General features: G+C 41.1%; 59 protein-coding genes, 2 pseudogenes and 1 riboswitch (2 of these 62 only partly in view). Of the genes and pseudogenes, 7 read left to right on the top strand and 54 right to left on the bottom strand.

All coding sequences use genetic code 11. From position 1 onward, the window contains the following. On the bottom strand, nucleotides 1–585 hold the 5' portion of the coding sequence (locus tag WKT08_RS02870; RefSeq protein ID WP_049472080.1) for a hypothetical protein. Its footprint begins 180 nt before the window's first position; only the first 585 of its 765 coding nucleotides appear in the window; it begins with the start codon at nucleotides 583–585; its stop codon lies beyond the left edge, outside the window. Between the two features lie 736 nt (nucleotides 586–1,321). After that, a complete protein-coding gene (locus WKT08_RS02875; protein WP_340279868.1) occupies nucleotides 1,322–1,804 on the bottom strand; it encodes a hypothetical protein in 483 nt (160 codons plus the stop codon). A 222-nt stretch (nucleotides 1,805–2,026) separates the two neighbouring features. Here WKT08_RS02875 and WKT08_RS02880 point away from each other — a divergent pair, with 222 nt between their 5' ends. Continuing rightward, nucleotides 2,027–2,872 carry a peptidylprolyl isomerase gene (locus tag WKT08_RS02880; RefSeq protein ID WP_340279870.1) on the top strand — a complete coding sequence of 282 codons (846 nt, stop codon included), beginning with the start codon at nucleotides 2,027–2,029 and terminating at the stop codon, nucleotides 2,870–2,872. 312 nt (nucleotides 2,873–3,184) lie between these two features. Here the strand turns inward: WKT08_RS02880 and WKT08_RS02885 are convergent, their stop codons facing one another. From WKT08_RS02885 to tmk, 8 genes are all read right to left on the bottom strand, one after another. Next, the gene (locus WKT08_RS02885; RefSeq protein ID WP_049488524.1) at nucleotides 3,185–4,726 is read right to left on the bottom strand and encodes an ABC-F family ATP-binding cassette domain-containing protein; all 1,542 of its coding nucleotides are present in this window, start codon (nucleotides 4,724–4,726) and stop codon (nucleotides 3,185–3,187) included. An 84-nt stretch (nucleotides 4,727–4,810) separates the two neighbouring features. After that, nucleotides 4,811–5,164 (bottom strand): arsenate reductase family protein, encoded by a 354-nt coding sequence (locus tag WKT08_RS02890; protein WP_003013024.1) that lies wholly within the window; start codon nucleotides 5,162–5,164, stop codon nucleotides 4,811–4,813. 5 nt (nucleotides 5,165–5,169) lie between these two features. Further along, nucleotides 5,170–5,661 (bottom strand): methylated-DNA--[protein]-cysteine S-methyltransferase, encoded by a 492-nt coding sequence (locus WKT08_RS02895; RefSeq protein ID WP_340279874.1) that lies wholly within the window; start codon nucleotides 5,659–5,661, stop codon nucleotides 5,170–5,172. Further along, a complete protein-coding gene (locus tag WKT08_RS02900; protein WP_223345223.1) occupies nucleotides 5,645–6,226 on the bottom strand; it encodes a GNAT family N-acetyltransferase in 582 nt (193 codons plus the stop codon). The genes WKT08_RS02895 and WKT08_RS02900 overlap by 17 nt, the downstream gene beginning before the upstream one ends. A gap of 17 nt (nucleotides 6,227–6,243) precedes the next feature. Continuing rightward, the gene (gene rsmI / locus WKT08_RS02905) at nucleotides 6,244–7,101 is read right to left on the bottom strand and encodes a 16S rRNA (cytidine(1402)-2'-O)-methyltransferase (RefSeq protein ID WP_340279878.1); all 858 of its coding nucleotides are present in this window, start codon (nucleotides 7,099–7,101) and stop codon (nucleotides 6,244–6,246) included. Nucleotides 7,102–7,103: 2 nt separating this feature from the next. Next, nucleotides 7,104–7,424 carry a DNA replication initiation control protein YabA gene (gene yabA, locus WKT08_RS02910; RefSeq protein WP_014713697.1) on the bottom strand — a complete coding sequence of 107 codons (321 nt, stop codon included), beginning with the start codon at nucleotides 7,422–7,424 and terminating at the stop codon, nucleotides 7,104–7,106. Nucleotides 7,425–7,433: 9 nt separating this feature from the next. Further along, the gene (locus WKT08_RS02915) at nucleotides 7,434–8,327 is read right to left on the bottom strand and encodes a DNA polymerase III subunit delta' (RefSeq protein WP_340279880.1); all 894 of its coding nucleotides are present in this window, start codon (nucleotides 8,325–8,327) and stop codon (nucleotides 7,434–7,436) included. After that, nucleotides 8,324–8,962 carry a dTMP kinase gene (gene tmk, locus WKT08_RS02920; protein ID WP_340279882.1) on the bottom strand — a complete coding sequence of 213 codons (639 nt, stop codon included), beginning with the start codon at nucleotides 8,960–8,962 and terminating at the stop codon, nucleotides 8,324–8,326. Before tmk ends, WKT08_RS02915 begins: the two co-directional genes overlap by 4 nt. A 149-nt stretch (nucleotides 8,963–9,111) precedes the next feature. Between tmk and WKT08_RS02925 the strand changes: the two genes are divergently transcribed. Then, nucleotides 9,112–9,999, top strand: a complete 888-nt coding sequence (locus WKT08_RS02925) for a YitT family protein (protein ID WP_340279884.1) — start codon at nucleotides 9,112–9,114, stop codon at nucleotides 9,997–9,999. A 394-nt stretch (nucleotides 10,000–10,393) separates the two neighbouring features. On the opposite strand, the gene WKT08_RS02930 is transcribed toward WKT08_RS02925, so the two are convergent. The 13 genes from WKT08_RS02930 to WKT08_RS02990 all read right to left on the bottom strand — a co-directional run bounded on the left by WKT08_RS02930 (nucleotide 10,394) and on the right by WKT08_RS02990 (nucleotide 25,235). Next, complete coding sequence (locus tag WKT08_RS02930) at nucleotides 10,394–11,050, bottom strand: CBS domain-containing protein (protein ID WP_049506476.1); 657 nt, start codon at nucleotides 11,048–11,050, stop codon at nucleotides 10,394–10,396. Nucleotides 11,051–11,224: 174 nt separating this feature from the next. Further along, nucleotides 11,225–11,935: an ABC transporter ATP-binding protein gene (locus WKT08_RS02935; RefSeq protein ID WP_003005434.1), complete on the bottom strand. Its 711-nt coding sequence runs from the start codon at nucleotides 11,933–11,935 to the stop codon at nucleotides 11,225–11,227. Continuing rightward, complete coding sequence (locus WKT08_RS02940) at nucleotides 11,935–12,699, bottom strand: ABC transporter ATP-binding protein (protein WP_003005595.1); 765 nt, start codon at nucleotides 12,697–12,699, stop codon at nucleotides 11,935–11,937. Before WKT08_RS02940 ends, WKT08_RS02935 begins: the two co-directional genes overlap by 1 nt. Then, nucleotides 12,699–13,646, bottom strand: a complete 948-nt coding sequence (locus WKT08_RS02945) for a branched-chain amino acid ABC transporter permease (protein ID WP_003008278.1) — start codon at nucleotides 13,644–13,646, stop codon at nucleotides 12,699–12,701. The genes WKT08_RS02940 and WKT08_RS02945 overlap by 1 nt, the downstream gene beginning before the upstream one ends. A 3-nt stretch (nucleotides 13,647–13,649) precedes the next feature. Next, nucleotides 13,650–14,519, bottom strand: a complete 870-nt coding sequence (locus WKT08_RS02950; protein WP_021153669.1) for a branched-chain amino acid ABC transporter permease — start codon at nucleotides 14,517–14,519, stop codon at nucleotides 13,650–13,652. Between the two features lie 81 nt (nucleotides 14,520–14,600). Beyond that, nucleotides 14,601–15,758, bottom strand: coding sequence for an ABC transporter substrate-binding protein (locus WKT08_RS02955; protein ID WP_003008282.1), 1,158 nt, complete (start codon nucleotides 15,756–15,758; stop codon nucleotides 14,601–14,603). Nucleotides 15,759–15,866: 108 nt separating this feature from the next. Then, nucleotides 15,867–16,145 (bottom strand): DUF2129 domain-containing protein, encoded by a 279-nt coding sequence (locus WKT08_RS02960; protein ID WP_003013098.1) that lies wholly within the window; start codon nucleotides 16,143–16,145, stop codon nucleotides 15,867–15,869. 278 nt (nucleotides 16,146–16,423) lie between these two features. Next, nucleotides 16,424–17,014, bottom strand: a complete 591-nt coding sequence (locus tag WKT08_RS02965) for an ATP-dependent Clp protease proteolytic subunit (protein ID WP_003008286.1) — start codon at nucleotides 17,012–17,014, stop codon at nucleotides 16,424–16,426. A 128-nt stretch (nucleotides 17,015–17,142) separates the two neighbouring features. Further along, a complete protein-coding gene (gene upp / locus WKT08_RS02970) occupies nucleotides 17,143–17,772 on the bottom strand; it encodes a uracil phosphoribosyltransferase (protein WP_003005574.1) in 630 nt (209 codons plus the stop codon). Between the two features lie 219 nt (nucleotides 17,773–17,991). Beyond that, nucleotides 17,992–20,652 (bottom strand): magnesium-translocating P-type ATPase, encoded by a 2,661-nt coding sequence (gene mgtA / locus WKT08_RS02975; RefSeq protein ID WP_340279896.1) that lies wholly within the window; start codon nucleotides 20,650–20,652, stop codon nucleotides 17,992–17,994. Between the two features lie 207 nt (nucleotides 20,653–20,859). After that, nucleotides 20,860–21,017, bottom strand: a riboswitch (M-box (ykoK) riboswitch). Nucleotides 21,018–21,052: 35 nt separating this feature from the next. Further along, entirely contained in the window at nucleotides 21,053–22,216 is a 1,164-nt protein-coding gene (locus WKT08_RS02980) for a MalY/PatB family protein (protein ID WP_340279898.1), read from the bottom strand. A gap of 1 nt (nucleotide 22,217) precedes the next feature. Continuing rightward, on the bottom strand, nucleotides 22,218–23,315 hold the full coding sequence (locus WKT08_RS02985) for a cystathionine gamma-synthase (protein WP_340279900.1): 1,098 nt from the start codon (nucleotides 23,313–23,315) through the stop codon (nucleotides 22,218–22,220). A gap of 291 nt (nucleotides 23,316–23,606) precedes the next feature. Further along, on the bottom strand, nucleotides 23,607–25,235 hold the full coding sequence (locus tag WKT08_RS02990) for a putative polysaccharide biosynthesis protein (RefSeq protein WP_201089548.1): 1,629 nt from the start codon (nucleotides 25,233–25,235) through the stop codon (nucleotides 23,607–23,609). An 87-nt stretch (nucleotides 25,236–25,322) separates the two neighbouring features. On the opposite strand from WKT08_RS02990, the gene WKT08_RS02995 reads away from it, so the two are divergent. Further along, complete coding sequence (locus WKT08_RS02995) at nucleotides 25,323–26,768, top strand: UDP-N-acetylmuramoyl-L-alanyl-D-glutamate--L-lysine ligase (protein WP_070662490.1); 1,446 nt, start codon at nucleotides 25,323–25,325, stop codon at nucleotides 26,766–26,768. Nucleotides 26,769–26,806: 38 nt separating this feature from the next. Here the strand turns inward: WKT08_RS02995 and WKT08_RS03000 are convergent, their stop codons facing one another. From WKT08_RS03000 to WKT08_RS03025, 6 genes and pseudogenes are all read right to left on the bottom strand, one after another. Further along, nucleotides 26,807–27,457, bottom strand: a complete 651-nt coding sequence (locus WKT08_RS03000) for a DUF1803 domain-containing protein (RefSeq protein WP_340279904.1) — start codon at nucleotides 27,455–27,457, stop codon at nucleotides 26,807–26,809. Continuing rightward, nucleotides 27,441–27,953, bottom strand: a complete 513-nt coding sequence (locus tag WKT08_RS03005) for a YiiX/YebB-like N1pC/P60 family cysteine hydrolase (protein WP_340279906.1) — start codon at nucleotides 27,951–27,953, stop codon at nucleotides 27,441–27,443. Before WKT08_RS03005 ends, WKT08_RS03000 begins: the two co-directional genes overlap by 17 nt. A gap of 63 nt (nucleotides 27,954–28,016) precedes the next feature. Beyond that, nucleotides 28,017–28,952, bottom strand: coding sequence for a manganese-dependent inorganic pyrophosphatase (locus WKT08_RS03010; protein ID WP_003005572.1), 936 nt, complete (start codon nucleotides 28,950–28,952; stop codon nucleotides 28,017–28,019). A gap of 124 nt (nucleotides 28,953–29,076) precedes the next feature. Continuing rightward, on the bottom strand, nucleotides 29,077–29,871 hold the full coding sequence (pflA, locus tag WKT08_RS03015) for a pyruvate formate-lyase-activating protein (RefSeq protein WP_003005017.1): 795 nt from the start codon (nucleotides 29,869–29,871) through the stop codon (nucleotides 29,077–29,079). A gap of 214 nt (nucleotides 29,872–30,085) precedes the next feature. Beyond that, nucleotides 30,086–32,398, bottom strand: coding sequence for an endonuclease/exonuclease/phosphatase family protein (locus tag WKT08_RS03020; RefSeq protein ID WP_201089540.1), 2,313 nt, complete (start codon nucleotides 32,396–32,398; stop codon nucleotides 30,086–30,088). A gap of 129 nt (nucleotides 32,399–32,527) precedes the next feature. Next, a pseudogene (locus WKT08_RS03025) lies at nucleotides 32,528–33,718 on the bottom strand (alpha-amylase family glycosyl hydrolase); the annotation flags it as partial. Between WKT08_RS03025 and WKT08_RS03030 the strand changes: the two are divergent. Further along, nucleotides 33,714–33,944: pseudogene (locus WKT08_RS03030) on the top strand (UTRA domain-containing protein); the annotation flags it as partial. The pseudogenes WKT08_RS03025 and WKT08_RS03030 overlap by 5 nt on opposite strands. A 183-nt stretch (nucleotides 33,945–34,127) precedes the next feature. On the opposite strand, the gene WKT08_RS03035 reads toward WKT08_RS03030, so the two are convergent. The 20 genes from WKT08_RS03035 to WKT08_RS03130 form a co-directional block, all read right to left on the bottom strand. Further along, nucleotides 34,128–34,931, bottom strand: coding sequence for an ABC transporter ATP-binding protein (locus WKT08_RS03035; protein WP_340279912.1), 804 nt, complete (start codon nucleotides 34,929–34,931; stop codon nucleotides 34,128–34,130). 9 nt (nucleotides 34,932–34,940) lie between these two features. Continuing rightward, nucleotides 34,941–35,834 carry an ABC transporter permease gene (locus tag WKT08_RS03040; RefSeq protein WP_155126668.1) on the bottom strand — a complete coding sequence of 298 codons (894 nt, stop codon included), beginning with the start codon at nucleotides 35,832–35,834 and terminating at the stop codon, nucleotides 34,941–34,943. Nucleotides 35,835–35,844: 10 nt separating this feature from the next. Continuing rightward, complete coding sequence (locus tag WKT08_RS03045; RefSeq protein WP_340279916.1) at nucleotides 35,845–36,822, bottom strand: ABC transporter substrate-binding protein; 978 nt, start codon at nucleotides 36,820–36,822, stop codon at nucleotides 35,845–35,847. Nucleotides 36,823–37,230: 408 nt separating this feature from the next. Beyond that, nucleotides 37,231–38,580 carry a hemolysin family protein gene (locus WKT08_RS03050; protein WP_340279919.1) on the bottom strand — a complete coding sequence of 450 codons (1,350 nt, stop codon included), beginning with the start codon at nucleotides 38,578–38,580 and terminating at the stop codon, nucleotides 37,231–37,233. Nucleotides 38,581–39,109: 529 nt separating this feature from the next. After that, nucleotides 39,110–40,591, bottom strand: coding sequence for a M protein trans-acting positive regulator PRD domain-containing protein (locus WKT08_RS03055; protein WP_049471761.1), 1,482 nt, complete (start codon nucleotides 40,589–40,591; stop codon nucleotides 39,110–39,112). 135 nt (nucleotides 40,592–40,726) lie between these two features. After that, nucleotides 40,727–41,854, bottom strand: coding sequence for an AI-2E family transporter (locus tag WKT08_RS03060; RefSeq protein ID WP_003008322.1), 1,128 nt, complete (start codon nucleotides 41,852–41,854; stop codon nucleotides 40,727–40,729). Between the two features lie 237 nt (nucleotides 41,855–42,091). Beyond that, nucleotides 42,092–42,268: a hypothetical protein gene (locus WKT08_RS03065; RefSeq protein ID WP_340279924.1), complete on the bottom strand. Its 177-nt coding sequence runs from the start codon at nucleotides 42,266–42,268 to the stop codon at nucleotides 42,092–42,094. Continuing rightward, the gene (locus tag WKT08_RS03070) at nucleotides 42,268–43,461 is read right to left on the bottom strand and encodes a hypothetical protein (RefSeq protein WP_340279926.1); all 1,194 of its coding nucleotides are present in this window, start codon (nucleotides 43,459–43,461) and stop codon (nucleotides 42,268–42,270) included. Before WKT08_RS03070 ends, WKT08_RS03065 begins: the two co-directional genes overlap by 1 nt. 378 nt (nucleotides 43,462–43,839) lie before the next feature. Then, nucleotides 43,840–44,193: a hypothetical protein gene (locus WKT08_RS03075; RefSeq protein ID WP_340279928.1), complete on the bottom strand. Its 354-nt coding sequence runs from the start codon at nucleotides 44,191–44,193 to the stop codon at nucleotides 43,840–43,842. A gap of 37 nt (nucleotides 44,194–44,230) precedes the next feature. Beyond that, complete coding sequence (locus WKT08_RS03080) at nucleotides 44,231–44,623, bottom strand: hypothetical protein (RefSeq protein WP_340279930.1); 393 nt, start codon at nucleotides 44,621–44,623, stop codon at nucleotides 44,231–44,233. A gap of 2 nt (nucleotides 44,624–44,625) precedes the next feature. Further along, nucleotides 44,626–45,006 carry a replication protein gene (locus WKT08_RS03085; RefSeq protein ID WP_340279932.1) on the bottom strand — a complete coding sequence of 127 codons (381 nt, stop codon included), beginning with the start codon at nucleotides 45,004–45,006 and terminating at the stop codon, nucleotides 44,626–44,628. A gap of 46 nt (nucleotides 45,007–45,052) precedes the next feature. Beyond that, nucleotides 45,053–45,661, bottom strand: coding sequence for a hypothetical protein (locus tag WKT08_RS03090; protein ID WP_340279934.1), 609 nt, complete (start codon nucleotides 45,659–45,661; stop codon nucleotides 45,053–45,055). A 103-nt stretch (nucleotides 45,662–45,764) separates the two neighbouring features. Then, a complete protein-coding gene (locus WKT08_RS03095) occupies nucleotides 45,765–45,926 on the bottom strand; it encodes a hypothetical protein (RefSeq protein WP_340279936.1) in 162 nt (53 codons plus the stop codon). 354 nt (nucleotides 45,927–46,280) lie between these two features. Beyond that, entirely contained in the window at nucleotides 46,281–47,744 is a 1,464-nt protein-coding gene (locus WKT08_RS03100; RefSeq protein WP_340279938.1) for a VapE domain-containing protein, read from the bottom strand. After that, a complete protein-coding gene (locus WKT08_RS03105; protein ID WP_340279940.1) occupies nucleotides 47,741–48,253 on the bottom strand; it encodes a hypothetical protein in 513 nt (170 codons plus the stop codon). Before WKT08_RS03105 ends, WKT08_RS03100 begins: the two co-directional genes overlap by 4 nt. Beyond that, nucleotides 48,250–48,522 carry a hypothetical protein gene (locus WKT08_RS03110; RefSeq protein ID WP_003013252.1) on the bottom strand — a complete coding sequence of 91 codons (273 nt, stop codon included), beginning with the start codon at nucleotides 48,520–48,522 and terminating at the stop codon, nucleotides 48,250–48,252. Before WKT08_RS03110 ends, WKT08_RS03105 begins: the two co-directional genes overlap by 4 nt. A gap of 112 nt (nucleotides 48,523–48,634) precedes the next feature. Continuing rightward, on the bottom strand, nucleotides 48,635–48,907 hold the full coding sequence (locus WKT08_RS03115; protein ID WP_340279944.1) for a hypothetical protein: 273 nt from the start codon (nucleotides 48,905–48,907) through the stop codon (nucleotides 48,635–48,637). Next, on the bottom strand, nucleotides 48,907–49,077 hold the full coding sequence (locus WKT08_RS03120) for a hypothetical protein (RefSeq protein WP_155172359.1): 171 nt from the start codon (nucleotides 49,075–49,077) through the stop codon (nucleotides 48,907–48,909). Before WKT08_RS03120 ends, WKT08_RS03115 begins: the two co-directional genes overlap by 1 nt. Nucleotides 49,078–49,088: 11 nt before the next feature. Beyond that, complete coding sequence (locus WKT08_RS03125) at nucleotides 49,089–49,370, bottom strand: hypothetical protein (protein ID WP_340279946.1); 282 nt, start codon at nucleotides 49,368–49,370, stop codon at nucleotides 49,089–49,091. 175 nt (nucleotides 49,371–49,545) lie between these two features. After that, nucleotides 49,546–49,746 (bottom strand): helix-turn-helix transcriptional regulator, encoded by a 201-nt coding sequence (locus tag WKT08_RS03130; protein WP_340279948.1) that lies wholly within the window; start codon nucleotides 49,744–49,746, stop codon nucleotides 49,546–49,548. Nucleotides 49,747–49,940: 194 nt separating this feature from the next. Here WKT08_RS03130 and WKT08_RS03135 point away from each other — a divergent pair, with 194 nt between their 5' ends. From WKT08_RS03135 to WKT08_RS03145, 3 genes are all read left to right on the top strand, one after another. Next, nucleotides 49,941–50,447, top strand: a complete 507-nt coding sequence (locus WKT08_RS03135; protein ID WP_340279950.1) for a helix-turn-helix domain-containing protein — start codon at nucleotides 49,941–49,943, stop codon at nucleotides 50,445–50,447. A 90-nt stretch (nucleotides 50,448–50,537) separates the two neighbouring features. After that, on the top strand, nucleotides 50,538–51,704 hold the full coding sequence (locus tag WKT08_RS03140; RefSeq protein WP_340279952.1) for a tyrosine-type recombinase/integrase: 1,167 nt from the start codon (nucleotides 50,538–50,540) through the stop codon (nucleotides 51,702–51,704). Nucleotides 51,705–51,849: 145 nt separating this feature from the next. Beyond that, nucleotides 51,850–52,641, top strand: a complete 792-nt coding sequence (locus tag WKT08_RS03145) for an ABC transporter ATP-binding protein (protein ID WP_340279954.1) — start codon at nucleotides 51,850–51,852, stop codon at nucleotides 52,639–52,641. 211 nt (nucleotides 52,642–52,852) lie between these two features. On the opposite strand, the gene WKT08_RS03150 is transcribed toward WKT08_RS03145, so the two are convergent. The 5 genes in view from WKT08_RS03150 to WKT08_RS03170 are tightly spaced (at most 57 nt apart) and all read right to left on the bottom strand, a layout consistent with a single transcriptional unit that may run on beyond the window. Then, nucleotides 52,853–54,907, bottom strand: coding sequence for a cation:proton antiporter (locus WKT08_RS03150; RefSeq protein ID WP_340279956.1), 2,055 nt, complete (start codon nucleotides 54,905–54,907; stop codon nucleotides 52,853–52,855). A gap of 12 nt (nucleotides 54,908–54,919) precedes the next feature. Next, nucleotides 54,920–55,174 carry a hypothetical protein gene (locus WKT08_RS03155; protein WP_023918874.1) on the bottom strand — a complete coding sequence of 85 codons (255 nt, stop codon included), beginning with the start codon at nucleotides 55,172–55,174 and terminating at the stop codon, nucleotides 54,920–54,922. Beyond that, nucleotides 55,167–55,724 (bottom strand): tRNA (mnm(5)s(2)U34)-methyltransferase, encoded by a 558-nt coding sequence (locus WKT08_RS03160; RefSeq protein ID WP_125826897.1) that lies wholly within the window; start codon nucleotides 55,722–55,724, stop codon nucleotides 55,167–55,169. Before WKT08_RS03160 ends, WKT08_RS03155 begins: the two co-directional genes overlap by 8 nt. After that, entirely contained in the window at nucleotides 55,708–56,667 is a 960-nt protein-coding gene (locus WKT08_RS03165; protein ID WP_195623401.1) for a TIGR01212 family radical SAM protein, read from the bottom strand. The genes WKT08_RS03160 and WKT08_RS03165 overlap by 17 nt, the downstream gene beginning before the upstream one ends. A 57-nt stretch (nucleotides 56,668–56,724) precedes the next feature. Next, on the bottom strand, nucleotides 56,725–57,122 hold the 3' portion of the coding sequence (locus WKT08_RS03170) for a phosphatase PAP2 family protein (protein ID WP_201089534.1). The gene runs 253 nt beyond the window's last position; only the last 398 of its 651 coding nucleotides appear in the window; its start codon lies beyond the right edge, outside the window; the stop codon is at nucleotides 56,725–56,727.

A 57,122-nucleotide genomic window follows, 5' to 3' on the forward strand; every position in this document is an offset into this window, starting at 1 on the left:
TAAATCTTCGAAATAGTCATTACTTTGGTGCGCAATGGTTAAATCATAAAGGGCAAGACAGACCTTTCTTGTTTTCTCAGCCAGTGTCGGGTCTGTGATAGTCAATTCATTAAACTGAGCCTCTAGCTCTTCTCTAGTCAAATCAGGATTTGTCAGCACGATCGAACGAATAAGATAACTCTCAAAAAAGTTCTTATATTTCTGCGGACAATCCTTCTGACTGAGTGCTTCCCTAGCTTCCTTTATGACAATATCAAAATCTCCCATCATAAAAGAATAGGCGACCGATGTTAGCTTAATATCTATCTGTGAAATAGCTTTTTTCACATTCTTGTTCAACTGAAGGTATTGCTGCCAAAAAGCTAAATCTAAGTCTACATGGAGCAAGGTGTTGCACTTGTTGGTGTAGCTTTTCTTGAGCAATTGGATGAATAAAATCAAGCATGCAATAACCAATAAAACGCCAGCAGTCTGAAGAAGAGTATCCCTGACCACTAATCCAATGCAAAAGATCAGAAGCATTGCTAACAAGCCTGCAGATCTAATATAGAGTCTATAGTTTTTGCGTAGAGTTTTATAATCCAATTTGTAGCCTCCTATTCATGATACGGTTTTTGAGAGAATTCGTTCATTTTCAAACAAATTAACATACCTCCCATCATACCGAATTTTCCATCTATACGCAAATTCCTTCTTAATTAGTGATTTAGTCAAAAAAGAAGTCACCCTTTGAGGATGACGAATGCTAAAGAATTAAGGAAACTATTTCTTTTCCAAAATTTTTAAATAGCGTGTTTTCTTGAATTGGCCAGATAATGTTAATACAACAAAGAGATACCACATCAAAAAACTTATAAACAATAACAGAAAGCTTCCGAAGGTAAGATATAAGATGGATAATCCTAAGGTGATGAGTCCAAAAACAAGAATTAGCAAATAGGTTTTCATTCCATTTGACTTCTGTACTTGAAAATAATGCTCAGGCATTTCGTAAGGAATGACATTCACTGTATACTTCTGCCTTCTGTGTTTCAATTGCCATATTGCGATGACAAGCATCAATCCAAACGATAGCACTAGTGGAATGAGTCCATGAAAGGATACTCGATCCGTTAACAGATAAATGCCATAAAAAAGGACACCACTCGGGGTAAAGATAATGGGAAATGGAACACTTTTTCCGACATATAGTTTATTTTCTTTAGGATGATAAAATACTGTTTTTTTGAGATTCCCTTGATCTGCTCCGAATTCGACCAAATCGCGTAAAGGGAATTGTTGTCGATCCTTCGATCGCTAACACAATCTGTTCAAAATCCACTTACGTAGTTTCCTGCTCAAGAGCTTTATTTGCTTCTACCTGAGCTTGAAGATGCTCTTGATAATACTTCAGTAATTCCTTATTTTTTCGTTTGGTGCCGAGGAATTTAAGTGTAACTGAACGATCAGAAGTCCCGTGCCCTATGACGTTTCCTTCCACATAAATTGGATAATTGGTGATCCCTCGAGACGTATTCTTTTCTCCCAAACGGACCACAATGGTGAATGGGTCTAGGCGATAGCGCTTGAAATTGCGATCGACCACTATTTCTGAGTTCCTAATCTCTATTCTTCCCATCGATGAAAAAGCAATCCAGCCAACTGTCACTAGAAGAAAACAAGCAGCCAATAAGGCTGTTAGGTTTTCAAAAAAATCATCTTCAATCAGTAATTGGATGATCGCGATGAGCATCGACACTACTAAAAAGATCAAAAAATACAGTGAACTTCTCGAGTAAATATAAAATTTACGTAGTTGTTTCATTTATGACATTCTTCCTCTTTAAAAAATCTATTTCACAACTCTAAAATCACTTTCCATCATACCGAATTATCTATCTATATGCAAACTCCTTCTTAATTAGTGATTTATCAAATGTTATCAATCTTGAAACAACCTCAGAAAATAGAGAATCCCGTCTAAATTTGAAAGTATCGCAAAATTAAGGTACAATAGAGAAAGACAACTATGTTGGAAAGGAAGAATATGAAAAAATTAATCGCACTACTATTATTTTCCGGCTTGGCTTTGACAGCTTGTTCGTCCAATAAGACTGACGCTAACTCTTCAAGTTCAAGCAAAGAAAAGACAGAGCAGACAGCAACTTCTAGCTCTAGTGAAAAAGATCAAAAGAAAATTGAAGAAGAACAAAAGAAATTAGAACAACTGCGCAAAGATTTTAACGATGCCATGACCAATGAAAATGCTGTCTTCCCACAGCTCTCAAATGAAGTGGCTGAAGACGAAGCAGAGGTTAAAATCACGACAACTGAAGGCGACATCACTGTGAAGCTCTTCCCTAAATATGCCCCACTTGCAGTTGAAAACTTCTTGACCCACGCAAAAGAAGGCTACTACAATGGCTTACTTTTCCACCGTGTCATTAACAACTTTATGATCCAAACTGGGGATCCTAAGGGAGATGGTACTGGTGGCGAATCCATCTGGAAGGGCAAAGACAAATCCAAAGATTCAGGTACTGGTTTTGAGAATGAGTATTCTCCATACCTTTACAACCTTCGTGGAGCCCTTGCCATGGCCAATTCTGGTCCAAATACCAATGGTAGTCAATTCTATATTAACCAAAATAAGGAAGAGATTTCTAGCAAGCTCCCAACTGACCGCTTCCCAGCTAAGATCATCGACGCTTATAAAAATGGTGGAAATCCAACCCTCGATGGTGGTAACTACACTGTCTTTGGCCAAGTGATCGATGGCATGGATGTGGTCGATAAAATCGCCTCTGCTGAAACTGATGATAAGGACAAACCAAAAACAGATATCAAGATTGAAAAAATTGAAATCTTAAAAGACTATGATTTCAAGAAATAATGAAAAGAGAACCAAACGGTTCTCTTTTTCTATCAAATGTAAATTTTTCTTAGAAACTTTCCTTAGGTGAGTACGGACGTCAGCGAACTTCTGCGAAGTTCCATGACTAATTATTGAGCCTAAGGTCTCAATAATTCCGTGTGCCTGAAACAAATCTGTTTCAGGCACTTTTCTCACTGCGGAATGTTTCGGTCATTACTTGACTAAATTTAAAAATAGAATCATTTAGATTTTTTGAATTACTTGTGCCGCCTTATGTAAACAACAAAATTTCTTCATTCTAAAAAGCGAGACAAGTTTCTCTTTTTGTCTTTAAGTCAATTCATTAAAGTCCCAGATTTGGTCCATCCAGCCTTCATAGAAGTCTGGCTCGTGGCAAACCATGAGAATCGATCCCTTGTATTCTTTCAGAGCCCGTTTCAATTCATCTTTGGCATCCACATCCAAGTGGTTGGTCGGCTCGTCTAGTACCAAGACATTGTTTTCACGATTCATCAAGAGACAGAAGCGTACCTTGGCTTGCTCCCCACCGGATAACACCTGAATTTGGCTCTCGATATGCTTGGTGGTCAAGCCACAGCGGGCAAGAGCTGCACGGACTTCTGCTTGGTTGAGAGCCGGAAAGGCATTCCAAACTGCTTCAAGCGGTGTCTGGCGATTGCCACCTTCGACCTCTTGCTCGAAGTAACCAAGCTCTAGGTAATCTCCCCGCTCGACTTCTCCAGCGATTGGTGGGATGATTCCTAACAAGCTCTTCAAGAGAGTGGTTTTTCCGATCCCGTTGGCCCCGATGATGGCCACCTTTTGATTGCGTTCAAAGGTTAGGTTCAAAGGCTTGGTTAAAGGACGGTCATAGCCAATCTGAAGATCTTTGGCTTGGAAGATAAAGCGTCCAGGAGTCCGGGCGTTTTTAAATTCAAAGGAGGGTTTTGGTTTCTCGCTTTGCAACTCAATGAGTTCCATTTTGTCCAGCTTCTTCTGACGAGACATGGCCATATTCCGTGTAGCCACACGCGCCTTATTGCGGGCTACGAAATCCTTCAAATCAGCAATCTCTTTTTGCTGGCGCTCATAAGCCGCTTCCAATTGCGATTTCTTCATTTCATAGACTTCAAGGAATTGGTAGTAGTCTCCTGAATAGCGGGTTAACTGCTGATTTTCCACATGGTAGACGATATTGATCACATCATTCAAGAAAGGAATGTCGTGGGAAATGAGGACAAAGGCATTTTCATAATTCTGCAAATAGCGTTTGAGCCAATCGATGTGCTCTGCATCCAAGTAGTTGGTCGGCTCGTCCAAGAGAAGGATATCTGGTTTTTCAAGGAGCAATTTAGCCAAAAGGACCTTGGTCCGCTGCCCACCTGACAAGGAGGTCACATCCGTGTCCATGCCAAAGTCCATAACCCCAAGAGCACGCGCCACTTCATCGATCTTGGCATCCAAGGTATAAAAATCACGACTTTCTAGACGCTCTTGGAGTTCTCCTACTTCTTCCATCAGAGCATCGACATCGGCTCCCTCTTCCGCCATGGCCATATAGAGGTCATTGATGCGAGCTTCAGCTGTGAACAACTCATCAAAAGCGGTCCGTAAAACATCGCGAACTGTTTGTCCTTCTTCTAAGACCGAATGCTGATCCAGGTAACCTGCCGTCACATACTTAGACCACTCCACCTTGCCTTCGTCAGGTTGCATCTTACCAGTCACGATGCTCATGAAGGTCGATTTTCCCTCACCATTGGCCCCGACAAGACCAATATGCTCTCCCTTTAGCAAACGGAAAGACACATCCTCAAAAATCGCACGATCCCCAAAGCCGTGACTCAAATTTTTCACTTCTAAAATACTCATGCTTGACTCTCTTTCATTGATTTCACTCGTATGATTATATCATCTTCACTGCAAAATGAAAAGGGAGTCCAACTCCCTTTTCTTTTACAAACCTAAGTCTGCGTATGGTTTTCGGTAGCCCACTTGAACAACTTTTCCATCTTTGACAAGGAGAGGTCGCTTGATCAGCATACCGTCTGAAGCAAGGAGATCCGCCGCTTCTTTCACTGTCAGTTGATCCACCTTATCTTTCAAACCGAGTTCTCGGTATTTCATCCCGCTAGTATTGAAGAAAGACTTGATCGGTAGGCCAGAAGCTGCCATCCAGTCTTGCAATTCTTGGCTAGTTGGTGTTTCTGTGACGATGTTTTGGCTTTGAAACTCACATTGGAGACCGTCCAATTCTGATTTAGCCTTTCGACAAGTCGAACATTTTGGGTATTCAATAAAGGTATACATCGCTTTTATTTCTCCTTCCAGGTAATTCCTTCGTGTTGTAAGAGCCAGCGTTTGCGATCGAGTCCAGACGCATAGCCCGTCAGTTGTCCATCTTTTCCCATCACACGGTGACAAGGGACTAAGATCGTCAAGGGATTGCGTCCGACAGCCTGTCCTACGGCTTGGGCTGAACCACAAGAAAGATCCTGGGCAAGCTGGCCATAGGTCTTGGTCTCACCATATGGGATCTCTCGCAATAACCGCCACACCCGCTCTTGAAAGGCTGTCCCTTGCGGTGCTAATGGAAAGCTGATAGCGATTGGATCCCCAGCAAAATAGTGGTCCAACCACTCCTTCACCTTCTCATGGTAGGGATGGACCTGTTCCAGCGCCCCATAGGGATCAGGCGCCTCCTCTTTCGGATCATAAAAATCAAGCTCAACAAGGCCTTCTTCACTGACAACGATCGAAAGAAGCCCCATAGGGCTTTCATAAAATTGTTTAAGATAGAGAGTCATTGTAGGCTGCTTCCGCTCTTTGGTCCCAGCGGTCCTCTTCTGAGACCACTTGGAATAGACTAGTTTCTGCTTTTCGTTTGATCTTTTGATAAGCCAGGCGGACGCCATCAATAGGGACCTTCCCACAATAATGGTAGCCCAATTTTTCAAGCAAATGTTGCATGACCAGATTATCCGGGTGCGTATCGCAACGGAAATCAGGCCCTTTTTCTCCTTCAATTAAACCTTGAAGGAAGGTCTGAGCCACCCCTTTGCCAGCAGCTTCTTTAGCTACAGCGACACGATGAAAGGTAACATACATATAGTTGTCATGCTCCCACTTGCCATCGTAAATCTCATTATAGGCCGCTTCATTTCCCTTGTGGACGGCAGCATATGCGACGATTTCCTGATCTTCAACGGCTACATAACCACGACTTTCTAGAATATCCTCAAAAATGATCTCTTCATCTGGATAACCATCCTGCCACTGATCGACCTGTCTTTGAGCCAGACTTTCCTTAGCATCTTGGATGATTTCCATAATTCGCTGGATCTCATTTGGATAAGCCATTCTAATTTCCATCCTGCTTCCAACCTTTCCTACTCTTGATGGTAACGAGCATAAAGCTCACTCTTTTGCAGGCCGTATTGTTTAGCGACCTGTTTGATTGCTTGATTTTTCTTCATGCCCTCTTGGACCAAGGTATCGATCTCTTGGATCAAGTCAACCTCTTCTAGGTCTAACTCTTCTTCTTTGGCTCCTTCTACGATCAAGAGGCACTCCCCTTTGAGGGGATTTTCTTCAAGAAATGCGACTAACTCTGAAATGCTGCCGCGAGTATATTCTTCGTAGATCTTGGTCAATTCACGAACCAAGACAACCGGACGATCCCCATAGACAGCCAACATATTCTCTAAGGTCGCTTTCACCCGATGGGGCGACTCATAAAAGATCTGTGTCTCCGGATAAGCCACTTTTTCTTGGAAAAAGGCCTTTTGTTGCCCCTCTTTGCGAGGCAGAAATCCGTAAAAAACATGAGGTTGAGGTGCTAGGCCACTGGCAATCAAGCCAGTAATACCTGCACTTGGACCAGGAACAGCTACGACAGGAATCTCGCGTTCAATCGCTGCCTTGACCAAATCATGACCAGGGTCAGAGATACTAGGGAGTCCTGCATCTGAGACCTGCGCCAAATCTTTTCCAGATTCTAAATGGGCGATCAGATCTGGAATTTTCTCCTGGGCATTATGTTCATGAAAGCTAGTCTGGGGAGTCCTAATCTCAAAATGCTTGAGCAAGAGACCTGTATTTCTGGTATCCTCAGCTGCGATCAAGTCCACATCCTTTAAGGTCTGGACCATGCGGTAACTCATATCTTCACGATTGCCGATCGGTGTTGGGACTAGGTAAAGGACCCCTGTTTTCTTTTCCCCTTTAAAACTTCGTTGGATCTGCATGCTTACTCCCTAAATAACAACTCGTCACAAAACATACACTCTTCATCGTTCTCACGGCGTTGACCGTAGGAATAGGTGCAAATATGAAAGCCGTCGTTGTAAATCCGTTGCAAATTTTCACGGCCATGGTGTTGTGACTTTGCGGATGCGGTCTTCTCAACTTCCCCCAAACGCTCTCTCAATTTATCATTTTCTAAGCGAAGAGCTGTATTTTCTTCGATGACTTGTTTCAAATTTTTCTTGATGGCTTCGACTTCAGCCAAGGTGACCAACAAATTCTGAGAAAAGCCGTCTAAAGCATCAAATAATTCTTTTTTGTTCATTCTGACTCCTTAACTTTCTAAGCTCAAAACCATATATTCTAGAGCATTTTGAAAAGAAACATTGGCCTTCCACATGGTGCGAGCAAGACTCAATTTTTCCAGCAGCTTCTGGGATCTACTCAAGCGCAACTGCTCTTCTAAAGCCAACTCCATCAAACGAAAAGCCTGGCTTTGTTTTTCCTTATCATCTGCTAAGCTCACCAATCGGGTCACTTCCAAATAGGCGCTATTCAAATTGGAGTGACAACGTTCGATGAACTGATTACAAACTTTCGCCAACTCAAAAAAAGTAGCATTCTTTTTTTGCTGCTCTGCCTCTTCGAGACTAAAACTAAAACGAGCTACTAAATTCGCCTGTGATTTGATCAAACCTTCTTTTTCTAGCAATTCAGTTAGGTAGGCTTGCTTTTTGGGAAAATGGACCTGCTGGGCCCTACTCTTGATGGTCGGTAAAATCAAGTTTTCATCGGATGTCAACAAGAAGAGATAGATCTCACTCTGGGGCTCTTCCATAACCTTTAAGAGAGAATTCGCTGCATTTGTGTGCATCTTGTCCGCATCTTGGACGATAAAGACCTGCCGACTTCCTTCAAATCCGGATTGAGAAAAGTCTTGAACGAGCGAGCGAATACGATCGGTCTTTATGATCTGGTTGACTGGACGCACGATCTTCACATCTGAGAATTCTTCTTCAGCAATCAAGCGACAGGACCTGCATTTGCCACAAGGCCAGACTCCCTGCAAATCTTCGCAAAACTGACTTTGAGCTAGCAAGAGGGCCATCTCAAAACTGGCAAAAGAACCTGTAAAGAGATAAGCATGACTGAGCTGTTTGTGTTCTAGGATCTGGGTGAAGCGCTCCACCAATTCTGGCTGGAGCTGTTGGATCTCTTCTAGATTCATTTCAATGTCCCCAAGCGATTTTCTAAAACAGTCAAGACATCCGTAAAGACTGCTTCAAAAGATTGACTGGCATCGATTTTCACGATGCGCTCTGGTTCCTTTTCATACAAGGCCAAATAACCTTGTCTGACTTTTTGGTGAAGCTCCAATCCTTCCATATCCAAACGATTGACTTCCCGCTCTTGGTTTTTCGCAATTCGTGCGAGCCCTTCTTCGACATCCAGATCAAAGTAAAGGGTGAGGTCTGGCTTAAGACCATCTGTCGCGAATTGATTGAGCCACTCGATGTCTTCCACACTCAGACCGCGACCATACCCTTGATAAGCCACCGAGCTGTCAATAAAGCGGTCCATCAAGACAACCCTTCCAGCGGCAAGGGCTGGCAAGACACGTTCCACCAAATGCTGCCGGCGACTAGCAATATAGAGCAACAACTCGGTCTTGGCATCCATACTAGTATGGTCTGGATCCAAAATGACTTGGCGGATCTTTTCGGCAATGTCGACACCACCTGGTTCACGGGTTGTAATAAAAGGAATTCCTTTTTCTTCAAGTAGAGGCAAAATGGCTTCTAGGACCGATGATTTTCCCGCTCCTTCTGGACCTTCAAATGAAATTAATGTACCGTTTACCATAGTATCCTCTTTCTGTTTTTCTTCTTTTTATTTTACCAAAAATAAGGGTAAAAATCTTGTATTTTAGGAGAGAAAATTTTTCAAAGTCATTTTCATTTTTTCACTTTTTTGTTACAATGTTCTTATAAAGTTTTAGGAGACAACCTATCATGTTTAAATTTAAAGATATTCTGGCTATCATCTTGGGGGCCGGCATTTTTTCGTTTGGGATCTATTTTTTGGTCATTCCCTTTCACTTCTATGAAGGAGGAGCAACAGGGATTACCTTGATCACCTATTACCTCTTAAAAGTCCCCGTATCCCTGATGAACTTGCTGATCAATATCCCTCTCTTCATTCTAGCTTGGAAACTGCTGGGCAAGAAATCTCTTTATCTGAGCTTACTGGGGACTTTCTCGGTTTCAGCATGGATGGCAATTTTTGAAGCCATGCCCCTCAGCCACCACTACCATCACTTTATCTTTACAGCCTTTAAAGGAGATATTCTGCTTGCCTGTATCGCTTCAGGGGTTGTGCTTGGTTTGGGGCTAGGGATCATCTTCAATGCTGGAGGAACCACTGGAGGAACAGATATCCTCGCTCGCATCTTTAACAAATACACTTCCCTCAGTATGGGAAAACTCATGTTGATTGTAGATGCCATTGTTCTGATAACTGTTGTCGTTGTCTTCCAAGATGTCCGTACCGCTATGTACACCCTCTTCTTTATCCTGATTGACACCCTTGTGATCGACTTGATTGGAGAAGGTGGTTTTGCTGGAAAAGGCTTCCTTATCGTTACATCCAAACCAGAAGAAATTGCCAAAAAGGTATCTGATGATCTGGGTCGCGGGATTACCTTTATCCGCGGGATGGGCTATTACAGCCGTAAGGACCTGGATATCGTCTACTGTGTCGTTTCACGGAATGAGATGAAACAAATGAAAGACATCATCAATCAGATCGATCCATTCGCCTTTATCACCATTTCAGAAGCCCATGAAATTCTCGGCGAAGGCTTTACTTTAGATAAAGAAAAACAACCCATTAACCGTTAATAGAAAAAATAAGGCTAGATTCTCATCTAGCTTTGTTTTTCTATTTACGATTTTCCTTAGGTGAGTACGGACGTCAGGTGAAATTATCCAGTGGATGATTTCAGCAATCCAGGAAGTTCCATGACTAAATCAAGATACAATCCGCGGCCCGTATTCAATTAGTTTTGAGCCCCTTCGCTTTTTAATTTCTAAGCTCAGGCTAAAACAGTTCCCCAAACTGTTTTACTCTCAAAAATTCCGAGAGCATGAAACAAGTATGTTTCATGCTCTTTTCTCACGGCGGAAAATCTTAGAATACACGTCATAATTAATAAAATCTTAATTATTTTTACAGAATTTATTAAGTTACTTTATACAAAAATCAGACTGGATTGTCATCCAGCCTGATTTTTTATTAAATAGCTTTTGCGGTTGTTCGAGTGATTTCATCGACTTTCAAACCGTTGGCTTCAAATTTACTACGGATCCCTTCTAGATCTGTCACCCCATCAATTTGAACTTCGATAACCACACGATCGTCTTTTGTTGGGATATTGACTGTATTGGCGATGTTATACCCTTCTTCTACAATCAAGTGAATGATTTGTTCGAGAACGCCAACCTTATCTTCTGTCACAAAGCGAACACGAACTCCTTCTTCTCCATAACCGGATACTTCAAGGAAGGCACGGAAAATATCACGGTCTGTGATGACACCAGATACTTGATCATTGTCCACGACTGGAAGGATTCCCACCTTGTTCTTATACATGAGGTAGGTCGCATCTTCTAAGCTCGCAAATTTAGAGACGGTAATGACATTGCGAAGCATGACATCTTTGACCTTGGTCTTGTTCAACAGATAGTTCATCTCGAAAATAGACAAGCTTGTTGCTTTAGATGGACTTGCTTCTGCAATCGTACCTTCTGTCACCAAACCAACCAATTTATCGTTTTCAATGACTGGCAAACGGTGCAAACCTTGTTCGCGCATCAAATCTGCCGCGTGGGCAATTGTAGTATCTGGACTAATGTAAACCACTTTACGTGTCATAAAATCTTTAACAGCCATAACAAGTTCTCCTATGCTTTTATTAGTTTTATTATACTTGATTTTAAGAATGATTTCAAACGCTTTCAGCAGTTTTCTCTTGTTTTCAAAATTTAGAAAAATCAAACAAGAGGGATGAAAAAAGAAAGGTCTTCAGGACCTTTCTTTTTAATATTCTAGTGAACTTTAGAAATCTTATCCACCAAGGTAGGCCTTGCGGACTTCTTCTGAGGCTAAGAGTTCTTTTCCTGTTCCGGTAAGAACGACTTTCCCTGTTTCCAAAACATAACCGCGGTCTGCGATGGCAAGAGCCTTGTTGGCATTTTGCTCGATCAAGAGAACAGTTGTCCCTTGTTTTTGGATATCTTGGATGATATCAAAGATTTCTTGGATAAAGATTGGGGCCAATCCCATAGAAGGTTCATCCAAAAGCAAGAGTTTTGGCGTTGACATAAGTGCACGACCCATTGCAAGCATTTGTTGTTCCCCACCAGATAGAGTTGCTGCATCTTGGTTCTTCCGTTCTTCCAAACGTGGGAAACGGGAGAAGACTTTCTTCAAGTTAGCTTGATTTTCTTCTCGATCTTTCTTCAAGAAAGCTCCCATCTCCAAGTTTTCCATAACAGTTAAGCCTGGAAAGACGTGGCGGCCTTCTGGAACTTGAGAGAGTCCTGCTGCTACAATCTTTTGAGCCGGAACCTTTTGAATCTCCTGACCTAAAAACTCGATTTTCCCAGCACTTGGACGCACCAAACCTGAAATCGTACGAAGAATAGATGTTTTCCCAGCACCGTTAGCACCGATAAGAGAAACAACTTCCCCTTCATTCACCTCGAAACTGACATCACGGACAGCCTGGATCATGCCATAGTGTACAGAAAGATTTTCAACTTTTAACATAGACATTAGGCTTCACCTCCTAGATATGCTTCGATTACGCGTTTGTTGGTCTTGATTTCATCTGGCGTACCATGGGCAATCAAGCGACCATATTCCAATACATAAATCCGTTCTGTTACTTCCATAACCAAGCTCATATCGTGCTCGATCAGCATGATCGTAATATTAAATTCTTTTTGAATGCGACGGATCAATTGGGTCAATTCTGCTGTTTCTTGAGGGTTCATCCCTGCAGCAGGTTCATCCAAGAAGAGGATTTTTGGCTCTGTAGCAAGGGCACGAACGATCTCCAAGTGACGTTGTTGTCCGTAAGCTAAGTTTTTGGCCAAGGTATCTGCTTCTTTTTCCAAACCAAAAATCGCTAACAATTCAAGGGCTTTCGCTTTCAAAGCTTCTTCATTCTTGTAATAGCTTGGCAAGCGGAAAAGACTCGCAAAGACATGTGGTTTGTGGTGATTGGCAAAGGCAATCAAGACATTGTCCAAAACGCTTAAATCTTTAAAGAGACGAATATTTTGGAAAGTCCGTCCCAGACCACCTGCAGCGATTTTATATGGTGCTTTACCATTTAGCAACTGACCATCTAAGGTAATGGTCCCTTCACTTGGTTCATATACCCCTGTTAGGAGGTTGAAGAGGGTTGTTTTACCGGCACCGTTGGGTCCGATCAATCCAACCAATTCCCCTTCATTGAGTTCCATGGTCACATCCCCAACGGCTGTCAAACCACCAAAGTTTTTTGTTAAATTTTTTACTTCAAGAAGTGCCATTAGTTAGCCTCCTTTTTTGAAAGTAGTTTTTTCAAGCTGAATTCCCATGTTCCAAGAAGACCACCTGGACGGAAGATCATTACGAGAATCAAAGCCAATGAGTAAATGATCATACGTACACTTGAGAAGTCTTGAAGCACCATGTTCAAGATCCCCAAGACGATGGCTGCCACAACTGTTCCGGACATTGATCCCAAACCACCAAACACGACAATGATCAAGACATTAATGGTATTGGTGAAAGAGTAATCTTTAGGAACAACAGAGCCGATAAAGCCGGCTTGGAGAGATCCAGCAATCGCCGCTGTGATCGCACCAAATACAAAGGCGATGACTTTGACTTTGGTCGTATTGATCCCAACAGATTCTGCTGCGATTTCATCTTCACGAACAGAAAGGGTAGAGCGTCCAATTGGACTACGTAAGAAGTTAATCGTAAAGATCGTTGTAATGACAACAAAGAGGTAAACCAATTGCCAAGTTGTAAAGGCTGGCAAACCAAGGATCCCAGCAGCACCATTGGTGAGGGTACCCCCATTGACGATCAAGATCCGGATGATTTCAGAAACCCCAAGTGTCGCAATCGCGAGGTAGTCCCCTTTCAAACGAAGGGTTGGAACCCCAACGATCAAGGCAACGACACCAGCAATCAAAGCACCTAAAACCATCGCGCCAAAGAAAGCCCCATAGGTTGGTGATTTGGAACCGAGAATGGCTGCAGAATAGGCACCAATCGCCATAAATCCGGCATGCCCGAGTGAGAATTGACCTGAGAAACCAACAATGAGGTTCAAGCCAACTGCAAGGATAATATTAATTCCAATTTGTTCTAAAATTTGGATATAGAAGAGGTTGAGCACACCCGCTGCAACCAAGACTTGGATCAAGGCAAAACCTGCGACCAAAAGACCAAGCCAGACTAAATTCACTTTTAAATTTTGTTTCATGGCTTACACCTTCTCTTTCACATTTTTACCGAGGATACCTGCTGGACGGATGAGCAAGATCACAATCAAGATGGCATACACAATGGCATCACGGAAGTCTGAAAGACCGATCGCTGTAGCGAAGGTTTCCAACAAACCAATAACAAATCCACCTAGGGCAGCACCTGGAATGATTCCGATTCCTCCAAGAACGGCTGCGACAAAGGCTTTGATCCCTGGTGTCATCCCCATCAAAGGCTCGATCGAGTTGTAATACAAACCAATCAAGACACCACCAGCACCTGCCAAGGCTGATCCCAAAGCAAAGGTAAAGCTGATCGTACGGTTTACGTTAATCCCCATCAATTGAGCGGCATCACTATCCACAGATACAGCCCGCATGGCTTTCCCCATCTTTGTTTTTTGAATAATAAATTGAAGAGCGACCATCAAGAAAACAGACACTCCCAAGATCATCAACTGAATATTGGAGATTGAAATAGGACCGAAGTTGTAACGAACCGTTTTAATCACTTGCGGGAAGGAACGGGTGTTGGCACCGACGAAGAAGACCATCCCATATTCGAGCAAGAAGGAAACCCCGATGGCTGTGATCAAGGCTGCAATCCGAGTCGAATGACGAAGCGGACGATAAGCCAGGTATTCAATTACAACCCCTAAAATAGCTGTCCCAACCATGGCTAGGAGCAAGGCGACAAAGAAGTTCACTTTCCATGAGTTCAATAAGAAATATCCCATAAAGGCACCTACCATGTAGATATCCCCATGGGCAAAGTTGATCAATTTGATAATTCCATACACCATGGTATAACCAAGGGCCAAGAGTGCATAGACACTTCCCAAGATTAGACCGTTCACTAATTGCTGGAGCATTTGAACCATCCTTTCTAACAATAAAGAGCGAGGCCAGGAATTTTCATTCTCCCAGCCTCTTGTACAAACAACAAATGATAATTATGGTTTAACAGACTCAACAGATTTGACTTTACCATCTTTCAAGCCAATCATAAGAGCTGATTTAACCGGGTTGTGGTTCTTGTCAATTGACATTGTACCAGTCACACCTTCCAAGTCTTTCAACTTCGCAAGGTTATCTTTCAATTCGACAGAGTTCTTAGCACCTTTAGATGCTTCGGCAACCATGTAAACTGAATCATAAGCCAAAGCTGCGAACATTGAAGGTTCTTCATTGTATTTCGCTTTGTATGCTTCTACGAATTTCTTGGCTTTATCAGTCATTTCACCTTCAGTAGAGAATCCAGCTACGTAGTAGATGTCTGTAGCTGCAGCAGGTGTTGCTTGTTCAACGAATTTAGCATCGCTAAATCCATCCCCACCAATGATTGGTTGTTTGATTCCCATACCACGCGCTTGGTTTACGATCTTACCAGTTTCTGTGTAGTAACCTGGAAGAACAATCGCATCGAAGTCTTTATCTTTGATTTTTGTAAGGGCAGCTTGGAAGTCTGTATCCTTAGATTGGAAGGTTTCTGTTGCTACGATTTCACCTTTGTAAGATTTCTTGAAGGCTTCAGCAATCCCTTTAGCATAGTCAGATGAGTTATCGTAGTAAAGAACGACTTTCTTCGCTTTCAAGTTATCCGTTGTGTATTTAGCAATGATTTGTCCTTGGAAGCTATCGATGAAGGTAGCACGGAAGAGGTAATCTTGACCTTTTGTCAAATCATCTTGAGTTGCAGATGGTGTAACCAATGGAACACCTGCTTTACCAGCATTGGCAACCGCTGCTGCAGTAGCACCTGAAGTTGCAGGTCCTACAAGAGCGTTCACTTTTGATTGAGTGACAAGGTTTGTAGTGACTGTAGCTGCTTCAGCTGTTTCAGATTTGTTATCTTTATCTGTGACAACAATCTTCTTACCGTCAGCTCCACCCTTAGCGTTGATTTCATCAACGGCCAATTGAGCACCTTTTTGTTCAGCGCTACCGTAGGCTGCTACTTCACCAGTTTTTTCAAAGTTAAAACCGACTTTTAATTCTTTGCCGATTTCGTTACCAGTTGTGTTTGAACCTGAAGTAGAAACTTCACCACAAGCAGCAAGAAGAGCGACACTTGCAATGGTTAAAAATGAAAGAGCAAATTTTTTCTTCATTTGTAATGATCTCCTTAAATGAATCTTAAATTAAATACATTAAGAATATACCGAATTATCTGACAATTGTCAATAAAAAAAACGCAATCCATCAAATGATTGCGTTTTCTAACCTTCTGTGACCACAGATGGGGTCTCCAATCGTTGTAAACTTCCTACAAAATCTGTATCTAAATCTTTGAGATGGCAAGGCAAGACCTTTTTGACATAACGTTCTTTCTTTAAGTCTTCCATGACTTGATCAGCCTTGTCACTGTCCACATACAATTGGACATAACGACATTTCTTAGAATGGTACAAGACATCTCCGACTGATTGTAATTTTTTCCCATCTCGATTGTAATACAATTTTACAATCAAGCCTGTTCTTTCTTGTTTTTCAAACATGGTCAATCCCTTTCTCGTTCTGTTACTAGTATATCAAATTTCAAGAAAAAGAACTACTCTTTTATGAGAGCAAAAAAAGAGAGTGGGACAGAAATCGGTAATTCGTTAGAATTCGATTTCGTCGTCCCACCTCCGCACAGTTGAGTATGGCTGTAAAAGCTGATGAAATCAACGTAGTAGAGCCCACTCAACCACTGCGTTTTGCTCGACAATCCAAAAATAATTGAGAGGCTAGGACTTTTGTCCCAGCCTCTTGACGGACCTTCCCATAGGATGGTTTAGTCCAATTTATTATTGGCCATGATTTCATCAATAAAGCCATATTCAAGTGTTTCTTGCGCGCTCATCCAATTGTCACGTTCCGCATCAGCATGCACTTTTTCAATGGATTGACCTGAATTTTCCGCAAGGATTTTTTCCAAGTTGTTCCGTGTTTTGAGCAAGTGTTCTGCTGCGATCGCCATATCGGTTTGTTGGGTACCACCACCAGTACCACCCATTGGTTGGTGAATCATGTACTCGGCGTTTGGCAACATGAAGCGTTTGCCCTTCGCGCCGCTTGAAGCGATAATTGTTCCCATAGAAGCTGCCATCCCCATGACAATGGTTTGGACATCTGACTTGATAAAGTTCATGGTATCTACAATGGCTAGACCTGCCGAGACAGAGCCACCTGGTGTATTGATATACATATAGATATCTTTTGTATTATCTTGGGCATCCAAGAAGAGCAATTGAGCGATAATGGAGTTAGCCATTTGGTCCTCAACTGGTCCTGTTACCATGATAATTCGATCTTTCAACAGACGGGAATAAATATCGTAAGAACGTTCTCCACGACTGGTTTGTTCAATAACTACTGGAATCATCTATTCTTCTCCTTTAGTATCCATTCATTCTCACAATTCGTGAGGTTCAAAGTATATGTGCTATTATAAACCAATGGTCAAAAAAGGTCAAATCTTAAGCACCTTTCGGACGAATCATGAATGGTTTCTTATTTGGTACCGAATAAACGGTCACCTGCATCTCCAAGACCAGGAACAATGTAGCCATGTTCATTCAAATGATCATCGAGGGCTGCTGTAAAGATATCAACATCTGGGTGAGCTTCTTGAAGAGCTTTCACCCCTTCTGGCGCTGATACTAGGCAGACAAATTTGATATGGCTAGCGCCACGTTTTTTCAAGGAATCAATCGCTAGAATAGCGGATCCACCCGTAGCAAGCATCGGGTCTACTACAAAGATACGACGTTGATCAATATCTTCTGGCAATTTCACCAAGTATTCAACTGGTTTCAAGGTTTCTTCATCACGGTACATCCCGATATGGCCAACCTTAGCAGCTGGTACCAAACTCAAGAGACCATCGACCATCCCAATCCCTGCACGAAGAATTGGGACAATAGCCAATTTCTTCCCTGCGATTTGCTTTTGAACGGTTTTAGTAATAGGAGTTTCAATTTCAACATCTTCAAGAGGCAATTCACGCAACACTTCGTAGCCCATCAACATAGCAATTTCATCTACCAATTCACGAAAGGCCTTCGTAGAGGTATCCGTGCGGCGGAGAATAGACAATTTGTGTTGAATCAGTGGATGTGTAATAACTTCTAATTTTCCCATTTTGAGATCCTTCTTTCTAAGCTGTTATTATTCAAAAAAGAGCTATGATAAAAGCGGAGTCAAGCTCTACTCTTTCTTTCAGTCCCTCTTTGATACTCACAGCACATGGAAATCTTCATTTCCAACTTTACATTCTTCTTATTATACCAAATTTTACCAAAAAAAGAGAGCCCTTACACTTAATTTTTTAAGTTCGGACTCACTCTTTCTATCAATCAATTACAACCATTCTTTGTATTTCTTAATATAGATACGTTTGACAACCGTCACACTCAACATATAGAGGACGATAATCGCAAACAATAGAACAAAGTACAATCCATTTAGTTGGCTCAACTTCAAGATAGAAGCCAAAGGACTATATGGAAGGGAGGTTACAAAGAAGGCTGCTGCTAGGGTCGTCACCACGACTGAGAAGGCTGGACGACTTTGGATAAATGGCAGTTTTGGTGAACGCAACATATGGATAACCATGGTTTGAGACCACATGGATTCGATAAACCATCCAGTTTGGAACACCATGATAAAGGCTGCTGCATCTGCTGCTCCATGGTTGTAGCCATGACCTAAAATCATAGGAACAACAAGGAAGTAAAGAAGCATGTAGGTAATAATATCAAATACAGATGAAATGGGACCAATCCAGGCCATAAAACGCATGATAGAGTTTGCTTCCCAGATACGAGGTTTCTTGAGGAATTCCTTGTCGACATTGTCAAAAGGAAGGGCGATACAAGAAAGATCATAGATAAGATTGAGCACAATCAAATGAACGGGAGCCATTGGAAGGAAAGGCAAAAAGATGCTGGCAAAGAGCAGAGAAAAGATGTTCCCGAAGTTAGAAGAGACCGTCATCTTGATGTACTTGGTCATATTGGCATAGACCTTGCGGCCTTCAACCAAACCTTTTTCAAGGACCATCAAGTCCTTATCCAGAAGGATGACATCTGCCGTTTCCTTGGCGATATCCACAGCGGTATCCACGGAGATCCCAACGTCTGAGACCTTCATGGATGGAGCATCGTTGATCCCATCTCCCATGTACCCCACCTTGTGGCCATTTTTCTTAAGGCTAAGAATGATCCGCGCTTTTTGATCGGGCGATAATTTGGCAAAGACTGTTGTTGTTTCCACAACTTGCGCTAACTCTTGGTCTGTCATCGTATCGATTTCGCTTCCCAAAAGAATCCGCTCGACATCTAGTCCTACTTTTTCACAGACAGCTTGGGTGACCTTTTCATTGTCGCCAGTTAAGATCTTAGTGGTAACCCCATATTCTGCAAGAGCTTTGATCGCTGGAGCTGCAGAAGGTTTTGGTGGATCAAGAAAGGCCAGGTAACCGGTTAGGATCATGTCTCCTTCATCTTCAACACTAAAGATTTCATTTTCGTCCAAGTCGGTTTTGTAGCTGACGCCCAAAACACGAAGACCTTGTTCATTTAATTGAGCGACCTCAGCGAGGACTTCTTGACGGACCTCGTCTGTTAATCGTTTGATATCACCCTTGTATTCAACATAAGTCGATACAGAGAGCATTTCTTCCAAGGCCCCCTTGGTCACCATGCTAACCACACCATCTTCATCTTTGACAATGACACTCATGCGACGACGTTCAAAATCAAAGGGCAATTCATCTATCTTATGGAAGGTTTGATCTAGATCGCGGACGATTTCATGTTTCTTGGCTTCTTTATGGGTTCGATTGATAATCGCCCGGTCCATCAAATTTTTTAGCCCGGTTTGGAAATAGGAATTCAAGTAAGCCCGGCGAAGGACTGATAGATCCAAATCGCCATGGATATCAAGCGGATACTCCAAAACGATTTCATCTTGGGTCAAGGTTCCTGTCTTATCTGTACACAAAATATCAATAGCCCCGAGGTCTTGAATGGCATTGAGTTTTTTGATAACGACTTTTTCCTTGGCCATGATGATGGATCCCTTAGCAAGACTCGCTGTAATAATCATCGGCAGCATTTCCGGAGTCAAACCAACCCCAACGCTGAGGGCAAAGACACCCGCTTCTAACCAGTCACCATCTGTGAGGCCATTGATCACAAAGACGACAGGCACCATGACTAACATGAGCCGAATCAAGAGCCAAGAGATGGTATTCATTTCTCTCTCAAATGAGGTTGGTTCGTCATAGGTGTTGATGGTTTGCTCAATAGCTCCCATCATGGTTTCATCCCCCACGACCAAGACCAAGGCTGTCGCCCGTCCGGAGATGACATTGGTCCCCATAAAGGCCAAACTTTCACTTTCCAAGAGACTATCTAGATTTTGACTGTATGCTTTTCTGAGACAAACCTTTTCAACAGCATCACTTTCCCCCGTGAGACCAGATTGTTGGACAAAGAAGTCACGGGAATCAATCAAGACCACATCTGCTGGAATCATATCGCCGGCACTCAGTTTGATCACATCTCCTACGACGATTTCATCGATCGGAATTTCTTGTTCTGATCCATCACGAAGAACGGTCGCTGTATTGACAATCATACGTGATAAGTTGCTAGCTGCTTTGTCGCTCCGCAATTCTTGAATGAAGCGGATACCACCAGAGATCAGGACCAAGGTCACAATGATGATGGAGGTCGTTGGATCCTGTTCACCTGGTTTTGCTAGCCAGACATTAGTAATGAAGGAAACCAGCGCAATGACTAACAAAATCACTGTAAAAGGATTGATGATGGATTCGTAGATCTTTTTGATCATGGAATCTTCTTGACCTTTTGTGATGACATTTTCGCCATAGGCATCGCGGTTTTCTTCTACTTGATCGTCAACTAAACCAAGGGCACTGGTTTTGTAGTTGGCAAAGGTGCTTTCAAGTGGTTCTTGAAGAGCAGCAATGAGTCTTTCTTTATTTGTTTGCATTGGTATCTCCTTTTTCAATCAGGAGCCAATCACTTTTGGAGTCCCTACGACACAAATCAGCGATTGGCTGGTTCGGTGCGGTTCGGGATGATCGTCGATTTGTATCATAGCTCTCTCCTTTCTCTTTTCTTGGTAAGGCATAAAAAAGAGTCCTACCCTCGATCGGTAGGACTCATGAAACTCGTCATTTATTTTTCAATCAAAACTCTCAAAAAACTGACCGTCCAAGCTTTAGCTCCACAAGGCAATGAAATGAGCTTAGTCTTGACCTTTGCGATCAGGACTGTTAACCAACGAGTAGTGTCTCCACTGCTTTGCGGTAGTCATCCGTATCCTTGTGGTAGCCTCACCTACCGTATTTCGAGTTTATTTTACTCCTTCACTCACAGAAAGTCAACACTTATTTGTGAAAAGTTTCCACCAAGCGTTTGGTGATTTCTTCAATGAGGGTGAAGGGAGCTGCCACATTGAGGCGGGCATGCAAGTTTCCTTCTTTTCCAAAATCTGTTCCACTGTTCAAAATCAATTTGGCTTGGTCATGAATTTTAGCATGTAGCTCATCATCGGTATAAGGATAGGCTGAAAAGTCCAACCAAAGAAGATAGGTGCCTTGGGGCTTCATGACACGGATTTTGGTCTTTTCATGCAATTCATCTACCACATAGTCGATGTGTTTTTCAAAGACTTGCTTGAGCTCTGTCAACCAAGGTTTACCATGGCGATAAGCCGCTTCTGTTGCAATATAGCCCAAGCCTGAAATTTCATGTTGATTATTGGCCAATTGCCGTTGTTTAAAAGCCGTACGAAGCTTTGGATGTTCAATGACCACATAGGAATTTTTTGTTCCTGCAATATTGAAAGTCTTGGTTGCACTGGTTAAGATCAAGCTGAAATCTTTAAAGCTTGGATCAACCGTGTTAAAGCTGGTATGACGGTAGCCAAACAAGGCCAAATCTTGGTGGATCTCATCTGAAACGAGAAGGACACCATGTTTCTGACAGAGGTGGCCGATTTTTTCCAAGACTTCACGATCCCATACACGGCCTCCAGGATTGTGCGGGTTACACAAAACATAGAGTTTCACCTCTTGCTCCACAATGTCTTTTTCCAGCTGATCAAAATCAATTTGGAAAAGACCATCCTTTTCAACTAATGAATTTTCGATCAATTTTCGACGATTGAGCTTGACACTTCGGGCAAATGGAGGATAGACCGGTGTATTGATTAAGACAGCATCCCCTTCCTTGGTGAAGGCTTGAATAGCTGTTGAAATGGCTGGAACAACACCTTCGATAAAGACGACAGCTTCCTTGTCAAAGGAATAGCCATGCTCTTCTTTTTCCCAATCAAGGATAGACTGGTAGAGACTATCCGATGCATAGGTATAGCCATAGACCATTTGGTCTGCATAGCCGATAACAGCTTCTCGTACTTCTGGAATGACATTAAAATCCATGTCCGCGATCCAAGCTGGAATGATTTCTGGATCTGTCTCAGTTTCTTTCCACTTGTAGGTATGGTGGGTCAATCGATTCGGTAAAGTCGTGAAATCATATTTGGTCATCTTAAGCCTCCAATGCTTGTTTCAAATCGTCAATCAAATCATCCGCATCTTCAATTCCGATGGACAACCGAAGCAGATCATCTGTCAAACCGTATGAATGGCGAACTTCTGCAGGGATGTCCGCATGAGTCTGAGTGGTAGGATAAGTGATCAAGCTTTCAACTCCGCCAAGGCTTTCTGCAAAGGTAAAGACTTGAAGGGAATTCAATAAGGCAGGAATTTTTTTCTCATCTTGAATTTTAAAGGAGACCATTCCACCTTTTCCAGTGTAGAGGACTTCTTTGACCTGAGGGGAGGTTTTCAAAAACTCGACCACCTTGCGAGCATTCTCAGTGGAGCGCTCCATCCGGATAGAAAGCGTCTTGAGACCACGGATCAAGAGATAGCTGTCAAATGGAGAAAGAACAGCACCTGTCGTGTTCAGATTGTAAAAGAGTTTGTCATACAAGTCTGCATCATTTGTCACGACAACACCAGCCAAGACATCGTTGTGACCAGCTAGGTACTTGGTTGCTGAATGAAGAACAATATCCGCTCCCTCTTCAATCGGACGTTGATAGATCGGGCTATAGAAGGTATTGTCTACCACGACTTTGGCACCTTTTGCATGGGCCAATTTAGCTAAATGAGCAATATCAAATTCCAACATCAATGGATTGGTTGGTGTTTCAATATAGAGGACATCCACCGGATCATGATCTAGATGGTGGATCAGTTCTTCTTCTGTATTGGCATAGGTGAAAGAGAAACGACCCTCTTGCTCTTGTTGGTTAAACCAGCGGAAAGAACCTCCATAAAGGTCACGAACGGCTAAGACTTTTGAACCAACTGGGAAAATGCTAAAAGCAAGCACAATAGCTGACATTCCAGAGCTTGTCGCCAAAGCATAATCTGCACTTTCGATAGCTGCCAAAGTCTTCTCAGCTGTTGCGCGTGTTGGATTTTTCGTACGGGTATAGTCAAAACCTGTAGACTGACCAAATTCTGGGTGTTGGTAAGTCGTAGAGAAATGCAAAGGAGTCGTCAAAGCTCCCGTTGCTTTATCCGACTTGATTCCTGCCTGTGCCAAGATAGTATTGATATTGCGTTTTTTACTCATATTGCCCTCCGATAAACATTCAATCTAACTGCTTACTATTTTATCACTATTATGAGGAGAGCGGTTTTCCCATTTTCAAGACCTAGCTATAGTTTCAAACTATAAGAAAAGAGAGTGGGACAGAAATCGTTAATTCGTTAGAATTCGATTTCGTCGTCCCACCTCCGCACAGTTGAGTAGGGCTGTAAAAGCTGATGAAATCAGCGTAGTAGAGCCCACTCAACCACTGCGTCTTGCTCGACAATCCAAAAATAATTGAGAGGCTAGGACTTCTGTCCCAGCCTCTCAGGTTTATTTAATCCGAAATTTTTGTCTAAGACGTGCAGCTTGACCTCCGATAAAGCGGTCAAAATACCGTAGCCATAATCCTAAGGCTCCATAGATAACAACTCCTAATCCGCCAATGACGATGATATAAATCATGCTCGATACACGGCCATTTGGTGGAAAAATCCAGCCCAAAATCAAGCCGGCGATCAAGACTCCAAGTAGCATCACCACAGTCAGGATAGAACCAAGTAAGGTCCGCTTGAAGATGATGGTTCGATTAAACTGAGTAATGGTTTGGATCTCCCGATACATGAGAACGATTGGCACCATTAACGCAATGGTCGTTGACAAAAGCGGCCCATAAGAACGAAAGACTAAAATAAATGGAATTTGTAGGACCAATTTCACCACTACTCCATAGAGGAAGTAGCGAATAGCTTTGCGGTTTTGGAAGAGAGCTTGAATCATTGGGGACAAGACTGTGTAAAGACCCAAAATCACCGTCTGCAACATCGCTACGATAAAGAGTCCCAAAGCCAAGCCATCTGGTTGTCCATAAAATACTGTATAAAGTGGTTTTGCGACTGCAACTGCACCAAAGGTAGCTGGAAGCAAGAAAGCTAGCAACATGGTCAAGTTATCCTGTACAAGCTTGCCTGCAGCTTTTAAGTCGCCCTTGACATAATTCTCAGTCAACAGAGGAATCCCAACTCCCCCAATCGAAGTCGCTACTGCGATCAAGATCATGGTGATTTTGTTTGGATTAGCAGAGAAATAACTAAACATGACCAACAGCTGTTTCTGACTATAATCTGTAAACCAAGACATGACATTGATAAAGGTCATCTGGTCGACAATTTGGAAGAGCTGAATGGCGGAACCTGTGATGATAAAAGGAATGGCCTCACGGATAGTATCCATGAGAAGCGCACGAGTATCGATTCCTTCACTTCCCTCTTGCTTTCTCAAAATAGATGAGAGCAAGCCTGTTTTTGCAAGGTAATAAAAGAGAACCAGAAGGCTCGCTCCCATCCCGATAAAGGCAGCAAAGGTCGACTGCGTAACAGCCTGCACATAATCTCCTGAGCCAATCTTCATAATGAAGAAGGTCGTAAGCAACATCCAGATGACCCGAATGACTTGTTCTGCGATCTGGCTTATAGCGTAAGGCTTCATGTTGTTAAAACCTTGGAAAAATCCCCGGATGACACTCATGGAAGGAAAGATCAAGACAGCCCAAGAAAGACTCTGCATGATCGGAATCAACTCTTTTCCCCCACCTGAAAGGCTAGCAAAGACAGGAGACAAAAGATACATGAGAATGGCAAATCCTAGGCCTAAAATTCCCATAAATTTCAAGAAGCCCCGAATCAAAGCAAAGCTATGATCGGCTTGGTCCCGGGTATTGTACTTGGCTACTTGCTTGGCAACAGCTACGGGCACTCCGGCTGTCGAAATCAAGAGAAACCAAGCATAGATATTGTAGCCCATTGTAAAAAGACCATTGGCTTGTGGCCCATATTTTCCCATCCAAATATACCAAGGAATAATATAAGCAGCTCCTAGCAAACGGCTGATAAAGTTGCTGGCTGTCATCCAGGCAGTCCCGCGAAGCATCTGGGCTTGCTGGTCATTTTGTTCGTGACTCATAAACGTCCTCTTTCGTTTCTTCTTCTCTTCATTATAAACTTTTCCATGTTACTTGTAAAATTCAGACTTTCGGTTTACAATAGTTTTATGATTACAATTGAACAAACCCTCAACATTTTAAAACATGACCAAAATTTCCGAGAAGTTCTAGTAAATGGGGAGTACTACTACCATCTAGAAGGAACAAGTTTTGATGCTATTAGCTATGATAGCCGGAAGGTTTCTGCTAGCACCCTCTTTTTTGTCAAAGGGGCCAACTTCAAAAAAGAATACCTGGAACAGGCTATTTCTAATGGACTCGGCTTTTATGTCTCTGAAAAAGATTATGAAGTTGGTATTCCTGCCATCCTCGTCAATGATATCAAACAGGCCATGAGCTTAATCGCCATGGAGTTTTATGGACACCCTGAGAAACAATTAAAACTATTGGCCTTCACAGGGACTAAGGGAAAGACAACCGCGGCCTATTTTGCTTACCATATTTTGGAACAAAGTCACCGACCAGCTATGCTGTCGACTATGAATACGACGCTGGATGGTAAAAACTTCTTTAAATCGACCCTGACAACTCCAGAGAGCTTGGATCTTTTTGCCATGATGGCTGAGGCAGTAGCCAATGATCGGACCCACCTCATTATGGAAGTTTCCAGTCAAGCTTATCTAGTGAAACGAGTTTACGGTCTGACCTTTGACGTTGGTGTTTTTCTCAACATCAGTCCTGACCATATTGGACCGATTGAACACCCAACTTTTGAGGATTATTTCTACCACAAACGTCTCCTCATGAAGAACAGCCAAGCCGTTGTCATCAATAGTGATATGGATCATTTCCAAGTTTTAGCGGACCAAGTCGCGAACCAAGACCACGATTTTTATGGAAGCCAGTCTGAGAATCAAATTGAAAACTCTAAGGCCTTCAGCTTCTCAGCCACTGGTAAATTAGCTGGAAACTATGAAATCCAACTGATTGGACATTTCAACCAAGAAAATGCTGTGGCTGCTGGACTTGCCTGCCTTCGCCTAGGTGCGAGCCTCGAGGATATCCAAAAAGGGATTGCTAAGACGCGCGTTCCAGGCCGAATGGAAGTCTTGACTCAGCAAAACGGCGCTAAGGTCTTCATCGACTACGCCCATAATGGTGATAGCTTGAAAAAACTACTCTCTGTTGTCGAAACCCATCAAACGGGGACCATTTCACTAGTTCTCGGATCAACTGGGAATAAAGGAGAGAGCCGCCGCAAGGACTTTGGCATACTCTTGGAAGACCATCCTGAGATCCAAGTCTTCCTCACAGCGGATGATCCCAACTATGAAGATCCTTTGGCTATCGCTGAAGAGATTAGTAGTTTTATCACGCGCCCTGTCGAGAAAATCGCAGATCGCGAGCAAGCCATTCAACTGGCTATGGCGACAACCAGCAAGCCTGAAGATGCTGTTATTATCGCTGGAAAAGGAGCAGACTGCTACCAAATCGTCAATGGCGTAAAAGAAGAGTATCCAGGTGACGCAGCCATCGCTGAACATTATCTATAATCAAAAAAACAAGGCTAGGAAGTTTTCCTAGCCTCTTTCTATTGTTTGATAAACATCAGTCTTTCCTTGTCCAAGTCCACTGCTAATTCATATTTTCCTTCATCATTTTTGCGGATATAGCTTAAGATTTCTAAACTATCGACAAAGATGTCCTTGCGCTTTTGCTGGACTACTTCTTTTTTGAGAAATTTGAGCAAAAAGCTGGTCATATACTTAAGAGCATACTCGGGATTGACATCTCCCAAGATGGCATAGAGCTTTTCTTGATCTTCCGTCAATGGGTATTGGTGAGCTACCTTATAAAAGTAATTGGAAAGGGTCTGTGCATGTCGCGCAAAGTCCGTCTCCTCTATGAGAATCGCTGCATTGGTCGTGTTGCGGAGTTCCGTTTGGAAGACCTTGGCTTTTAATTCTTGATAAACTGCACTGTCCTCTCGAACAAAGACCTCCTGATCCAAGTCAACAAGATCAGCTGACTTCAAGAAGGGCAGGTTGAGGGTGTAGCGTTTATTTTCTCGAAGAATAAAGCCCGCTTTGATATATTCCTCCATCAGCTTATCCACTGGTTGATCTGGAAATTGGGCCTTGATTTGCCGCAGGATCACATCGTCGTGCTGATCCAAAAAGTTGATCAAGTCCTTGAAAAATGGCTGACGTGTCAAACGTGTGGGATTAATGATTGTAATCATCCATATACCTTTCTTTAAACTGTAGCTGTAGTGATTGGGCTAACTGACTCGGGTTGGTCCCAGGCTGATCTAGGGGAACGGCTAGGCCAAGCTCCTTGTAGTAATCCAGCCAGAACGGACTAATCTCCTCTTCCTCATCTCCAAACTTCATGGGAATGGTTTTAAAGATAGGAAGTAGTTCAGCGATGAACTGGGAACAGTAATAACCATCTCCATCCGGATAAAAGGAAGCATTGTAGGGAGCCCCTAAAAGACTCTCTGCTTTCTTTTTGACCTCTGGACAATCAATCGCCGCATAGCGATAAAGGTCATATACTTTCTCAGCTTCAAAGAAATCCTCAGGGGACTGGGCAAGAACGCCACCTTCTACCGTGGCATGATAAATGGAGCCGTCCAAAAAGATGGCCACATGGCTATAGTTGCCAGTTGATGCCTGGATGGCTTGCCCTATATCCGAATCATCTTTCAAAAAGATTAAATCACCATTTTCTAGCATATTTCTCTCCTAGAAAAAAAGGAGCCTAAACTCCTTTTTAACAATGGGTATCCCCATCTATCATTAAGCATTAAAGCTTTCAGTCAATTGAGGAACCACTTGTTTCTTACGTGAAACGGCACCTGGAAGGAAAGCGTGGTTGTTTTCAAGTTTGAAGTTGAAGGCTGCTTCTACCTTGTCCATATTAGCACCAAGAGCCAAAATTTCTGAGTTTGAGTTGACGATGTCTGTAATCATCAAAACAAAGTCAGAATAGCCGTTAGCTGCATTTGCTGCTTGGATAGCTGCTTCGATTTCAGCTTGGCGTTCCAAGACTTCCGCAATATCAACTGTATTCACTTGAGCCACACGAACGTTATTTCCGTTCAATTCAAAAGTCTTGGCATCGATGTCGATCAATTCTTCTGCTGATTTGCTTGCCAAGTTGGTACCAGCCTTGAGCATGGCAAGACCGTATTCTTCCAAGTTGACACCAGCCAATTCAGCCAATTCTGGCGCAATCACTTTATCAGATGGGTGTGTTGTTGGAGATTTCAACAGAAGGGTATCTGAAATCAAACCTGAAAGCATCAAACCTGCCAATTCTTTTGGCACTGCTACACCGTGTTCTTTAAACATGCGATACACGATTGAAGATGCTGATCCAACTGGTTCCAAACGCATGTAAAGTGGGCTAGCAGTTTCAAAGTTTGCCACACGGTGGTGATCCACTACACCATAAACTTCTACTTCAGCAATATCTGAAACAGATTGTTGGAATTCATTGTGGTCCGTCAAGATGACTTGTTCTGCACCTTCTGCTTTAGCTGATGTGATGACGCGTGGTGCTTCCACACCAAAATAGTCCAATACGAAAGCTGTTTCTTCATTCGGAGTTCCAAGAGCCACTGCTTCTGTATCCAAACCATATGCTTCTTTTGCAAGATAAGCAAAAGCTACAGATGAGCCGATAGCATCTGAGTCAGGATTTTGGTGACCAAAAACGAGAATTTTTGACATGTTTCTACCTCTTTATTTCATTTATAGATTCACTCTATTTTAGCACGTTTTGCCATTTAAAGAAAGGGAATAGTTGTGCATTTCAATAGAAAAGACAGCTGGAAGGCCCAACTGTCTATACTTTTTATCCTTTGACCCGTTTCAGGTAATCTTGGTAACTTTCTGTTTCCATCAAATCTTTTGCATTTTGGACCCGTTCTTTTGTCGGTGGTTTCACACCCTCCAATTTGTACGGAATTCCCAATTCACGCCATTTGAATTCCCCCATCGTATGGTAAGGAAGGATCTCAAATTTATCAACATTTTTAAGGGTTTTAACAAATTTTCCAAGCTCGATCAAGTCGTCATCTCGGTCTGTAAGCCCAGGTACCAAAACGTGACGAATCCAGACTGGTTTTCCAATATCAGATAAGTACTTGGCACAAGCTAAAATCGTTTTATTGGTATGGCTGGTCACAATTTTGTGTCGTTCATCATTGATTTCCTTGATATCCAGAAGCACCAAGTCTGTCACCGCCATCAAGCGGTCGAATTTTTCCAAATAACGAGGTGTATTCCGGAAAGGAAGGGCACAGGTATCCAAGGTACAATGAATGCCCAACTCTTGAGCCTTGGTGAAGAGGGCAATCAAAAAGTCAATCTGCAAGAGGGCTTCTCCACCACTGACAGTGATTCCCCCTTTTTCGCCCCAAAATCCACGATAACGGAGGGCTTCTTCTAGGACATCATCCACGGTCCGTTCACGGGACTTGTTGGTTTCCATTGCCCAAGTATCTGGATTGTGGCAGTATTGACACCGCATTTGACAGCCTTGAAGGAAGACAATAAAGCGGATCCCAGGCCCGTCTACTGCCCCAAAACTTTCTGTTGAGTGTACCATTCCTGTTACTTTTCCATAGTCAACTGTTTCATTTTCCATTGAGGAACCTCTTCTCTTGAAAACGTTTTATGGTTTTATTATAACACGATTCCATCTATTTTAAAGAGTTTAAGCTTCTTTTTGAAAAGAAACTGTTCTTTTCAGTGTTTTTCATTGTCCTAGTACAGTTTCTAATTTGGCACTATCTGTCCTGTATTTTAGGAGAAAAAAAGGAGCCAGCGACTCCTTTTTTAGATCTTTCTTATGAAACACGTTAGTGAGTAGTCCTTTTCTTCTTATACCAGACAAGACTCATCGTAGCTACTGCCACTCCAAAAAGGGCTAGATAGCTTGTTTCTTGTCCAGTTGATGGAAGGATTTTCCGCTTGCCTGGTGTCTTGGTTTGTGTTGTTGCCTCTTCCTTGTCATCTTGCTTCTCATCTTCGTTCTTGCCCTTCTCTTTGCTTTCAGATGTTGAACTCTTTTGTTCATTAGCTTGGGCCTGATGAGGGACTAGTTGAGATCCTGTATTCGATGAAGAAGGGCTAGTTTGATCCGTTGCTTGACCTGTATTTCCTTGTTGATCATCCGTCGGCGTTCCTGGAGTTTGTGCTCCACTAAAGTCGATTTGGACCAAGACAGGATCATGGTCTGATGCACGACCGTGTTCCTTCATAAAGGAAGCATTGATATGGACTGGTTCAAACCTTGCTTTAGCTGCCATGTTGTTTGAGATAAAAATGTTATCCAAAACCTGATTGCTTCCACGGTAGAAATAAGAATAGCGATCGCCTGCATCATGTTGGGCCATTAAGTTTGTTAGTTCGTTGCCAGCAAGGATCTGCGCCGTGGTTGAGAAATCGTAGTCATTAAAATCACCCGTCAAAACAAAGGTGGTCTTCGGATTTTGCTTCAAGCCTTCTTGAACGAATTGATGGATGACACTAGCTTGTGCTTCACGAGTTGGCAAGGTGTGTTCCACTGCTGGTTGGCTTGCCCCATAAATAGCATCATCTCCGATTTTTGATTTCAAGTGATTAGCAATCACCACAACTGGTTGACCTTTGAATTCAAATTCAACAGCTAAGGACTTGCGAGTATGATCAAACGATGGGTCATTAGGGGCAATCCGAGCTGGATTTTTAACCAGGTGTCCCTTGTCAAATTGCGCTGCCTCGTTGCTAGTTGCTGCCTCTTTTTTGGCTAAGGTTACGCGTTCTGGATTGTAGAGGATTCCCAAACGAATATTGGAACCAGGCTTTCCTCCGTCAGCGCCATCTACTGGAGCAACCTCCGTATACTCATAGCTCTTGCCACCCAATTCCTTGATCCGATTGGCTAGTTTGCGTCCACTTTCAACACCACTGGTCGTTCCGTCATCCACACTACCATTATTGTCCTGCACTTCGATCAAAGTAATGATGTCTGGATTGTGAATTTCATGGATAAAGGAATTGGCAATCAGCGTCACCTTATCCTCTGGGGTTTCATTTTTGGCATTGTTGGCCGAGAAATTTTCAATATTGTAGGAAGCGATGGTCAGCTTGTCCTCACTTGGTTGGGTTTGAGCTGCTTGACGCTGCAAACCACCATCTTGGACTGTCAACTGTTGAGTAGGTTCTAACTTATAAAAGCTATTCCGATACGTTACCACTCCTGTTACGTCTTCTGTAAAGTAATCCTTGGCTTTTGCGACAAATTGATTCCCAACATAAATCGGGATCGTCGCTGTATTTTGCGCATGTGGCCGTAGATTCAGACCTCCAATATTGTTTAAAGGAAGGCCAGTAAAATCTTCTCCCAAGACATAGATATCTCCTTTATACTGGGGACCAAGGACATGCGGTTTCTTCACCACCGTGAGCATTCCTTCCAGGCTTTCCCAATAATCGAGGGCATCGGTTTCTGGAGCATAAGCAGTCGGATTAGGCTTCACCTCTGCTGGCATCTCCGCAGTGATATTCACAGCTTCTGGAAGAGGGGCTGACCCATCTTTGGTGATCCAAGTGTCAACCAACATGGTCACCGTTAAACTATTCGTCGGTTCCTTAAAGGTCTTCCCGGCTCCCAAGGTGACTTCCTCCATATAGCCTTCCTTGACGGTACCGGTGATTTTCACCTTATCGCCGACTTTCACCTTGTATTTGGAAACAACATAAATCCCATCTGAAGTCCGGCTATTGCCATCCGATTCAATATCTTGGGCATAAAAACCATAGCGGTCTGTCTTAGTCACCACTGCATTTTTGATGGCTACCTTTTGGCCTTCCAGTGGAGAGCGTTGCGCTTCCCCTTGAATGTCCCCGATCTTAACCGTTTTCTCCTCAGCAGCGTCTGAGGAACTGCTAGATGTCTCTTCTTTATCACTCGAAGCTCTCGTCGTAGCGTCTGTAGTTGTTGTTGTAGCAGAAGTCGAACTATTTGTCGAGCTTTCCTCGCTGCTAGTGTTCGTCACAAGCGCTGGCTCTGAAGTCGAAGCTGTGGTCTCGTCTGCAACTACCGTGAGGGCACTGCTAAAGACCCCCAACTGACTAGCCAATAAGGTGGCTACTCCCAGTAGGCGAATCTTTTTACCGTTTTTTCTCATGCGTTTCTCCATCCCTAAAAAGTTTTCCTCTTTTATTATAAGGGAATGACTTTGTATTTTCAAACGCTTTCAAAAATATTTTTCAAAAAGAAAAACACTTCGACCCAAAAAGATCGAAGTGTGAAATACTTAAACTAATATCGCCAGTGTCTGATATGGTTTCAGAATTACTTTTTCAGAAAGCTCTACCTTCTCATAGTTGGATAAAAGCACGCGCCCTGTTTGGTAGTCTTCTGGAATCGCTACTTCAACTTCACTGCCATAGAAATGATTGAGTACCAAGAGTTTTTGACCATCTAAGTGACGTTCAAAGGCATAGACTTCTTTACTATCCTCCATTGCTGGCAGATAGCTTCCTTCTGAAATGATCCGCATTTCTTTACGCAGGCGAATCAATTCTTTATAAAATTTAAAGATTGGTCCATCCATTTCCTTTTCAACATTGATGTCTTTATAGGACTTCCCAACCTTCAACCATGGTGTGCCTGTTGAAAAACCTGCATTTTCATAAGCATCCCATTGCATTGGCGTACGAGAATTATCACGTGATTTGGCTTGAATAATCTTAAAGGCTTGCTCAGGAGACTGACCTTGATCCAAAAGCATCTGGTAAGCATTGATGGACTCGACATCCACATAATCTGCCATCGAATCATAGTCTGGATCAATCATGCCGATCTCTTCGCCCATGTAGATATAAGGGGTCCCACGTGACAAGTGAATGCTAGCAGCGAGCATGGTCGCTCCTTCATTACGGAAGTTCTGGATATCCACAAAGCGATTCAAAGCACGAGGTTGGTCATAGTTATTCCAGAAGAGGGCACTCCAACCACCTCGTTCACTCATTTCCTTGCCCCAGGTATGGTAGAGACGCTTGAGCTCTTCAAAATCAAAGGGAGCAATGGTCCATTTTTGACCATCTTCATAGTCGACTTTCAGATGATGGAAGTTAATAGCCATAGACAACTCGTGGCGCTCCGGTGCTGAATAGAGAACACAGTTGTCAATGGTTGTCGAAGACATCTCTCCAACGGTCGTAAAGCTATCATCAGAACCAAAGGTCGCTTCATTCATCATACGAAGATAGTCATGCACAATGGGTTTATCCGTATAAGCTGGCTTCCCTTCATTTTCAGGGCAATCCACCAAGACCTCATCTTTCCCAATCAAATTGATTACATCGAAACGAAAGCCTTTGACGCCCTTGTCCCGCCAGAAGTTGACCACCTTGAACAACTCCTTGCGGACATTGGGATTGCGCCAATTGAGGTCTGCCTGCGTCACGTCAAAGAGGTAAAGGTAATATTTCCCCGTATCTCCAATAGAAGAAGACTTGAAATTGCAGATTGGCTATGCCAAAAAAGAAATTTTGATTTCACCAATCGATAATCGCGACAAAATCTTACTGGATCTTGGAAAAGACCAACACGTGGTAACGGTCCGCTCCCAAGTTCACTTAGCAGACGGACGGCAATTCCAGTTCACCGAAAGCCGGCACAAATTAGACAAGTTTCATTTTGTCGACTATGCAGAGCGGAGGAAATAAAGGAGGCTGGGACAAAAGTCCTGGCCTCTTAATTGTCTTTGGATTGTCGAGCAAGACGCAGTGGTTGAGTGGCCTCTACTACGCTGATTTCATCAGCTTTTACAGCCCTACTCAACTGTGCGGAGGTGGGACGACGAAATCGAATTCTAACGAATGACCGATTTCTGTCCCACTCTCTTTATTTTATCCCAATACCAATTCGTCACTCACCAAGGTTTCACCACTGTTTTGTTGGAAGAGGCGCATCAAGTCTTCAACTGTCAAGTTTTTCTTTTCTTCTCCTTTAACATCGACCACGATTTTCCCTTGGTAGAGCATGATCAAGCGGTTGCCATATTCGATAGCATGGTTCATATCGTGTGTAATCATCAAGGTTGTCAAATCATGGCTTTCCACGATCTTTTGTGTCAATTCCATGACCATTTCACTGGTCTTGGGATCAAGCGCTGCGGTATGTTCATCCAGAAGCAAGAATTTGGGTCTAACCAAGGCTGCCATGACCAAGGTCAAAGCTTGACGTTGCCCACCAGATAAATATTGGGTATCGACTTTGAGGCGGTTCTCTAAACCAATATTCAGTTCCTTCAAGGCTTCACGGAACAATTCGCGATCTTTCTCCCGAACTCCCCAGCTCAAACCACGAGATTTCCCCCGACGCTGGGCAATGGCCATATTTTCTTCAATGGTCAAACGGGAAGCTGTCCCCATCTTAGGATCTTGGAAGACACGCGCAATATCCTTAGCACGCTTACGAACACTCGTATTTTTGATAGAGTTACCCTCTAGCAAGATATCCCCTTCATCCACGACTAGATTTCCTGCCAAGATGTTCATCAAGGTTGATTTCCCAGCTCCATTTCCACCGATGACCGAAATGAAATCTCCTTCTTCCACTTGGAGATCCAAACCTTTTAAGACGTGGTTTTCATTAACCGTTCCTGCTTCAAATGTCTTATGAATGCCTTCAATTGATAATAATGTTGCCATACTTTTCTCCTATTTATTTCCTAACTTCAGTCCACGAACACGAAGACGTTTTTGCGCCTCAGGAGCGAACAAGACAATCGCGAGCAAGATCGCATTGAAGAGACGAACCATATTTTGATCGAGATTTGGGATCTCGTAAATATTTAAGATAATCAAACGGTACACAATAGCTCCAACCCCGATGGAAAGCAAGCGCCAACCAATGGTCAATTCGTGGATCAAAACTTCAGCGATAATCACCGCACTCAAACCGACTACGATCGTCCCTGTACCAGAAGTCACATCTGAGAAACCATCATTTTGTGCAAACATCGCTCCACAAAGGGCAATCAAACCATTGGAAATCATATAGCCCAACATCTTCATGTTATCTACATTGACCCCATTGGCCTCACTCATTGGAATGTTATCACCAGTCGAGCGCAAAACCAAGCCAAGTTGCGTCTTCATTAAGAGAGTTAATAAGATACAGACGATGATCAAGCACGAAATACTAATCAAAAAGACAGCTTCTTCATTGGACAAGCCCAATTTCATGACACTTTTGAAAATGGTACTGGCATCGCCAATAGAGAGGTTGGGTACTCCCCCCATGATTTTAATATTGATAGAGTAGAGACCGGTCAAAGTGACAATCCCTGTCAAGAGGGCTGGAATTTTCATTTTTGTATGGAGAATCCCAGAAACCAATCCTGCGATCATTCCTGCTAGGAAGCCCATCAAAGTTGCAAGCCAAGGGTTTCTTCCTGCTTGAATTTGGGAAGCTACAACTGCTGCCCCAAGTGGAAAGGCTCCTTCTGCCGTCATGTCGGCAATATCTAAAATTCGAAATGTTAAGTAAACACCGATCGCCATGATCGACCACAATAAACCTTCTGATAAACTTGATAAAACGAAATTCATCTCAAACCTCCTATTTTTCTACCTTCAACGAGCTAATATCAATTCCAAGCTCTTTCGCCATCTCTTTATTGGTATGCAATTCTAATTTTTCAGGTGTTTCAACTGCAACTTTGCCAGGTTTCTCACCCTTCATGATGCGAATGGCCATCCGAGCAGCTTGTCTTCCCAATTCCTCATAATCGGTACCGAAGTTGTACAAGCCACCAGTAGCCACCATCTCAGCAGATCCACCAAAAACGGGCACCTTATGGCTGAGGGAAACCTGTTTTACAGTGTCCATTGTAGAAGAAATGATGTTATCCGTCGGAACAAAGACGATATCTGCTTCTGACATGATACTGTCTGCTGCAGCCTTCACATTGTTACTATCGAGGATGGTTTTTTCAACCACTTGATAGCCTTTAGCTTCAAGGATCTTCTTCGCATTGTCTTTTTGGACGACTGAGTTAGGCTCACTTTGCGTATAGAGGATCCCAACTGTTTTCGCCGTTGGAAGCACTTGCTTAATCATGTCTACCTGTGTAGAGATCGCATCGTCTGACTGGTCACTTGTCCCCGTGATATTGCCACCAGGCTCTTTCAAGTTCTTCACCAATTTCGCTGCCAATGGGTCGGTCACAGCTGAGAAGACAACCGGCGTTGTTTTCGTCGTATTGGCCAAGCTTTGTGCCGAAGGGGTTGCAATCGCAAAGACGAGATCACTTTCTTCCGCCAATTGTTTGGAAATGTTTTTCAGATTTCGTTGCTCCCCTTGAGCATTTTGGAAATCAATCTGGATATTTTTCCCATCCACATAGCCCTCTTTCTTCAACTCCTCGATAAAGCCTTTTCGTGTCGCATCGAGCGACTTATGGGTGATGTACTGGGAAATCCCAATTCGAAAGACATTGTCTTTTTTAGTATCCTTTAGATTGTGTAAGGTCACCAATGATGTTAACAGAAGTCCTACAACCAGGACAGGTGCTAGCAATTTTTTCACTACTTTCATTTATTGACTCCTTTTCTGCAAAATAAACAAAAAATCCGCTTAGATGATACTCTAAACGGATGCTTGAAATTCTCCAACAAGTTACAAAACCTCGGTCCATTTAGATACTAGCTCTATGGACCATCATCAAAAATCTTAGCCACATAGATACAAACAAATTGCTTGGGTTGTTTGCATCCATGAGATCATGTCTACAAACACTATCTAAAGTAGCTAAAGTAAAATTTTTGAGTTGAAATGGCTTGTTGCTTCATGTTTATTTTCTGCTTTCTTTATTTATGGGTATTATCTTACCTTAATTTTTTTTTGCTGTCAAGACTATTTCAGAAATTTTTAAAATTTTTTGAAAATTCAACTAGCCCTGACAAGAAAAAAACAGAGGCTGGAACACGTCCAGGCCTCTATTTTCTAATCTTCTTTTGATTTGGTTTCTTCATCATCTTCGACGATTTCAGAAATTTCAACTTTTACCTTGGTCACACGACCATTTTTCACCTTGTCATTTGTCAGAATCAAGTGTTTCTTTTGACTATCGACTTCACAGCTGAGTCGCTCTTTCAAGGTTGGAATTCGCCCAACCTCTGTCAGATAATACCCTGCAATGGTATCCACATCATCGCTTTCCAACTCAACGCCAAAGTATTCATTAAAGTCGTTTAGTGACATAGCTCCTTGTACGACATAGGTATTGTCCGCAATTTCAAAGACATCAATTTCCGCTTTGTCAGTCTCATCGTCAATTTCACCGACGATTTCTTCCAAGAGGTCTTCAAGAGTAACCAAACCAGACATCCCACCATATTCATCGAGTAGAATGGCCATTTGATTTTGCGTATTGCGCAATTCCTTCAAAAGATCATCCACAAAAATGGTTTCTGGAACAAACAAAGGTTCTTGCAAAATCTTTCTTAAGACAATATTATCAAAGCCATTGATAAATCCTTCGTTCAAGAGACGTTTGGTATGGATGAGGCCGATGACATTGTCCTTGTCATCATCATAGACAGGAATCCGTGAAAAGTTTTGCTTAAGGATACTTTCAATAATTTCTTTGGTATCATCATTGATATCAACCATGAAGGCATCTGTCCGTGGCACCATGACTTCACGCGCTACCATTTCATCTAATGAAAAGATCCCTTGGAGCATCTCAATCTCATCCGCATCCAGTGTTGCTTCACTATTGGTCAGCATATACTCGATTTCATCCCGCGTCATCTTTTCATCTGGATCATCGAATTCCATTGGCGTGATACGGCTCAAAAGGTTGGTCGATGCTGAAAGCAACCAAACAAAGGGGCTAACAATTTTTCCTAATAGAATCACAATCGGAGCTGTTCGAACAGCCAACTCATCTTTTAGGTTCATAGCGATTCGTTTCGGATAGAGTTCACCAAATACGATCGAAATATAAGTCAAAAATGCTAGAGATAAAAAGCTTCCAGCTGCAAGAGCTGTTTTGGTATTGCCCATCCATCCAGCAATGACATGACCGAGACTTTCTGCAAGACTCGCCCCAGATAAGATGGTAATCAAGGTGATCCCCACCTGAATAGTGGATAAGAAATGGTTCGGTTGTTCCAATACGCTAAGAAGACGAATATATTTTTTATCTCCTTCTTCAGCCTTTTGCTCTACACGAGAGCGATTCAACGATACCATTGACATTTCAGCCGCCGAGAAAAAGGCGTTCAATAATGTCAAAACAATCAATAAAATAACTTCCAGTAAAATTTCCTGACTGCCAGGGTCTTCCATGGATAATTTCCTCCAGTATATAATATTGTATATTATACCACAAAATAGGAGAGCCTGCATTCTTCTATAAAATTTTCTTTTTTTACCATCAAAAAATCAGGAACAAGTCCTGATTTTAGAATGTGAACATATTGTTTTTTCACATAAAATAACCTAAGTAACGCTGAAAACTTAAAACAAAATATATAATCGTTTCATTCAAACCTACACTGAAACTTTCCGCCGTGAGAAAAGTGCTAGAAACACGATTGTTTCTAGCACTCGGGAGTTTTGGGAGTAAAACAGTTTGGGAAACTGTTTTAGCCTGAGCCTAAAAAATTAAAAAGCGAAGGGGTCCAAAACGAATTGAACACGGGCTACGGATCGTGTCAAAAAGATAAGTTTTCCTAGAATCTAAAGATTCTGCGTCAAACTTCCTATTTTGACTTTATCCGCGAACGCCCTTTGTATCTTAATTAGTCATGGAACTTCTTCGAAGTTCGCTGACGTCCGTACTCACCTAAGGAAAGTTTCTAAGAAGACTTTGTCTTTAGTGTTCTGCACTGGTAAAATCATAAAAGAAGGCATTGAGTTTTTCAACCAGCTCAAGCGATGAGAGACTACTTGTACAAATAAATGGTTTTTTCTTTAATTCAGGCATCATAAAGTTGGCTACCACCACATCTGCATCCGAAGCTTCAATATCATCTACTGTTAGATTGTACTTGATCATCTGCGTAAATTCAAAGTTATCCGTACAGTAGAAATCAAGGAAATCGATCATGGATTTGGCATGGTGATCGTCAAAACGACTGATAATCAAGACCTTAATAGACTTCCGACGACGCAATAACTGTGGTAAGAGACGTTCCCAGTGAGTATAGACCGTATAGATCATGTGCTTGATGATCTCATCATTCAGATCATGCTTCATGGTCTTCATATAAGTGATGATATGCTCCTTCAAATCATCATAGAAGGCTGGGAAGATGCTCATGAAATCTTCGTTGGTATTGGTCTTGGTATCAAACAAGAGAAACTCAGAGAATAATTCCTTCCGATCGAGATGAGACGTGTTATGGACATGCATCAACATCTCATCAAGATTTTCAATGTCTAAATCATAGGTATAGCATAGATCCTTGAACATATCTTTGATGAGTCTAGTCGATTCTTTGGCATAAGGATCCGTTTCTGCAGCTTCGATCAAGCTTTCTGGACTGAAATAGAAATTCTCTTGAATAAAGATAATAAAGAACTGTTCCAGCACTTTTTCATTCAACTCGACACCCAACTGCAAGCTAAAGTAGCGCAACATCTCCTCGACATTGGTCACCCCTTGATACTGGTCCTTATACACATCATAGTTCGTTGGCATGTCGATGAAGTAACCTTGCTTAATCCGTGACAAGTAGACTGTCAAGAGAACTTTATAAGACCTGAGTACAGAGAAGGTCAATGGATAGCCATAGAGCTTGAAGAAGAAGGTGATCAAATCGGTCACCGCCTCTTCCTTAAATTCTGGGAAAGGCCACTCCATGTAGTAATAACGCTCTGCAAAATATTGGGCATAAAAGAAACGAACGTCAATCTCATCCCCGACAAGATTCAAGGGTTTCAAATCAATCTTTACATTGTATTTGGTTTGAAGCTTCTGATTAATCGTCCGAATCAAGCGGTAGAAAGATTGGTAACTCAAATCAAACTTTCTGCAAATATATTCATTGGAAACATCCTTGTTGAAAAAGAGATATTCAATCAAAGCAAAGGCTTGTGATTCTTTAAAAAAGTGATGGTAAATCACCTCAAGCCCAACCGAATCCTCATAACTGATCTTGATCCCATTGGTAGATGATTCAATTAAAAAGTCATCAAATGTACTACGAAGATTAGACAAATCTTCTTTTAACGAACGTTCTGTACAATCCAAACGCTTGGCCAACTCTTTCAAGTGGAACCATCTTTTTTCCTTAATCAGGATTTCCAACAATTGCAATTGGCGTCTCTGTTTTTTCGATAAGAGCAGTCTCATCTTTTCCTACCTTTTCATATTTTCTTTCAAAATCACTTATATTTTAACACATTTCATAGCACTTGTTGACTTTTTTCCAGCATTTTTCAAAAAAATGTACAAAAAAGACTCTAAGGCCCATATAGGCGCTAGAGTCTATGATTTATTAATGATACCAAATTCTTCTTTTTTCTTCTGTTCCTTAGCAGCACGGTGGTTATCATAAAGATTCACCAAGAATTTTACAATTTCTTTTCCAATCGAATAGACTGGAATCGCAACGACCATCCCGATAATGCCGTAAATATTACTTGAGAGCAATAAGAGAACCATAATGGTAATCGGGTGAACCTTCATCACGCCTCCAACGATACGCGGATAAAGAATATTCCCATCGATCTGCTGGATAATCAACATGTAAATGACTGCTTTGATCATCATATCCATATCTGTGAAGGCATAGGTGATGATCATCGGAATCAACCCGATGGTTGGTCCTACATATGGAATGAGGTTGGCTAATCCAGAAAAAATGGCAAAGACCAAAGCGTACTTCAATCCAATAAAACTATAGCCAATGTAGGCTAGGGTTCCAATGATAAAGGCATCGATCGAAATCCCACTAATATAGCGAGAGACCGTTTCATTCAAACTAATCAAGAGGCTTGAAATGTGGAGTTTGTCATTGCGTAAAATGGTCCGCTCCAACATCGGTAATAACTTCTTCCCATCGACCAAGAAATAAACCAAGAAGACAGGGGTCATGATCAAGATAAAGACCGTATTGACAATGGTGTTAACCACACTTCCTAAACTGTTGGTCACACTATTCAAGAGATTTTGTAGGATATCCATATAAGAGAGATTCAACTGCTGAATCGTCGACTGGATATTCACATTTTGGAACAAAGGATTGGTCGAGAGTTTTCGAACCAAACTTTGAACTTCCCAGTAAAGTCCTTGAGTTGAATTGATCAAGCTGGTTAACTGATTGATCAAGATAGGGAGCAGATAAAAGATCCCTAAGCCAATGATCCCAAACAAGAGGACTAAGGTGATCAAAATCCCAAACACACGCTTGATTTTTAAGTGTTTTTCCAACAATTCAACAATCGGATTGGTAATGTAATATAAAAAACCTGCAATTAAAAATGGTAAGAGGATGGTATTCAGAACAGATACAAATGGAGAAATTAAAGTCCCCATTGATTTCCAAATATAGAAAATCACCGTCAATAATAAGATCTCACATGTCCAGAATAACAATTTACTATTTCGAAACATTCCTTACCTCCTGTTTTCTATTCTACCATATTTTATGATAGAATTTCAAACAGCATTTATTAGAGTATATTAACAGTCTGTAGCCTTGATTTAATAACATTTTTCAGCTTTTAATGGTTCATTTAACATCATTATATCACTCCCCAAATTCCACAAATTACTGAACAAAAAAATACCCCTTGGGGTATCTATCAATTTACGAGTTCAGCAGGCAAGAAACTAGCACCTAAACGGGTGCTAGTTGTTTTTAATAGATTTATTAATAATGGATTTTTCTATCTTATTTTTTGGTGTATTACCTATCTCTTTATACACTTCTAAAAAGTTTTTACCAACATTGTTTCGAGAAAGATTCTGATATATTTTTTTATCTAAAAACTTGTCTTTTTCTTTTGAAAAATTTAATGAATACATTATATACCACCCTTTCTAATTCTATAATTAATATTGTTATCAATATTAAAATAGTGTTTTCTTTCGATCCAGATAGGACCATCCCCTTTTGAAATCGCTAGTACGTCCACAGGACCTCCAACTGTCTCAAGTGTATTTACAATCCTTCTTTTAAATGAGGTTAATTCAATAAATGTTTTTGCTGTAGAAGCCATTTCATCAATAGGTTGCATTGCTATCAACTCAAAGATAGGATTTATATAGTGTAATTCTTGAACTTTGGCAATATTATCAAACAATTTATCTTTTTCTTCAGATATATTATGTTTTTTAAGAATTATCTCGAGTTCTTGAGCGATAAACGCATTTAAAACAGGGTCAATCCCATTCATAATAGTATTTACCATTTCAGATTGAGCAAATGGTATAATATCACAGCGTTTATTTTGAGTAATTTCACTCTGTTTAACAACTTCCCAAACAAGACGATTAGCAAAGACACCGCTTAATTCTATTTGACAAAGTGATGGAAAAATTTCTTTATCACCAAATCCAGCAATTACCAGCCCTGTTACGGAATTTCTATCAAAACCGATTCGCATCGCTTGGTATAATGTTTTAGATAGAAAGGTTAGTTGTTCTTCAGTGGACTCCACATCTTTAAAGTAATTATTTACTACTTCCCTTATAGCATCTAGTTCACCTTCTAAATATTCAAAATCATCTTCAGGTACTAATTGAGCAATCTCTTTAGAGTACTCATCTATAAATTCCCACAAAATCCCCATAAAATTTTCTAGAGATATTGTTTCACCATTAGATGATCTAGTATCAGCTATTTCTTGGGCATTCTGATGTATTATTTCTAAATATTTTTGAGTCTGTCTGACTATATAATTAACTAAGGCGTCACTACTTTGTATAGGCTCAAACCCTAATAAAAAATCAATGAGACTATTAATATACTCTGCTGTATTACTTAAAACTTGATTGCCAATCGACCTTTTATACTCACTTATGATTACATCCCAGGGAACTCCCATAAAAGAAGCATCACCATAAATCATAATTCCAACTGAATGTACGCTAGATAAAGTAAATAATTTCCGAGCACTATTAAACACTTTGGAATTAGTTCCATTAGATAATGTTACCGCACTATCTGCAGCTAAAACAACCCCGTTTTTATTTAATATTCCGATTTCAGCTGTCATTTTTCTACTCCTGACAAACAATACTTTCCATATCTATGCTCCAATTATACACCAACTTTTCGGAAATTACCACCTATATTGATCCAGTTCTAACGCTTTAATAAGTATTTTATTTTGTAAATTTTCCGTCAATTTCATCTACAGGATTATTTTTAAAAAAATCTACAAGACCTTCTAAAATACATTTTTTAGTCAAAAATGGTAGGCGTCCGCGTACCAATGGGTACTCGAAGGCCTACCACTAGTTCAATTATAGCATATCTTGCCCGCTTTTTCACGCTCCAAACAGGTTTTAAAAAGGGAATTTTTCGTACAGAAAAGGGCGCGTCATTTTGCTGAGTTTAGATATAGCCCGTTTATTTTTATTGGGGGTATGGATTACCAATTCTCTATGAATTGTAACAACGCTCTTGCCTTACGCCTATGATAGTTACTGCTGGAGATAGAAAGTAAATTCATCTGTTCATAAGCAGACACCTTTTTTTGCTCAATAAAGCTCATTTCTAGGATACGTTTATCCATTGCCAATGAAATACCCTCAATAGCTTTTCTAATTCGATTTACCTCGGTTAAAGCCATGTTTTGGCGCTGATTTTGTTGATCTGTGCAATTATCAAGTAAATCGCCTGTTAGATAATCAACCCCAGCTATTCTACATAAAGAGCGATATTGGCAAAGTACATTTCTAGCAAGCTCTTTCTTGTTCCTTTTTTCTTCCTGCCCTATATTCATGCTTTGCCTCCTTTTCAAATACATTTACAAATAGGGTTCAGGGGCTTGTATTTTTGTAAAAGTCAAGCCACTCTTTTCTTGATATCGTATGGTATGGATCAGATTCATCATGATAAAGGGGGTTGATCCCCTTATTTACACGAATATAATCCATTCTATCTTCCACAGTTGGAAAGAATATCATCTCTTTAAAATCATCTGAAATGGTTCTACGTTCCCAGCTATCATCTATATTATCGAATATGATAATACTATCATCTGAAAATGTTCTTAATACCGCCAATGCTTCATGGTCTAGATAGTCCTTACCATTTACATTGATATACTCAATCCCTTTATCTGATTCAGTTACAATGACGATACCGCCCGTTTTCATCTTGTGTATCTGTTTTAGCTCATCAATTTTCTTTAAAAGCTCTTTTTTATTCAACTCTAAATATCCTTATTGTCTATACTGATAACTGTTTCCAATTCTTCCAGCTTTTCTATAATTGCTTCATTTTCGTATGCTTTATACGCAAACTCAAGAATAGTTCTGGCTGATTGTTGGCGTGCGTATGGGCTGATTTTAGTATCATTCATGATAGCTGTTAAGACTTCCACAGCCTCCACAGCTACACTATTCAGCCTGCTTGTTGCCTGCTCCATTGCTTGGTTTCTCATCTTGCGGTATGCACTTCTTACCGTGGTTTTTGCCATGTAACGCTGTGCCGTGCGTCTAGAGATCCCCACTTTTTCGCAAGCCTTGCCCACAGATGGGGCAAGCATTAAAGCCGTCAGGAACTTTTCTTCTTTTAACGTTAAATCTTCCATGCCTACCCCCTCTCTATCGGACATTCTGAGGCAATTTCAGACATTTTTAAAGCCCATTCTCTTCAAAGAAACGTCCTATAGCCGTTTCATCAAGCTCTAAACTCAATTCTGCTGTGACAAGTAACATCTTATCCCCATTGATTAAAAATTCGCTGTGATAGGTTTTAGCTTGGTTTTTTAAGTACTCCGCTAATTTTTCGGTACGATCTTTAATATTGTATTTCTCATAGTCAAAGAATGATAAATCTGTATGAGATTGGGCGATCTCTCCCAGCTTTTTAATTGCTAGTGGTTTGTTCTTGTATTTCTCCAGGTATTCTTCAAACTCTTCCCATGAAATATCCTTTGTGCTTTCAAGTAACATCAATTCAGCTACATCATCAGCAGTCACGCTATTCTTTTCTGATTTGAGTTCCTCAAGTTGTTTGGTTTGTTCCTGCTCGATATCAGACATGATCTTATCATAGGTTTTCTGTGAGTACGTTTCTCCCTCACTCTTGAGGTCAGCTAGCTCGATCTGAGCTTGTTTGCTCCCTTTCATGCCCTCAGCAACCTGCTTTTTTAGTTTCTCCTGTAACTCAATGTATGAGCGCATATAGTCTACTTTCTTGTTTGCAAATGCTTTGAGTTCGCTCTTAATAGTTGTGAATGTCATCTTTTTTACCTCTTTCTGTACCTAATCAAAAAACCGAGAATGAACCCTCATGAAGCCTATGCAATCTTCACGAAATGTTTCACCCTCGGTTGTTCCGATAGATCTATTTTATTGTTTCAGCCTTTTCAACATAGCATACTTTACTATGTTGGTAGACTAGTGTCAGTTTCCCGTACGCTGGAACTTTTACACTCTCTATTATACCATTTTTTATATAAAATAGATAGCCATCTTCCATTTTTTCAATCAAAATTTTTTCATGCATTTTTATTTTCTCCATTGGTAGGATCTATTTGAGTGGTAGGATTACGGTAGGAACAGTGTCCTACCAATTCCAGCCCGTTATATCAACGTTTTTGGCACTTGGTAGGAAAGTAGGAAGAATTTCAGCACTAAAAATATTATATAAACAATAATACCTATTTAATTCATTAATAAATATTATTATTGAAAATATTATTATTTTCCTACCGAGTACCTTTTATCCCTAGAGCCTCAAGGGTTTAAAGTGGTAGGAACTTTTTGAAATGATTCCTACCATATATTTCAGAAAGCTTGTAAAGCCTTACTCTCTCAAGGAGTTAGGGCGGTAGGAATATTTTAATGAATTTTCCTACTCTCATTCTGATTCTCCTACTTTTTGAAAACCAGATGTCGGAGTTCTTCCAATCTTGATATTTCTCTTGTACTCCCATGTACGTTTACCACGCATTGCAAGCCGTATCTTTGCATTTTGTTGAGGTGTGGGCTTATCGATTAGAAAAACCTCTTTAAAAAATAATGAGACTGTCATTTTTTCACGGGGTACTAACTCGCCATATTTTGCTGTATCTATTTTGACTTCTTCCCCGTTACCATTTAAGTATGCTCCATTGTTGATCATCTCATAGATATAAGTTCTTCTCAGACCGTCATTGATTGGAGCAAAGTACATTCTTTCAGGATAAGGAGTTGATAGATACCTTTCAAGTGCCTCTAGTTCATCATCTATGAGCTTATAGCGTTCTCTTACAGTGTTTACAAGGTGTTCTTGACTGTCTGACAAGGTCAATGCTTGGTTTGCTCTCCATGCTGTCACCATAGCGCCCCAGAATGCCCTGCGATCCTTTTCAGACCACATTCTACCTCGGTAAGAGTTATCTTTGAATACCTCAGCAACTAAAAACCTACGTTCCCCTGTCAAATCATTCAGATAATCAGGTTGATTAGTAGCCCGTACAAATACAAAGTTTTTCATCAATCGTCTATCTGAACTTGCGTAAGGTGGGCGAAATTCAATTTTTCTATCAGTCACAAACCTTTTTAAAACTTGGAAACTCGCTTTTCTAGTTGCGATCATCTCATCATCAAAAACGCACCAATTCCGCACCATTCGGGCTTTATCGTCTTTTTCTGTGAGTGTATCCACGGTTGTAAAGTATTGATCTGTAAATAACTGCTCAAAAAACTGTGTCTTTCCTACTCCCTGCTCGCCTGTTAAATCTAATACAAAGTCAAACTTTATACTTGGATCAAATACTTTGGCAACTGCTCCACGAAAGAACAGATCAAAGATAATTCGATTGTATTGATTATCTTTCACGTTTAAATAATATCGTAGGATATCAAATGGATCTTTCTGATCTGCTAAATGGGAGTACTCTTGTTCACATTCAAGTAAGAATGATCTCAATGGGTTGTATTGGTTCGATCTAGCTACAACCTCCATTACATCAGCGATATCGGACTTTTTAAAATCGATCTTATACTTTTGGGCAATATACAAGCGAATTTCTTTTATTAGAGAGTCATCAGCAACCCCGTCTAAACGAGTAGCACCGTTCAAATTAATAGAATTTGAAATATCGATTTCATTTGTAAACTCATTGTATTTTAGCTTACCAGCTAACCGAGTATCACGCTCAAGAATTTTTCTGAGATTGTTTAGAGTAGGAGCGTAGCCGTCACCCTTTGCTTTTTGGTCAAGGTTTAAACTATTCTGTTCTGTTTCTCTAATCGCTGTAAGATCAGTGAACTCTTGAGTTAGTGCTTGACTGTATCCAGCATTTGTATATTGTTGTGCTTTATTGTTGCCATTGTTCAAATACTCACCCCCTTATAAATTATTTTCATTTCATCTAGAAAGCACTTTGCAAGTGCCACACGCTTCACAATTGAAGAGAATAGCTGTGTAACCTGCTCGAAGCTATAACCATGCAGGAATAGTAACCGAATAAAAAGCGCTGTATCCTCTTTGGTATAGATTCCATTCGTGATAATATCGAATAACCAGCCATTTAATTCTATTGCTTGATTCTCTCTTGCTTCACTCAACTTACCAGCCTCTAACTTCTGCAATACTGCCAATGGTTCAGGCTTCATAAATTTTGGATAGATCTTTCTCGCAACTTTCCAATGAGAATTTTTCTGTTGATTATCACAAAGTCTTATCGTTATCCCTTTAGTGCGAAAGTCTGTCAATCCTGCTCCAATTGGTTCAAAATAAACAAATTTAAAATAGTTTCCATTTTGCAGTACCAAAGTTGGATTGTCCTTGAGAAAATCCAATGCCGTCAACTTGTCAGAGTGAACAGTAACTTCTATTATTCTCATTTATCAGCTCCCAAAAAGATCAAGATATCACTTACTTTATAATAGGCTTTCCGTGTATCTTCTAGGGGTGGTTGATAGCGTTTCAAGCCGTTTTCTTCCCACCGTTTTAGTGTATTATCCTTTATATCTAACTCATCTTTCAATTGTTTTGCTGTCATAAGCCCCAAAGATTTTTGAAAAACTTTATCTTGTGACTTTAAAAACGTATCAATCAAAGTCAAAACTCCTTGACTGAGTTCTTGTTCACTTTCTTTACTTAAACTAAACATTCATTTTCCTTTCTAAAATCGTTTTTTCTGCGGTTGCACGTTTGGGAGGTATAATCATACCCCTGTTATATTTCAAGTTGAATTTCACCGATTAAAGGGCTAATTTCAAGCCTTAAAATCGATTCTGTGCGTGAATTAAATTATTAGTTTGTCCTTTGCGTTTGTTTCTGACAAATGGACTCACTGAAAAATTGTCAAGGTCTGAAAGTTTGGCACGAATAGAAACAACTCGCCCAGCCTCCTTTTCCTCTATCAGCTCTTCAAATGCTTTTTCAAACTTCAAAATCTTTGAAATATGCCGTCTTACGTTTGATTCAAAATACCAAGCGTTATCCTGTTCATCATATCTTACAACTGTTTCCCGTTCCTCTTGCTGGTATGCCATTATCTAGCCTCCATGATCTCAAGCCATTTCTTCATACGTTTTAGCTGTCTTTTGCTGATATATCCTCTTTTCTTGTAAGCTACAGCCCACTCATGGAAACACTCAGCAAGGAAGAATATACTCACGAATGATAGAAAAATAATTCCAACGCCTAATAAATCACCAATCATTTTTGATCTCCTCATCTAGCTTTGTAGCTGTCTATATATGCCCACCGTGCTTCACCCTCCAATGAAAGAAAGTTATTCAATTCATCAAGAGAGAGTTTCTTATGTAGAAAATCAAATAGGATCTGATAAAGATTAGGTTCATTCTCTTTCATCTCTTGTACAATTTTGTTAAATCTTAATTGTGCATTAACTTTTTCCATCTCTTCTAAAAATTCCTCTAATTCTAATTCTGTTAGTTCTAATTCTGTTAGTTCTAATTCTGTTAGTTCTAATTCTGTTTTTTCTGTTTCCATTTTATGTACCTCCTGTACAACTTTTTGCGCTCTATACCAAGATATGGTATAATTTAAGTAAATAATATTGCTAAAACCTATAACACGGCTTGCCTGCATTGTGTTGTGTTTTAGTTCATCATTGAAAAAGGCTTGATAGTTTGGCGACTGTGAGCCTTTTTTTGTTGTCTGTTTTTCAACTATAAAAAAGTTCATCAATTGTAATATCTGGTTTGATTTTGGTAACCATAGATTTAATTAATAAACGTTCTTTATCGTTAAAAGGAGTTTTTCCCAATTCTTTGTTATTGTAAGATTGTAAAGAAATATCTAGCCTATCAGCCATTTTTTTCTGAGTCAAACCTAACATAACTCGGTAACCTTTTAGTTTCTTCATGTCCTATCCTCCTTTCTAAAACCTTCGTCTACAATTTTAAAATCACAGCCTCCAAGGTATCCAATTCGGCTACCTTTCTATGGTATTATATATCCGTTTTGGATAATTGTCAACTATTTATTTCAAAAAAATGTATCATTTATTGATACTTTTTAAATTTTAGGATATAATCAGTTACGAAAGGAATGTAAACTATGAATAGATTGAAAATTTTACGCAAAGAAAAAAAGCTCACTCAAGACGAATTGGCTCATGAAATTGGAGTTTCTAAAATTACTATCTTGAGGTGGGAAAATGGAGAAAGGCAAATAAAACCTGAGAAAGCAAAACAATTAGCCGATTTCTTTGGAGTAAGCGTAGGATATTTGTTGGGATACACAAATGATAGAAAAATATATGATGATGAAAGAATAGAACTTGATTATAAAGGTCAAATTAGGGTATACTCTGAAAAAAGGAATAAAGAAAAAGATCTGCAAACCTTTGTCAATTGTTTAAAAGAATTAGATATTGTTATTAGTGATTATCAAGTAACAGACGTTTTCAATCTTATCCAATCTATGAATTTAAATAATGAAGACAATTATTGGGGAGCTTATATGTCATACGACCTCATGATGTCGCACAGAATAGATGAAATATATAACGATTTGGCTAAAAATGGATACTCATTACTTGTTGAAGACACAAGTACAGATTAAATAATCTTTTCATCATAACAAATACTATCGAAAACTTTCTAAAACCTATAACACGGCTTGCCTGCTGATGAATTAGAAAGGTTTTCGATCATGAAAATTACAGAACATAAAAAGAAAGACGGTACAACTGTATACCGTGCTAACATTTACTTAGGGATTGACCGAGTAACGGGAAAAGATGTAAAAACTAGTATTACAGCTAGAACTAAAAAAGAGGTCAAGCAGAAAGCCAAAGAAGCTGAAATAGACTTCATTCAAAATGGTTCTACTAGATTCAAAGAAGCGACAATTAAAACATATAAAGAACTCGCTGAATTATGGTGGGAAAGCTATAAGCATACAGTAAAACCAAATACTCAAGGCAATATGAGTAAGATTTTAAATAAACATATCCTGCCATTATTCGGGGGTTATAAGCTGGATAAACTAACCACTCCACTAATTCAAAACATAATTAACAAATTAGCTGGAAAGACAAATAACGGGGAGCAAGGGGCTTATTTACACTATGAGAAAATCCATACTGTAAACAAGCGTATCTTACAATATGGTGTAGTTATGAAAGCTATACCATTCAACCCAGCCCGTGAGGTCATTCTCCCAAGAAATACCCAGAAAGAAAAGTGCCAAAAGATTAAACACTTTGATAACATTGAGTTAAAAACATTTTTAGATTATCTGGACAACTTGGATAGTGATAGATACCGCTATTTTTACGAGAAAACACTTTACAACTTCCTACTTGCTACTGGTTGCCGTATTAATGAAGCGTTGGCGCTGGAATGGTCTGATATTGATCTAGATAGAGCTGTAGTTCACGTTACAAAGACACTAAACCGTATGCAAGAGGTGAATAGTCCTAAATCAAAAACTAGTTACCGTGATATCGATATTGACCCCAAAACGGTTACAATATTAAAACAGTACAAACGTAGACAAACCCAAGAGGCTTGGAAGATAGGACGAACTGAAAAAGTAGTCTTTTCAGATTTTATCCATGAATACCCGAATAACAGTACTCTTTTTACAAGATTAAAAACACATTTTAAACGTGCTAAAGTGCCTAATATTGGTTTCCATGGTTTCCGCCACACTCACGCTAGTTTGTTATTAAATGCTGGAATACCATATAAAGAACTCCAGCACCGACTAGGACACTCCACCTTATCCATGACAATGGACACATACAGTCACCTCTCAAAAGAGAGTGCAAAAAAAGCCGTTTCATTCTATGAAACAGCTCTAGGGAGTTTGTAACTGAACAAATAACTGAACAAAGTCAGAATACAACGTATTACGACAAGCAAGAAACCCTATAACAATGGGCTTTCTGACAATTCTATCTTTAAATTAAAAGATTTTATGATAGAATAAAGGGGATTTTAATCAAAAGGATGAAGTTATGAATAATTTGATTGAACTAGAAGACGTCAATTTGATCCGCAATGGAAAAGCCCTTTTAAAAGAGATTAACTGGCAAGTAAAAGAAAATGAATGTTGGGCGATTTTAGGCTTAAATGGAGCAGGAAAATCGACCCTCCTCAAACTCCTCATGTCTGAATACTGGGCTAGTTCTGGCCAGGTAACGGTCCTTGGAACCCGCTTTGGAGAAGGGGGTATTCCTGAGTTACGTAAGCGTATTGGGATCGTTAGCTCCTTTATTTCAGAAAGACTGCCAGAACATCTTTTGACAGAGCAAATTGTCCTAACTGGTCAATACAAGAGTAGTATCTTATATGCTGCATACGGGGAGGAAGAACTGAACTGGGCACGGGATATGCTAACTTCAATTGGGGCTAGCTCTTTGATCGGCCGCAAATACCGTGAGCTCTCCCAGGGAGAAAAGCAGACCGTTCTCATTGCACGAAGCCTCATGGACCAGCCAGATCTGATCATTTTTGACGAAGCTTCTAGTGGATTGGATCTCTTTGCCAGAGAAAAGCTCCTCCGTCAGATCCATCATATCAAACAACTGGATCACGCGCCTACCATGATCTACGTCACCCACCATGCCGAGGAAATTACAACAGACATGACCCATGTCCTCTTACTCAAACATGGCCAAGTGGTCGAGCAAGGACCAAAGGAAAAGATCCTAACTCCTCATGTCCTTAGCCAATTTTATGAAGCACCAGTATCCCTTATTGATCTTGGTGATGAGCGACTCTTTGTCAAACCAGAAATCGCACACTGAAAAGAAAATGAATAAAGCAAAAAGAGAGTGGGACAGAAATCGGTAATTCGTTAGAATTCGATTTCGTCGTCCCACCTCCGCACAGTTGAGTAGGGCTGTAAAAGCTGATGAAATCAGCGTAGTAGAGTCCACTCAACCACTGCGTCTTGATCGACAATCCAAAAATAATTGAGAGGCTAGGACTTTTGTCCCAGCCTCTTTTACTCTTATCTCAACGATTCCGTGCATACTCGATTAAATCGTATGGAAGCGTATTGGCACTTTCTCTTAGGGAATAGCTTTCTAATTCATTGACATTTTGTCGCATACGGCGCGCTTGCTTGGCGGTAATCAGGTGTTGCGCTTCATATTCAAAAATAATCTTACGCTCCAAATAATAGCCTCTCAACATTTCATCGATATTATTTGGCTTCACGCGATTAATAACACGCTCCACAAAGGCCCCACTCGTAATAATAGCTGTCTCTCTCAGACGAGATTCTTGCAGATAAGAGATCAAACTGCTCCGATAAATCCCCTTGAGGTCTTCCAAACTTTCGATAATGATTTCCGTATTGGCCAGATAAAGGGCCGCAATCTGGTCATAATCAATGGCCTCTAACTTACTGTCTTCTCGGGTCCACCAGTTTCGCAAGCCAGACCCAAAAGTTAAGATCTCATGAACTAATAAACGCAAGAGACGGAAAGACACCAAGAGGTAATAGGTTAAACGAGACGAAAGATTGCGATTGACACGTTGCTCCATATTGCGAAGATAGCGTTGGTAGACGCGGTAGCCCCGCTCTCGAATCTTCCCTTCTTCATAGGCTTGTTCCAAGCCGTCACTTTCAATACTCAAAATCAGGAGCTTCAACTGTTCCCAGTCCTTTTGAATGAGCCTGTTTTCTTGGCCTAGAATCAAGTTTTCTATGCGACCATGGTAGTTATCAATTGCCGCATACAAGGGCCCCTTGTGCTTGCTATTCTTTAGGTCTGCTTCTAATTCCATGACGACATCATTTAAAATCGCGATCTGCATCAGGTAGTCATTGGTTTCTTCCTTTTCTTCTGATAATTTTGGAAGTACCACTAAGCCAGCAATAAAGCTGACAAGGGTAACTCCTGCCACTAAAAAGAGTAGGATGGGGTATTCTTTTTCGATCTTGGTTGGAATCAAAAGAATCGTCGCAATCGAAACCGTTCCCTTCACACCTGAAAAGGTCAGCAATAAGGCATCTTTTAGATAATTTCTCAACGATTTTTTTAGTCGAGCCGTTCGGAACCAATAAAAGAGGTAAACCATGACAAAACGAATCAAAAAGAGCAAGGCTGTCAACAGAAAGACAGAAAGAACTAAAAGAAGATTATTGTAAATGGGACTACTTAAGATGGGCTTGGAAATCATTTCCAATTCCATTCCTAAGATGACAAAGACCGACCCATTTAAGATAAAGTTGACCGTATTCCAGACAGTATGACTCACAGTATCTACCCGCGCTTCAAGGAGGGTAATGTGCTTAAAGCGACTGGCTTTTAGGATTCCTGACACAACTACTGCAATGATACCAGAGACATGGAGTTCTTCTGCTAGGAAGAAGGTCAACAGTGGGAGACTCAGTTCTAATAACAATTCACTGGCAATATCACTAGCGCGAACACTCAAGAGTAAGGTTTGCAGCCAACGGTTCACAAAGGCCGTCAAGATCCCCACCGCAAATCCTCCTATAATGGAGATTCCTAAGGAAATCCCTGCCTGTCCAAGGGAGAAACTTCCGGTCGCAAGGGCTGCCAAGGCCACTCGAAAGGCAACTAGACCTGAGGCATCATTTAGTAACCCTTCTCCTTTTAAGATATTCGAAACCCGCTTTGGAAAGGTAAAGCGCTCAGACAGGGAAGCAAAGGCTACTAAGTCTGTTGGACCTAGAGCTGCCCCTACGGCCATACAGGCTGCTAAAGGAAGGCTCAGCCACAAGGAGTGAGCTACCCATCCCAAACTGATGGTTGAGATAAAAATCACTGGAAAAATCAAATAGAGGATGACCCGCCAGTGTTTCAAGACAGAAGTAATATCTGCTTCTTCTGCTTCTCGAAATAAGAGAGGGCCAATGACCAAGGCCAGAAAAAGCTCGGTATCCAGATGAAAATTTTCTTCTGGCACAAAGAGGGCCCAACCAATCCCTAGTAAAATTTGAATCAAGGGCAGAGGAAGGCTCGGCACAAGTTTATTCGTGGCATTTGAGACGATCAAAATCATCGAAAAGATCACTGCATAAAGGAGTAGTTCCATATCACTCCCTCCTTAGCGTTCTTGGCAACAGGTCTCAAATTGCTGTTTTAACTCCGCAATCTTTTGGTCTGTCTTGGTTACATCCTTGTGCTCAATCTTCTTTTGGCACCGTTCCATCTCAAGCGAAACCAATTTCTTTTTTATTTTGAGCATCTTTTTGGTCATATGGGCTTCATCATAAAAACCTATTGCACGCTCGTGGATGGTTGATTCGACAAAATGATGTCTCAATCCTTCGATTTTATTCTTTAAATATTCTTTATCCATGACGGTAGCTTTCTAATTTTTCGATCATGACCAAAAAGGGTGGCTGATTCACTTGATTCAGTGTCCGGTAGATGGTCGCTGTATAGTCTTTTTGAGGGAGCTGACTGACAAAGTCCAGCACTGCATCACGCTCGATGTCTCCTCCTTCATGACCATAATAGATCATAATAGCCATTCGCCCACCTTTTTCTAGGCGAGCACAAATTTTCTCCATCGCTTCAATCGTGGTAGCAGGAAGAGTAATGACCGACTTATCTGCAGATGGCAGATACCCCAGATTAAAAATAGCTGCTTTGAGGGTCTCCACATATTGGTCCACATGCTGGTGGCCATCCAAAATCAACCGGACATGTTGAAGACCCAACTTTTCCAATCGTTCTCGGGTATTTACAAGTGCTTGTTCTTGAATATCAAAGGCATAGACCTGGCCTGCAAGTTGGGCTAAAAAGGCCGTATCATGTCCATTTCCCATGGTCGCATCCACCACCACATCTTCTTTGGTGATGACTTCTGCTAAAAATTGATGGGCCATTTCAAGTGGTCGAAGCATCAGCAGTCTCCTTTTCTTCTAGCTTACATCCTTGGGTACTTCCACGCCGACGCATTTCAGTTTCAATGGCGTTTAGGACTTCCCATTTGTTGAGGCTCCACATAGGGCCAATCAACATATCCCTTGGCGCGTCCCCTGTAATCCGGTGGATGACAATGTGTTTGGGGATGATCTCCAACTGGTCACAGATGACCTTGACATACTCCTCCTGGCTCATGAGTTGAAGTCGTCCTTCATGATAGTCCCGTTGCATCCGTGTATTGGTCATCAAATGCAAGAGGTGTAACTTGATGCCATCAATTTCATTATCGGTCACACAACGGCGGACATTTTCCACCATCATCTCATGCGTCTCCCCAGGAAGGCCATTGATCAAATGGGATACGATCTCTGCCTTGGGGACCCGTTTGCGAATACGCTTGACTGTTTCAACATAGAGATCATAACTATGGGCCCGATTGATCAATTCAGAAGTCGCTTCATAAGTCGTCTGAAGCCCCAACTCGATCGTCACATGCATGCGCTCTGTCAGCTCTGCTAGGTAGGCTAAGGTCTCATCTGGTAAACAGTCCGGACGCGTACCAATGTTGATTCCTACCACTCCTGGTTCATTGATGGCCTGTTCATACCGCTCTCGAATGACTTCCACTTTATCGTGGGTATTGGTGAAATTTTGAAAATAGACCAGGTACTTCTTCACATCTGGCCATTTCCGATGCATAAAATCAATCTCTTTGTAAAACTGTTCTCGAATCGGAGCTTCTGGGGCCACAATGGCATCTCCTGAACCCGAGACCGTACAAAAAGTACAGCCACCATGGGCGACTGTTCCGTCTCGATTGGGACAATCAAAGCCTGCATCAATAGGGACTTTAAAAGTCTTTTCTCCAAATAAGGTTCGATAATAATCATTCAAGGTATTGTAGGATTTCATACCCTTCATTATAGCAAAAAAAGAGTCGAACTCAAAACGCGAGTTCAACTCCTAGTTGTTAGATGCTTATTTTTGCTTGCCTGTAAAGCGCCATTGAAATCGCAAGCGATCATACAAGGGATACTCAAACTGTAAGACAGCAAGACCCAAAATCATACTGCCAAGAACGTCTGATGGATAGTGGACCCCAACATAAACGCGGGAAACCACAATGGTCACAATTCCCAGAAGCAGCAAGCCTTGAAGGCAATAGCGGGCTGTTTTATTTTTTACATGTTGGCCGATGATGATGATCAAACTTCCCAAAACAAGGGTAGACGCCAGTGAATGACCACTCGGGAAAGAAAAGCCTTTTTCCTCTACTAGATGAAGAATACTTGGTCTCGATCTCTGGTAGATATTCTTTAGAAGAAGAACCAAAAGACCAGTCAATACCAGATTGCTTCCAAGAAAAAGAGCTTCAC

The sequence above is a fragment of the Streptococcus sp. HCA-5024 genome (genome assembly GCF_037890265.1).
GTDB classification, from domain to species: Bacteria; Bacillota; Bacilli; order Lactobacillales; family Streptococcaceae; genus Streptococcus; species Streptococcus lingualis.

Coding starts and splice junctions, on each gene's coding strand:
- WKT08_RS03120 (WP_155172359.1), bottom strand. CDS start 49,077: ATGATTGGTGATTTATTAGGCGTTGGAATTATTTTTCTATCATTCGTG.
- WKT08_RS02960 (WP_003013098.1), bottom strand. CDS start 16,145: ATGTTTGAAAAACAAGAAAGAACAGGCTTGATTGTAAAATTGTATTAC.
- WKT08_RS03075 (WP_340279928.1), bottom strand. CDS start 44,193: ATGAATATAGGGCAGGAAGAAAAAAGGAACAAGAAAGAGCTTGCTAGA.
- WKT08_RS03085 (WP_340279932.1), bottom strand. CDS start 45,006: ATGGAAGATTTAACGTTAAAAGAAGAAAAGTTCCTGACGGCTTTAATG.
- WKT08_RS02890 (WP_003013024.1), bottom strand. CDS start 5,164: ATGTATACCTTTATTGAATACCCAAAATGTTCGACTTGTCGAAAGGCT.
- WKT08_RS02985 (WP_340279900.1), bottom strand. CDS start 23,315: ATGAGTAAAAAACGCAATATCAATACTATCTTGGCACAGGCAGGAATC.
- WKT08_RS03150 (WP_340279956.1), bottom strand. CDS start 54,907: ATGGAACTACTCCTTTATGCAGTGATCTTTTCGATGATTTTGATCGTC.
- WKT08_RS03140 (WP_340279952.1), top strand. CDS start 50,538: ATGAAAATTACAGAACATAAAAAGAAAGACGGTACAACTGTATACCGT.
- yabA (WP_014713697.1), bottom strand. CDS start 7,424: ATGAACAAAAAAGAATTATTTGATGCTTTAGACGGCTTTTCTCAGAAT.
- WKT08_RS03035 (WP_340279912.1), bottom strand. CDS start 34,931: ATGGCAACATTATTATCAATTGAAGGCATTCATAAGACATTTGAAGCA.
- WKT08_RS03000 (WP_340279904.1), bottom strand. CDS start 27,457: ATGATTACAATCATTAATCCCACACGTTTGACACGTCAGCCATTTTTC.
- WKT08_RS03040 (WP_155126668.1), bottom strand. CDS start 35,834: ATGAATTTCGTTTTATCAAGTTTATCAGAAGGTTTATTGTGGTCGATC.
- WKT08_RS03090 (WP_340279934.1), bottom strand. CDS start 45,661: ATGACATTCACAACTATTAAGAGCGAACTCAAAGCATTTGCAAACAAG.
- WKT08_RS02875 (WP_340279868.1), bottom strand. CDS start 1,804: ATGAAACAACTACGTAAATTTTATATTTACTCGAGAAGTTCACTGTAT.
- WKT08_RS02895 (WP_340279874.1), bottom strand. CDS start 5,661: ATGACTCTCTATCTTAAACAATTTTATGAAAGCCCTATGGGGCTTCTT.
- WKT08_RS03130 (WP_340279948.1), bottom strand. CDS start 49,746: ATGAAGAAACTAAAAGGTTACCGAGTTATGTTAGGTTTGACTCAGAAA.
- WKT08_RS02990 (WP_201089548.1), bottom strand. CDS start 25,235: ATGAGTCACGAACAAAATGACCAGCAAGCCCAGATGCTTCGCGGGACT.
- WKT08_RS03155 (WP_023918874.1), bottom strand. CDS start 55,174: ATGGATAAAGAATATTTAAAGAATAAAATCGAAGGATTGAGACATCAT.
- WKT08_RS03010 (WP_003005572.1), bottom strand. CDS start 28,952: ATGTCAAAAATTCTCGTTTTTGGTCACCAAAATCCTGACTCAGATGCT.
- WKT08_RS03165 (WP_195623401.1), bottom strand. CDS start 56,667: ATGAAGGGTATGAAATCCTACAATACCTTGAATGATTATTATCGAACC.
- WKT08_RS03060 (WP_003008322.1), bottom strand. CDS start 41,854: ATGTTTCGAAATAGTAAATTGTTATTCTGGACATGTGAGATCTTATTA.
- WKT08_RS02945 (WP_003008278.1), bottom strand. CDS start 13,646: ATGAAACAAAATTTAAAAGTGAATTTAGTCTGGCTTGGTCTTTTGGTC.
- WKT08_RS02935 (WP_003005434.1), bottom strand. CDS start 11,935: ATGTCTATGTTAAAAGTTGAAAATCTTTCTGTACACTATGGCATGATC.
- upp (WP_003005574.1), bottom strand. CDS start 17,772: ATGGGAAAATTAGAAGTTATTACACATCCACTGATTCAACACAAATTG.
- WKT08_RS03055 (WP_049471761.1), bottom strand. CDS start 40,591: ATGAGACTGCTCTTATCGAAAAAACAGAGACGCCAATTGCAATTGTTG.
- WKT08_RS02930 (WP_049506476.1), bottom strand. CDS start 11,050: ATGGCTGTTAAAGATTTTATGACACGTAAAGTGGTTTACATTAGTCCA.
- tmk (WP_340279882.1), bottom strand. CDS start 8,962: ATGGTAAACGGTACATTAATTTCATTTGAAGGTCCAGAAGGAGCGGGA.
- WKT08_RS02925 (WP_340279884.1), top strand. CDS start 9,112: ATGTTTAAATTTAAAGATATTCTGGCTATCATCTTGGGGGCCGGCATT.
- WKT08_RS03020 (WP_201089540.1), bottom strand. CDS start 32,398: ATGAGAAAAAACGGTAAAAAGATTCGCCTACTGGGAGTAGCCACCTTA.
- mgtA (WP_340279896.1), bottom strand. CDS start 20,652: ATGCAAACAAATAAAGAAAGACTCATTGCTGCTCTTCAAGAACCACTT.
- WKT08_RS02915 (WP_340279880.1), bottom strand. CDS start 8,327: ATGAATCTAGAAGAGATCCAACAGCTCCAGCCAGAATTGGTGGAGCGC.
- WKT08_RS02885 (WP_049488524.1), bottom strand. CDS start 4,726: ATGAGTATTTTAGAAGTGAAAAATTTGAGTCACGGCTTTGGGGATCGT.
- WKT08_RS03005 (WP_340279906.1), bottom strand. CDS start 27,953: ATGCTAGAAAATGGTGATTTAATCTTTTTGAAAGATGATTCGGATATA.
- WKT08_RS03135 (WP_340279950.1), top strand. CDS start 49,941: ATGAATAGATTGAAAATTTTACGCAAAGAAAAAAAGCTCACTCAAGAC.
- WKT08_RS02900 (WP_223345223.1), bottom strand. CDS start 6,226: ATGGAAATTAGAATGGCTTATCCAAATGAGATCCAGCGAATTATGGAA.
- WKT08_RS02965 (WP_003008286.1), bottom strand. CDS start 17,014: ATGATTCCAGTAGTTATTGAACAAACCAGTCGTGGAGAACGTTCTTAC.
- WKT08_RS03105 (WP_340279940.1), bottom strand. CDS start 48,253: ATGAGAATAATAGAAGTTACTGTTCACTCTGACAAGTTGACGGCATTG.
- WKT08_RS03125 (WP_340279946.1), bottom strand. CDS start 49,370: ATGGAAACAGAAAAAACAGAATTAGAACTAACAGAATTAGAACTAACA.
- WKT08_RS03045 (WP_340279916.1), bottom strand. CDS start 36,822: ATGAAAGTAGTGAAAAAATTGCTAGCACCTGTCCTGGTTGTAGGACTT.
- WKT08_RS03145 (WP_340279954.1), top strand. CDS start 51,850: ATGAATAATTTGATTGAACTAGAAGACGTCAATTTGATCCGCAATGGA.
- WKT08_RS03160 (WP_125826897.1), bottom strand. CDS start 55,724: ATGCTTCGACCACTTGAAATGGCCCATCAATTTTTAGCAGAAGTCATC.
- WKT08_RS03095 (WP_340279936.1), bottom strand. CDS start 45,926: ATGCATGAAAAAATTTTGATTGAAAAAATGGAAGATGGCTATCTATTT.
- WKT08_RS03050 (WP_340279919.1), bottom strand. CDS start 38,580: ATGGAAGACCCTGGCAGTCAGGAAATTTTACTGGAAGTTATTTTATTG.
- WKT08_RS02995 (WP_070662490.1), top strand. CDS start 25,323: ATGATTACAATTGAACAAACCCTCAACATTTTAAAACATGACCAAAAT.
- WKT08_RS03065 (WP_340279924.1), bottom strand. CDS start 42,268: ATGTATTCATTAAATTTTTCAAAAGAAAAAGACAAGTTTTTAGATAAA.
- WKT08_RS03070 (WP_340279926.1), bottom strand. CDS start 43,461: ATGACAGCTGAAATCGGAATATTAAATAAAAACGGGGTTGTTTTAGCT.
- WKT08_RS03115 (WP_340279944.1), bottom strand. CDS start 48,907: ATGGCATACCAGCAAGAGGAACGGGAAACAGTTGTAAGATATGATGAA.
- WKT08_RS02950 (WP_021153669.1), bottom strand. CDS start 14,519: ATGCTCCAGCAATTAGTGAACGGTCTAATCTTGGGAAGTGTCTATGCA.
- pflA (WP_003005017.1), bottom strand. CDS start 29,871: ATGGAAAATGAAACAGTTGACTATGGAAAAGTAACAGGAATGGTACAC.
- WKT08_RS02880 (WP_340279870.1), top strand. CDS start 2,027: ATGAAAAAATTAATCGCACTACTATTATTTTCCGGCTTGGCTTTGACA.
- WKT08_RS02940 (WP_003005595.1), bottom strand. CDS start 12,699: ATGGCACTTCTTGAAGTAAAAAATTTAACAAAAAACTTTGGTGGTTTG.
- WKT08_RS02955 (WP_003008282.1), bottom strand. CDS start 15,758: ATGAAGAAAAAATTTGCTCTTTCATTTTTAACCATTGCAAGTGTCGCT.
- WKT08_RS03110 (WP_003013252.1), bottom strand. CDS start 48,522: ATGTTTAGTTTAAGTAAAGAAAGTGAACAAGAACTCAGTCAAGGAGTT.
- rsmI (WP_340279878.1), bottom strand. CDS start 7,101: ATGCAGATCCAACGAAGTTTTAAAGGGGAAAAGAAAACAGGGGTCCTT.
- WKT08_RS02980 (WP_340279898.1), bottom strand. CDS start 22,216: ATGACCAAATATGATTTCACGACTTTACCGAATCGATTGACCCACCAT.